Source organism: Pandoraea pnomenusa (assembly GCF_040391475.1).
Lineage (GTDB): Bacteria > Pseudomonadota > Gammaproteobacteria > Burkholderiales > Burkholderiaceae > Pandoraea > Pandoraea pnomenusa_C.
Genome location: NZ_JBEBXS010000012.1, coordinates 115,343 through 168,265, shown reverse-complemented (window position 1 = coordinate 168,265; position 52,923 = coordinate 115,343). Strand labels below are relative to the sequence as shown.

Genomic DNA, 52,923 nt, shown 5'->3' with positions numbered 1-52,923 from the left:
TGCTCAAAAACCACTAACCACCGGGCTTTTCAGCCCGTCGCCCCAACCGCTTCGCCGCTTTCGCTGCGTCGCTGTCGTTGCGAGAGACGGAATATTAGTGAAAACCCCGAACCCTGGCAAGCCTTTTGTGAAAATATTTTGAAAAGGGCAAAAAAAGGCCCGCGTCGTGAGCGGGCCGAGATCCATGGGACAGGACACATGGAGGAGACGGACTCACTGTATCGGGGCATCCCCCGGCGACGCAACCAACGAATTCGCATATGCTTCCCGATAGCTTGCCCATATGGAAAGGCAACGTCCGCGTCGGCGCCGCGCCACCCGGCGCCTCCCCTACCCGACCTTCCTATATATAGAGCGCTCGAGATGTTCCTGTTTCACCTCTTTCGTCCGCTCCCCTCATTCCGCCATTGGCGGCTGGCGCTATCCGTGCCGTTGCTGCTTCTGGCCGTCGCCTGCAGTTCCGTGCGTCCACCGCCGGAACCGTCGCAGTGGGCGTCGCATACCCCTGCCGCTACATCGGGCGCCCTCGCCAGCGCACTCGCCCCCGCCATCAGCACGCACCCCGACCAATCCGGCTTCCAGCTGCTGGCAACCGGGTCCGCTGCGTTCACCACCCGTATCGCCCTCGTGCAGGCCGCCCAGCACAGTCTGGATGTTCAGTACTACAGCGCCGGCGAAGACATCACCGGCCGCCTGCTCCTGCAATCGCTGATCGACGCCGCCGACCGCGGCGTTCGCGTTCGCATGCTGGTCGACGACATCAACCGCCGTCACACCGACCCCGCCTTCGCGGTGCTCGATCATCACAGCAACATCGAGATCCGCGTCTTCAATCCGTTCGGTACACGCGACACCACCCTGCTCGAGCGCGCCGGCAACCTGCTCACGCGCTTCGACCAGCTGAACCGTCGCATGCACAACAAGGCGCTGGTTGCCGATAACCAGTTGGCCATCGTCGGCGGCCGGAACCTGGGGGACGAATACTTCGACGCCAACCCCGACCTCTCTTTCCGCGATTTCGATCTGCTGTGCGCCGGCCCGGTCGTAGACGCCATCTCCCGCAGCTTCGACCACTTCTGGACAAGCACCCAGTCCTATCCCCTGCGCCAGGTGCAATCGAAGATCGACAAGGAGACCCTCGACGCCACGCGCGACGCCCTCGCACGTCACTGGCGCGACGCCGACAACGTGCCCGCCGGTCACGAGGCCCTTCACCAACCGCCGCTCGCCGACGGCCTGCGCAGCGGCAAGGTGCCTCTCTTCTGGGCACCCGCCGAACTCGCAGCAGACACCCCCGACAAACTCGACGCCCCCGCCACGGAAACAAAGAGCGCCCCCGGTGACAAGCTCCGTCACCTGGCCGCGAACGCGCAAAGCGAAGTCCTGATCATCTCGCCCTACTTCGTGCCCCTGGACGGCGGCGTACGATTCCTCTCGATGCTGGCCAGGCGAGGCGTCAAAGTCCGCGTGCTGACGAACTCCCTCGCGGCCACGGATGTCGTGCCGGTCCACGCCGGCTACGCCCGCTACCGCCCGGCCCTGCTGCAAGCGGGCATCGAACTGTACGAGTTCAAGCCGATCCGCACGGAAAACGACGGCGACAGCACGGAGCCGCCCCGACGACGCGTCACCTTCGGCGGTTCGTCGCGCGCGAGTCTGCATGGCAAGGCCTACGTGATCGATCGCCGTGACGTCGTCCTCGGCTCGTTCAATCTGGACCCGCGGTCGGTGCGCCTGAACACGGAGCTGGCGATCGTCATCCACAGCCCCGAATTTGCCGAGCGCATGGCGCGCATCTTCGACCGGGCCGTCGCGCCGCGCGCCAGCTTCCGGGTCGAACTGGTCCCCCCCGGCACGACACCGCCCACACCGGCACTCCCCATTCCGCCGACCATGCCGGCGCTTCGCTGGGTCGGCGAGGAGAACGGCCATCCACGCGTATTCGACGTCGAACCGTATGCCCCTTTCTGGCGTAACGCCGTGGCCGGCGCCTTCACGCTTCTGCCAAGCGACGACCTGCTCTGAACGACACACGACGCGACACCGAACGACCCGCAACATGTCGGATGCCGCGAATGCCCTCGCCAAAACAAAGAACCGCCGCACCGGTCGTTCCGGTCGCGGCGGTTCTGGAAAACGTCATCGGCCTGCATCAGAACTCAAACGTTGCCGACGATGTCGCCGAGCGCGCATCGTCGACCGTCACGAAATTCCGCAATACCGCGTCAGCCGGCGTCAAAACGCGAAAGTTACCGACAGCATCGCCGAGCGCGCATCGCCAGCCGCCGCGAAATTGTGCAACATCGCTTCAGCCTGCGTCAGAACTCGAAAGTTGCCGACAGCGTCGCCGAGCGCGCGTCGCCGACCGCCACGAAATACTGACTGGCGCTCGACGGGTAGTACGTCTTGTTGAACACGTTCTTGACGTTCAACTGATAGTGAACCGGATGCCGCCCGATCTTCGTGTCGTAGGTCGCGAACACATCGGCGACGAAGTACGAGGGCAGCGTAAAGCTATTGGCCGAATCCCCCGGACGCGAACCGACATACCGCCCCACCGCCCCGAGCCGCAGATTGCCGCTGCCATCACCCAGCACCGGCCCCCAGTCGTAGACCGCCGCCAGCGACGCCGTATGACGCGCCGCGTTCACCAGCGTGTTGCCGGTGTAGAGAGGATCGTCCGTGGTCTTCGCGTCGATGAACGCGTAGCTGGCGATCACATTCCAGCGCTGGCCGATACGCCCAGACACATCCAGCTCGACGCCACGCGAGCGCGCCGCCCCCGACGTACGCCAGTCGATGCCCTTGGTCGCATCGTTGTACTGCGACACGAGCACATTGCGCTTGTCGATGTTGAATACCGCCAGCGTACCGCTCAGTCCGTTCGGCATGTCGAGCTTCGCGCCGATCTCGTATGACCTGGCATGCTCCGGTGCAACGTTCGAATCGATCACCACGCCCGACGACAGCGGCGCGATGGTCGACGTCGGCTTGAGCGATTCCGAATAGCTGCCGTACAGCGACAGGTAGTCCGCCGCCTTGTAGACCACGCCCGCACGCGGCAGCCACTTCGAATCGCTGATGTTCGTGTTGACCTGGAACGGCCGCCCCTTGCCCGCCAACTGGCTGTACGTCAGCAGACGCACGCCTCCCACGACGATCCAGCGATCGGTCACGTGAATGGCGTCCTGGAAGAAGAGCGACGCATCGTGCAGCGTATCGGTCTGATCGCTGTCGCTCGCCGACACCGTGGTCGGGATCACCTCGCAGCCATAGACCGGATTCAGGTAGTAGAACGTGCACTTCGCCGCCTGACGGATCAGATCGCGCCGGTAGATGCGCCGATACTCCCAATCACCCCCGAACTGCACATCGTGGCGCATGCCCGCAAGCTGCACCTTGCCGTCCAGATACGCGGTGCCGTAGCTATCGGTGCTGTCCGAGCCACGCGTGCCGTCGTTGCTGCGCGAAATGACGCCGGTATTCGTATTGATGCCGTTCACGCGCAATTGCGTGGCGTCATAGGTCTCGGTGTTGTAGCTGTAGCCGAAGTGCGCTTTCCAGTCCGGGTTGAACTGATGGTCGACGGTGATCTGCGCGAGATGCGACTGACCGGTCATCTCGTTATGCACGTCGTCCAGACGCCGGCGCGCGGGAATGGCCAACGGCTTGTTGGTCGTCGGATCGATCACCGTGCCACGGTCAAACGGCGTGAGGAAGTTGCGGTACTCGTACGAGAGCACGACCTGCGTGTCGCGTCCGTAGTAAGCGAGCGTCGGTGCGACCAGCGTCTCACGCTGCGATCCGAAGTTACGCCAGTACTGCTGGTTGTTCTGATCGACGACCAGCCGGTACGCGAGCCCGGTGTCCCCGATCGGCCCGGTGGTGTCGAGCGTCGACTCCACGCCGTTCTTGCCGTGTCCGTAGGTCGTGCCCGCCACACTCACCGCCGTATAGGACTTGAGCAGCGGACGCTTGCTCACGACGTTGATCACACCCCCCGGGTCCATGATCCCGTAGAGCAACGACGTCGGCCCCTTGAGCACTTCCACGGCATCGGCGTTGGCGTTCAGGCCCCGGCCCTGCACGAGCGGCATGCCGTTGTGCATGATCGAGCCGTCGCGATTGCCCCCGAAGCCTCGCTTGAGCAGCGTGTCCTGCGTGCCCGCCAGCGTGTTGCCCTGCACGATGCCGCTCACATTGACGAGCGCGTCGTCGAGCGTGCGGGCGCGCTGGTCGGCCAGCACTTGCTTCGGCACCACGTTGACGGCTTGGGGAATCTCGAGGATCGGCGTATCGGAGCGTGTAACGTTGGCGTCGACCGGCATGCGATAGGCATCGGTCCAGGCTTGCGCCTGCACGTGGGTCGCCGGCAGCGCCACATCTGCACCGCCACTCTCCGACAGCCCGGCCGCCACCGGTGCCCCTTGCGGCACCAGCGTATAGCCGGCGCCCTGCGGCGAAGCGACCAGCCCCGTGCCCGCGAGCAGTTGGCCGAACGCGCCCGGCACGTCGAACCGGCCCTGCACGCCCGGGCTTTGACGCCCCGCTGTCAGTGCGGGCGCATAGGTGAGCAAGATGCCCGCTTCACGGCCGAAGCGGGTCAGCACGGCATCGAGCGATCCGGCCGGGATGTCGTAGACACGCGTCGCCGCCGTCGTGGCTTTCGCAACGGCCCCCGACTGTGCGGGCGTCTGCGCGCAGGCGGCGCCGGTGGCGAGTGCCGCCGCGAACGTCACCGCGACCGCTGCGCAAACGCGGCGGCGACGTGAAACGGAAGCCCCGGAAAGCGGCTCTCCGACACGGACGTGCAAGCGGCGACGGGCACGTGCGGCATGCGGCGCACGTGGAAATTCGGGTGAAGCGACAGCCATGATGTGATGTCTCGTTCAGGCAATGGAGAGAAGGTTTCACTTCCCTTGTCACGCGAAGCCGACGAAACAGCTCACTGACCGGACAAAAAACTGAAAATGTTCGAGAAGCCGAGTGCGCGTCAGCCTCGCGGCCCGACCGTCACCCAATAGCGCGTGACGGACGTCACCGACACCGGCAGCGCATGCGGCAGCACGCCAAGTACCGCGTCAATGTCGGCCAGCGGATACGTGCCCGAGACCCGCAGCGCCGCCACGGACGGGTCGCACCGCAGGTATCCCCGTCGATAACGCGATAGCTCGGCAAGGAAGGCGTCGAGCCGCATGTCGACGGCGACGAACATACCGTCGGTCCATGCCCCGTCGCCGGGTGCGAGCGGCAAGACCGGCGTCACATCCATCGACGTGAACTGCGCCTGCTCACCGGCCCGCACGATTGGCGCATGCGCCGCATTGGCGTCGCCGCCGCCCTTGGGCGTCACTCGCACGGCCCCTTCGAAGACCTGCACCGTGGCGCGCTCCGCCTGCGCCGTCTGGCGCACCGAGAAGCGCGTCCCCATCGGCGTCAATGTGGCCTGCGACGTGACGACGACGAGCGGTCTCGGCGGCACATGGCCGGCATCCTTGCCCGTCGTGACCATGATTTCCCCCTCGACGAGGGCGATGTGCCGAACGGCACCGTCCATCGACAACCGCACGGCACTTCGCGTATTGAGCACGAGGGTCGTACCGTCGGACAGTCGCAGCGTACGGCGCTCGCCCGAACCGGTGCGCGCATCGGCACGCAGCCACTGAACGGCGAGCGGATCGCCGGCCACCCATGCGCCCGTGCCGACGAATACGGCTCCGGCGATCGCCTTCACGGCCATGCGCCGCCCGCGCGAACGCGGAGCCCGCAGTGCCGCCTGGGCAACGGCCGCGCCGAGCGTGCCGGACGCCTGCCGCATGCGACCGTCCGCGCTCTCGATATGGCACCAGGCGCGCTCGTGCTCGGGATTCGCCTCGCGCCATCGCAGACAGGCGGCGCGCGCCGACTCGGTGGCGTCGCCGCCCTGCAGCGTCACCCACCATTGCACGGCTTGTTGAGCGATACCGGCATCGAAGCCGCCAATGCGCGCCGCTGCGGTCTGTGCCATCGTCACGCGGCCCCCATCGCGAAGAAGCATTGCGTGCCCGCGCGCACCAGATGACGCTTCACCGTGGCCAGCGAAATGCCCAGTTCGGCGGCGATCTGCGCATGGGTGAGGCCGTCGAGCTGCGCCAGCAGAAATGCACGTTTGACGAGCGCCGGCAGGCCGTCGAGGCACCGGTCGATTTCCAGCAGCGTCTCGAGCACGACGGCGCGTTCCTCGGGAGACGGTGCCAGAGCTTCGGGTTGTTGAGCGAGGGCGTCGAGATAGGCGCGCTCGATCTGTTCGCGGCGCCAGTGGTTGTACAGGACACGTTGCGCAACCGTCGTCAGAAACGCGCGCGGCGAGGCCAGCACGCGCGGCGGGTCGCGCTCCAGCAAACGGACGAACGTGTCGTGTGCCAGGTCTGCCGCGCGGTGCGAACAGCCGGTCTTGCGATGCAGCCAGCCGTGCAGCCAGCCGTGATGGTCGTTATAGAGTCCCTGCAGCGTGTCGAGTGCGGTATCGCGCGGCAGCGTGTCGTCGGCGGGCATGCGCCCCTCCTGTGCCCGGGCCAGGTGTGGCCGCAAGGCGCAGGCACCCGTTTTGCAAATGAGAATCGTTCGCAGTATAGCAAACAACCCTCCCGGGGCGACGGCACCCCGACACTACGCGTGGTGCGTAAGCGACACCGCCGCAACGAGCGGCGGTGCGCCATGCTTGCACATCGCCGTCACCGCGCGACGCGGCGACGCGGGGACACTGGGGGACTGTTTAGATTGACCTACTCCAGGAAGGTCTAAAAAAGTCGAAAAATGCCCGGAAAGCCTTGTCCGGTGGTTCTCGGGCTGTGGATAAGTCGAATTGTTGATCAGACGTTTAATTTGACCCAAAAACTAACAAAATCGGACGACAATTTCGCCAATAATTCGTCCGGCACCTGCCAAGAATCCGTCCACTGATCGCTCAAAGTGAGCCTCCAACGACCCGGAACCGAGGCGACGACATCTCGGCAGGGTCCATTGTCCCGAGTTCGATTCCGGTTCCTGTTCGATTTCCGTCTGATATCTGGTCGAGTCGCAGTCGAATGACAGGCTGCTTTCCTGCGATCTTCCCCTCCGGCACAAGAATGACAAGCGGAGTTGCCCCGCTATCTGTCGTGTCGACCAGCACAGCCTTGTAATCCCACAGCAGCGAGGGCACGCGTTCCTGCCACGCGCGGGGCCAGCTCGACAGCGCGGCCATTTCCCCGGCCGACGCGATGGCTTCGTCCGCTCCCGCCTGCGCAACCGCGACCAGCGATTCCGTCGAGTACGCGGGGAACTCCTGCGCAATGATCGCCGGCAGTTCGGCCTCCATAAAGCCGGCAACCGCAGGCTCGGCCACTTGCGTTGATGTCACCGGCCGCTCAAGCCAGTCACTCCAGCGCTGCTGCATCGCCTTGCGATACTCCAGCCCGACCGAATTCATGATCGCGTTGTTTTGCATGTCCACCGGCAGGCTCGCCAGCTTCTGGCCAAGCGCCATATCCGGCCCCAGCCAGGACTGCCCGACATTGTGATCCCAGCCGGGATCAATCCCCTGAGGCACGCGATCGGTGACTTCGCCGTCGGCGTTGGTGATCAGTCGATAGCGGACGTCGGGTTCGTTCGACGCCTGTTTGCCGGCGGACGACATTTCAGCCTCGGAGTATGAACGCACTGTGCATCGGCAATTCCAGCCGCATGGAGGGTAATGCGTTCGCCAGAACGGCGACGTGACCGGCAGAATTGTGCCATTCCATGCACGATGTTGAGGCCGAGTCTTACTGTCGAGCACCGCCCGATATTCAAGGAATGGGCGGCGGTCTGCATTCTCAACGATCTGCTGCCAACGCCCGGCCATATAGGCCGAGTGCATGTTCGCCCGGAAAATCAGCTCCGTGCGCCAGCCGCGCGAGCCACGATAAGCCCAGCCTGATCGCTGTACCGTCGCGTCGAAATCTTTGCGGAATTGCGACAGGGTCGTGCCGGCTTCCTGCGCACGCATCAGCGCGGCCTGGATGTCTTTGACCACGTCGAGCGGAGCGCCGGCGACGGTGAAAGCCGTGGCATGCATCGGCCCCAGCATGTCATTCCAGCGATCCGTGGCTACGGGAACCTTGTCACGCAGGTTCGCGATGGCATTGTCGGCACGTACGCCGAAAGGTTGAACATCCATATTGGTAAGTCAGGAGGTAAAGGTTACGCGCCGGCTTGGTCATGCAGCCGCTGACGAAGCAAATAGCCTTCGAGCTGCCAGATCCTGGACATCGCATTTTGTCGAGCGACTTTGCGCCCGATCTCCGCGTCGAAGTTCTCGGGGCTAACACATGCGCTCTCACCAGTGACAGTGAAGCCGTTGCGCAAACGCAGCACGCAGATGGTCAGTACACCCAGCGCCGAGTGCGTACCGGCGGGGATGCCTTTGTCTTCGTTGGCGCGCTGATACCCTTGTTCGGCGGTGAAATACACCTCATCGATGATGGTCGCCTCGATATCGGCGGGCGTCAGTCGGGGTGCGGTCTTCCCCGTCTCCTGAATCAGTTGTTCGATGGCTTTATCGGACATGGAAATCTCCTTTAATGGTGCTTGAAACCCCGATTGAACGGGGGCGTGTCAGCCTTCGTTTGACGAGTCGACATAGCCCTGGGTCGCGGACCAGTCGAGCGCTTGTCGCATGATCGTGATGAGCTCGGAGTTGTCGATCTCGCCAACCAATTGCGTCAGCTTTGCTTGAATGTCTGCCAGCGACAGCCCGTCGCGCTCGGCTTGCTCCAGCATGCGGGCGATTGGCTCGATTACAGCCGCACTCAGCGCCACGTCGGCTGCGTCGGACGCCGCGCGCACGCGAGAGTCTTCGGCACGAGCTGATGCAAAAACGGCTGCGTCGTCTGATGCGGCGAACTCGGCCGCCGATGGGCGGCTGTCCATCGGCATGAGCGCGTCGTCTTCTTCGGTCGCCTGCGGAATATTCAACTCTTCGAGCATGGCCCTACGAGACGGGCGTGCGCCCATGTTTGCGGCGATCTGGTAAGTCTGGGCGCGATCCTTGCCGGCCGCGTTGATCTGGAAGAACTCCAGCTCGGGCGACGGCACGTCTTCACCGAAATTGAAGGTCGTGATCCACCTGAAAATCTGGGACATTGATGCCGACGCGATATCGCGATCGGAATCGTTGATATTGCTTTGCCGCTTCATCGCAGTCTCGGTCGCGGCGCGCGCCCCGACGTTTTGCAGCTCAGCGAGCATTGCCTGGCCCGTAAGGCACTTCGACATTTCACGGTTGGCGGCGTTGATCATCGACTCCTGCGGCAGCATCGAACCGGTGGTGTTTGCGATCAACAGTTCCACGCCAGTTCCTTCAGGGACGATGGCATATCCGCTGTCGATCATGGCCTCGATCGCTCGCGCCAATTCTTCCTGTTCGTCGTCGGTTGCGCCCAGTCCGTAACGTGCCACGGGCCACGGCAGCCCGTGGCGCTCGCAGAACTTCACGAAGTACTTCCAGCCACCGGTCTTGAACGTCCACGGCCAGAAACACCCGGACAGGAGCGCGGATCCGTACGGGTTGGACATCGTGGCCATATGGCGCGACACGATGAAGCGATACGGGTCTTCCACCACAGCCCCGACCGGTTCCGATCGGGTCTTCAGCATCAATTGGGCGTCGACATCAAAGCCGAAACGACGGTTCGGCCGGTCAATGACACTCGTCGGAACAATAAAGCCGTCCCAGTTGTTCCACACCAGCTCGTGCACGCGGTAGCCGGTGAAAATAGCGGTGAGCATTTGCCACATGACCTCAAGCCAGTCGGTAACGACGGCGTTCGGCCGGAAGCTCTGCATCCACTGCTCACACAAGTCCCGCGCTTGCTGGGCTTTGGCGTCATCTTCCGCCCACGTCACGACGCGGTAGTCCATGCCGCGAAACTCGCCACGGATAGAGCGAACTTCGCCGATAACGTGAGCGTCGGCCAGGATCGATGCATATACCGCGTCTGCGACGCCCATCGCGCGAAGCACCGGATCCGGATTCGGCAGCATGTGGAGCTTGCCGAAGAAATTCGGGTCCGAATCGGCCGCCGCCGCCTGCTTTCCGAATGTGTTGCGCACCGAGCGCGCGAACCCTTTGATATCAAGCCCCATAGAGAGACACCTTTCGCTTGCCGAATTTGATTTTGGGAATGACCGAGCCCAGGCCCGAATAGGCCAGCATGAAGAGCATCTGCAGCGCGTCCGGTCCGTCGTCGTGGTCGGCCTCCGGGTAATGCGTCAGCTGCTCAATGAGCACCGTCTGGTTCTTGTGAAGGCGCACTGTGCCGTTCGCGGTGTGAGGCTGTAGCGATAGGATCCGCAAATCCTTGTCTTCCTCCGAACGAATGCCACGCGCCGGAATCGGGATGCCTCGCTCTCGCGACCGCTCTACCAAAACATCCTTAAAAAACTCCTGAAACTGGATGATCTCGATGCCCCAGACCAAGCAGCGATATTCCTCCTGGAAGCTGATCATCGTTTCGATCTGCAGGTTTGGCACCATGCGTGCGATCTTCGCTTCGACCACATCAAGAACGCCGGTTTTCCGGTTGAGGCCGCCGACCAGGCACGCGCAAGGATCGCGGCCCTTGTTGCGTTTGCCCATCGACGGATCGTGGGCCCCGTAGAAGATCCATGCATCCGATGGGTGAACCCAGAACACGAGCTTTTGGAACGGGGCGTCTTCGCTGTTCGTCGGATCGTTCTGATACTCGCAATCGAACGCATGATGGTCGTTCGCCCGGATCTTCATGAGGCGCAGCAATGGCCGCATGCTCGGCCAGGAAACGATTGCGCCATCGTCCATTTCGGCGCGGCGCTGTTCATAGAATTCGTCTGCAGCTTCCTCGCCTTCGTTGAGAAACGCTTCCTCCCACTTTTCCCAAAGGTCCATACGCTTGGGCCACTCGATGATGGCTCGGAACTTCCGGGACTCCCACAGTGGGCTACGGTGCACGCGGTTGGCCACACCGTCGTAATGCAGAATCGTGTTCAGATAGATGATGTCCATCGAACCGTCCGGCGGACCGAGCGGCATTACAACCTTCTTGAGCCAACGTTCGAGTTTGTCGCGCTGGGTTTTCTGTTGGACGTTCTCATCGTTTTCGATGTCGTCCAAGAGCACCAGGTCGGGGCGGAACGGGCCATGCCGAATGCCGCGCATGCGCTTGCCCGAGCCGAACGCCTGCAGCTTGATATCCGTAGCAGTCAGCGCAACGCCCACGTTCCACACGCGGCCCTTCCCGACGTGCTCCGGGAAGTCCATCACCAGGCGCGGATTGTCCGTGAGCTCCACCTTGATCGCTTCGAGCATCATCTGCGCCTGATCGCTGCTGTCCATCACAATCGGGATGAAGTGCTTGGACTGGCGCACGATGCAAAGTAACGTGAACACCTGCGTGACCAGCGTTGACTTGGCCTCACCGCGCGGCGCAGACAGGTTGATCAACTTCCCTTGTTTGGCGGCAATGCGCTTCGGCAAACTGTCGAAGCACCAGTCGTGGAAGACAGACGACTCGGCGCTGTTGCTGTAGTGCGGAAAATACGTCTGGAAGAAGAACCGATAGTCACCTGCGAAGACACGCATGCGGCGCTCCAGGCGTGCGTCTTCGTCCGGCGTGAAGCCGTCGCACGCGGCCTCAATCAGCCGGCGCTGGTCATCGGTGAATGCCATCAGTTCCTTCAGGAACTGTTCGGCGGCGTTAGATTTTTTTGCCATCTTCTATCAGGAGTACTTCTTCGCGACTTCCTGGCCAAACTCTTCCAGGTATGCAATGAATCGGGCGTGTTCTTTCGGGTACTTCGCCTGTACAAACGAGGCAAAGTCGCGCAGCACGTCCATGCAGACCGATAGCGTGGCCAGCTTCGGGTTGGAGCGACCAGCCGCGTTGACGGTCTTGATAAAACTATCCGACAAGCGAGCGAGAATGTCGGCCTTCTGGAGCGGCTGCAACTTGGCGTTGTTCTTCAGCTCTTCTAAGGTTGCAAGGAACTGCACCGACATCTCTTCGACCACTTGGCTCGTCATGTTCTCGATATTGCCGCGAGACATGCGCTGGGCCGAGCGCGCGATATCCCAATCGTCGCCCGCTTCTTTCGCCGCCCGCTTCCAGTTCCGTGCGGTTTGGTACGACACCTTGCACACGTCGGCAGCCGTCGTGAGGGGCATGCCCTGCAGGTATTTCGCGCGAAGTTGGTTGCGAGTCTTCGGGTCGTGAGCCATGCGTCAGCCCTTGGAGACGAATTGCCGCACGATCTCGCCCAATGCGACCATTGCTACGCCCGCGATGCTGCCCATGCCAGCCGTCTTCACGACCAGCTTCCCGTGATCGCCTTCGAGCTTGCTGACTCGATTTTCGAGTCCGTCCATGCGGTCGGTAACTGCCCCTTTCAGGTCGTCAATGCGCTGATTCGTTGCTGCCTGGCCGTTTTGCACCATGGCGCGAATCCCGCTCAGTTCGCCCTGGATTTGGCCCAGTGCCAGCAGCACTTTGTCGTTGGTGTCGCTAAGACTCATCGTGGATTCCCCGTTCTCCGCACTTCAAATCGTCCCTGGCATTCCTTGCAGCGTGTGGCATATGGCACGCATGCGCGTCGCTCGGCGGGGATCGGTACGCCGCAATCGACACATTCCGATGTGCCGGATCCCCGGCATTGGGCGCGTGCGAGCGCGATCGCATCGTCTCGCTGCGCCTGCTCTAACTGCTGCGCCAGCTCGAACTGACGTTCATTCATTGTTGTTGTCGTCCTTCAGTAGATACGGCTCGCATTCCGCCGGCATTGCGTCGATCGCTTGCAGCACTCCACAGAACCGTGCGGCAAGGCGGTAGTACAACTGCGCGACATCACGGTGATTGGCCTCCAGATCCTTCACCCGTCCGCTCTGCGGTTGCGGCAGAGGCTCGGGAGCTCGCGTCAGGTTCGGCGGCGGGGGCACTCGCAAAGGGTCCAGCATTGGCGGCACGCCAACGCTGCAAGCGCTCATCAGGCAAGACGTAATCGTCAATAGGAGCAGTCGCGTCATGGCGGGCTTCCTCTTCGAGTTTCTTGTAGTAGCTGTCGACGCGCTGGGCGCTCTTGTCCGCACGTACGCCGGCTTTCTGGCCTCGCTCGATGTCACCTTCGACCCGGTTTCGGTCGGCCTGGTAAGCGCGTTGTGCCTCGGCCAGTCGGTCATCTGCCGTGACGCTCTTCCCGTCAGCGCGCCCGACCAGATAGGCCGCGAGGTGCGTCGCGATTGGTGCGAGTACTGCGAGGACAATGAGGATCACGCGAGCGAAAGGCTTGACGTCGGGAAGTTCGATATTCATTTCGTGCAACTCCCCGAGCCCCAGCCGGCGCGCACATAAAGAGGTTCGTGCTGCAGCAAGATCCGGCGCGGGTAATCAGCGTTTTCTCGCTGATTGCCTGGCGTGATCCCCGGATTGATGTCGCACGTTTTCGCTAGGCAGTACTCGGGAAATCCGGACAACTTTTGCCGCTTGTAAACCCAGCCCAACCCGCCGTTGTAGCCGCTCAGTGCGAACGCCATACGTTCGCAGTGGTTCGCGGCCTTCACCCGGTCATAGAGGTGCTTGTCGTAAGTGACGAGCGCACGTAGCGCCCAGGTGGGATTGAATGGGTCGTTCTCGCGCAGGCCTGCGTAGGCGCCGCTGATCCAGCTCGCGGTCGACGGCATGAACTGGGCCAGACCTTCCGCGCCGACCGGGCTTTTTGCGCTGGCGCGCCATCGGCTTTCTTGATGAATCTGCGCGGCGAACGTGGAAACAGGTGCGTCGACGCCCCAGACGAGCTGCGCCTGGCGGCGAAGGTCGAGGCGATAGCGAGCGGCATCCTGAGGCACCTGCGCGCGCGCGGGCGTCGAAGCCACCAAGCCTGCTACGGTGATCGCCAGAATGAGGACGAGCGCGGCGAGAGCGGCGAGCAGTGCCCGAAAAGCCCGTAAGGCGTCTTCACGCCACGCGCGCATGATGAGATCGAAAATCATGCCGCTAGACCCACGCAAATCAGGCTGGCCGCGACGATGATCGCGCGCCGCAACGATGCTGCCTGAAATCCATCGACGCATTGTTTCCCGTCGACATCGCAGTTGTCCAAGAACTCATGCGGACGGGCGTACGGGAAAATCAGTCGATCAAGCCAGTATCCGCCCCAGCCGCCGAGCGACATGAGGTGCGCTTTGTAGAACGTGATCGACAGCAGCGGATCGGACTGCCGGGTGAGGTAGGCAAGAACGGCCAGCACGATACTGGCAAGCAGCCAAACGGTGAGGCGCGGGGTCTTGAGGCGGGACAGTTTCACGTAGAGCACTCCATGACTCGGGGTGCACTCGTGAAGGTGGCACCCGTAACCTGAGACCTCAGGTTACGGATGCGATGACGCTATGACTTTGTGAAATGTTTCACAAACGAGCGAACGTACGAGACGCAAATGTCTCGTGACACTCACCTATTTTTTGTAGATCTGCCGGTACAACTGATTGGCTTCGCGTTCTGCATTTAAGCGTGCGTTCTCGTCTTGTTTGGTCAGCATGCCACAGTAGGTATTGGCATTGGACAGATCACCTAGATTCAACTGTGGGCTGTCCGACCGAAGTATCAGCAGATACCAAGAACATGCTTTCGAGAAATCACGCAGGTCCGCACCATACGTGTAGGCGAGGTTTCGCTGAGCTTGATAGTCCCCCGCCATTGCTTTCGGCAAATACGCTTGCGGTGATGGCGCGCCAATGACCGCGTTCGCGTATGCAACCGAAGCGATTGCCATCGACAGAGTCAACAATTTTTTACGCATTTCGTGCTTCCCAGTAGGTATTCCATCGTGCCATTGTGTACGCGAGCGTGGCGCGCAGCTCCCAGACTGACAAGGTCTTCAGTACATCCCGACTGAAGTGAGATCGCGTGAACTCAAGCGTAGTCGCTTTGAGTTGCGGGACGATCGTCCAGATTCGCATCACCTGGGCAACCATCGCCTCTACAGAAAGCTCTTGACCGGCTGCGCAGTTTTTCCATCCGGTCAAATATAGAGACGCTCGTGGAAACATCTCTGCCGTCATACCGTCGACACCCCCAACGTTTAGATGCGTATTCAGCGATGCCCGCACCAGTCGCGTAGAGACAATCCCGGACTCGGCCAACACAACCTCTTCCGTGAGCGATGACAGCTTGCTTCGCTCTTCACGAGAGAGCATTGGTGCGGCTGGTCCGTTGGCGTGCAACACCTGCGTTATCGATAAATCCCCGGCTACCTGGATGATGCCGAACCCCGAGGCAGTCATTGAACCTAGTGCTTTTGTCGATTTTCTAGTTGCCATGCCGTACTGGTTTCCTCCTAATTATCGCGTGTGAAGTTGCATACCAATTGAACTTCATTTTCTGGTCGTGCGAATTCGCGTGTGGCCACCGACCTGAGTAATCCCGGAGCCACTGGCGATCATATTCCCGTGACCGTGAATGCGTGTGTCACTACTTTGTGCGCCCGGCGCGCCCGAGGGAGTGGGCAAAGGTGCGGGAAGAAATGCCACAACCATCGCCGCCAGTTGCACGGGCGTTACAGCCATGTCCGAAGCGGACACCATCGTGAATGCTTTTTCCACCGCCAACTTCACCGCGTCGACACCAATGCCGGCGTCTGAGGTGCGCTCCCCGGTGACGACATAGCCGACATCAGCGCCGTGCCGAGCGATGGCAGCCAAATATGTGGCATCTGGTGAACGTTTGTTGGTTTCGTAGTTGCCTTGCGTTGTCTTTGTCACCCCAGCAAGGTCAGCAAATGCTGACTGACTAAGCTGAAGACGGCTTCTTTCTTCTCGCAAACGCGAGCCAAAGTCATTTTCCATGATCGCCCTATTGCAAGGTCAACGTTTGTTTGCTATTGTTGTCCAAACGTTGTCCATGTGAATGTCAATTGTGGAGCAAATATGACAGGTGACGCCGCCAAGCGCAAGTTGCGTGAACAGGGGAAGACCATCAAAGAGTGGGCTGCCGAGCACGGATACCCCTACGTTTTAGTTTCTCGCGTCATTCGCGGTGTGCAAAAAGCGAACTATGGCAAAGGCCATGAGGTCGCCGTGGCACTCGGAATGAAGCAAGCCGCCGGGGAGGAAGCATGAGCCGAGTCAGGAGCATCGTGCCCTCCGAAAAGGCGGGCCAAATTGATGATGCAGCCGGCAGCGTTGCCGTGACGGTAGTGAAATCCCCGGATGTTCGGGGATTTGGCGACGCCGAACGTGCGTTGGCCGATGCACTGGGCGTGTCTGTAGTAGCGGCCCCGGAAGCGCGTGTCGGATCCGCCGTATCGAAGATGAATTCCGCCTTGCGGCTCATCATCGAGGCCGGGCTCGAATTGCTCAGCGTGCGCGCCGAGTGCCCCCACGGAAAATTCGAAGAACTGCTCGCAGATCGCGGCATTCCGAGCCAGCGGGCCAGCGAGGCCATGACTTACGCTCGATTCGCGGCATCGCTGTCGCCCGATGATCGGGACCGCGTCATCGAAATGCCGAAGTCGAAAGTGCTTGAGCTCGCGAAAGCCGATCCGGAAGTGCTACAGGATCTGTTCGAAGACGACGCGAAATTTGACGAGCTGACAGCCCTGTCGGTGCGCGACCTTCGTGTCGCACTGCGCGATGCGAACGCAAAGCGCACGGACCTTTCCACGCGCAACGAGACGCTGGAGCGCGAACGCGATCGCTTGCAGGAAGAGCTGCGTGTGTTGCGCGAGGGTCGGGTGCGCACTGGCGGCGACGTGCCGGCCGTTGTGCAGGACATTCGGCTGGAATGCGCCGCACTTCACAAGAAGGCGCTTATGGCGGTCGAGGATGTCGGTCGACTCGGGCGGGAATTCTTTGTGAACGGCCTGCCCGACGACTCCGAGTGGAACGTGCCCGTCGTGCGTCATCTGTATGGCTCACTCGCCTCCCTGCATGCCGTCATCGGCGGGCAGCTCGCGGACCTTCATAAGAGCTTCGGCCCTCGCGTAGGCGGTGAATCATCGGTGCTCGATACGTTTTCCCCGGAGGAAGCGACGCGGTGCGCGCTTGAATACCGCGCGTTGATCCAAGAGCACGACCACGAAGCCAAGGCCCGCGAGTGGGAGCGTGAAATGGACCGCCCGCGCAAGGCTGGTCGACCACGCACCGCTCCGAAGAAGTAATCCCCCGATCAGATCGACTACCGCCCATCAAGGTGCGATATGCGCTCCGTACTCATCAAATCCGACACCATGACCAGCCAAGTTCCGGCTGCGCTGAATAGCGACCCTTGGCTGGTCGCCACCGAAGCGCAGCGGCAGACGGCTGAGCTGCGATATCAGTTGATCGGCCCAGGCGTTCAATTGATCCAGTCCGGCGCCAGCGTCAACAATGTTGCGGCGTTGCTTTGCGAGCGTCTGCGCGATGCAGAGTCCGCTGTCCAGAAACAACTGCTCGCCCACTTGGGTGAGGTGCCGTCCCTGTCCACGCTCAAGCGCTGGCTCTCAGCGTTCCGCCGCCAGGGCAAGGTCGGTCTGCTGTCCCATCACACCGGCCGCGTCCGCAAGGAATACGGCTGGGAGCTGCGCGCTACGGCGTTGTTCAATCTGCCGAGCAAACCGAGCTATTCGGCCGTGTCGCTGAAGCTGCGCAAGGAAGGGTTCGATACCGCGACGGAATCACGCGTGAAGACATACCTGAAGTCTTTGCCGGCGACGTTGGGTGAGAACAGCCCCGCCCGCATTGGCAAGCACCTGCATAAATTGCGTCACCAGAAGTACCAGCCCCGCACATTGGAGCAGATCAAGGTTGGCGACATCTACGCAGGCGACGGCCACACCTGCGACTGCTATGTCGCGCATCCGAACACCGGCGGCTTGTTCCGTCCCGAACTTACCGCGTTCATCGACATTCGTTCGCGGTACGTGCCCGGCTGGTATCTGTCCGAGTCGGAGTCGGCGTTGTCGACGGTATTCGCGCTGTCTCACGCGATGCAAACCCACGATCACCTGCCGCTCTTTCTCTACCTGGACCGTGGCGCAGGCTACCGGGCCAAGATGCTCAACGACGAGTCGACCGGTTTTTATGCGCGATTCGAGATGGACGTCATCGGCGCTTTGCCTGGCAACCCGCATGGGAAAGGCTGGATTGAGCGGTGGTTCCGCACGGTACGTGACCATCACGACAAGTTCTTTGCCGGTGGCCAGCTTTACTGCGGCGACGACATGGCAGAGGAAGTGAACCGTCGTCTGTCCGTACAGGTGCGCTCGGGCAAACGCCAACTGGCGTCCCTGGCCGAATACATGGCCAGCCTGGCCAACTTCATTCACGAGTACAACCACACGCCCATGGAAGTGCTGGAGGGCCGCACGCCCGCCCAGGTATGGGCATCGCTTGATCGCAATCCCGTTGTGTTGTCTGCCGAAGCCATCGTCCGGCCGCGCGAGAAACGCACCGTGCGTCGTCAGATGGTGGAGCTGCACAAGCGCCAGTACTACGCCGCCGAGCTGGCGCTATACGACGGCAAGTCGCTCACGATCGAGTACGACCTGCACGACGACAAAACCGTGTGGCTTTACGACGCAAAGGACCGATTCATCTGCCAGGCGTCCATCGTTCGCACTATCGGCGTCGTGCCGCAGTCGCGCATCGATGAGCAACGCGAGAAGCGTTTGCAAGGCCAGATCAAGCGCCTGGAGCGAAAGGCCGACGAAGCCCGCGCCAGGTCGTTGGACAGCGTGACCCTCCAGGACCAACTGGCGCAACTGCCCGATCTGCAAGTTCAACCTGTCATCGATCTGGAGCGCCCTGGCAAGGGAATCGTGATCGATTTGCTCGACAACAACTAAGGAGCGTCCATGACTTCCAAGAGCCAAAACGAAGCGTCGCTGCCGGTGCCGACCGAATGGACTGAGCACTACAGCGAGAAGAACCGCGCCGAAGCACTCGCAATCTCGAAACAACTGGCCGACATTGGCAAGACACGCGCATGGCTCGCGCGACTGTCGCGCGTCAATGTCACCACGCTGTCGACGGTGCTCAATGGCAACTATGCCTCCGATCCGTCGAAGTGGCTGCGGATGATGGCCGACGCCCTGGAGACGATAGCGGGTCGCGCTACGATTGCCGCCATGCCGCACGTCCAAACCAGCGTGTCGCAGTTGGCGACCGTGGTGTGCGATCGGGCTCGCAAATATCGCAACTTCGGCGTGCTCACGGGATTCGTCGGTGTCGGTAAGACCGACGCCGTACGCCAGTACAAAGAGCAGAACAGTCACACGATCATCATTGAGGCGAACCCAAACATGTCGCCTGCCGTGATGCTCGATGAGTTGCGCGCGAATCTGTCGGCACCGATGGCACGTACGCTCGATGGGAAGTTCGCAACCATCGCTGAAGCGCTTTCGAGCTCAACGTATTTGATCATCGTGGACGAAGCCGAAACGATGATGCCGAACTGCCTGCATTACCTGCGTCGCATCCGCGACAAAGCAGGCATTGGCATCGTCCTTGTCGGCACTGATCGCTTACTCCAACTCATCAAGCCCAGCTACGGCCAGTTCGACCAGATTCGCTCTCGCGTGGGCTTCTGGCCGCAGAACGTTCGCGGCATTTCTCGCGACGACGCTGACGCCCTGGCGCAGGCCGCCCTGGACGACCAAGGCGAACTGTCCGCCGAGGTGCTGGAGGCCCTTTGGCATTACTGCCGAGGTTCCGCCCGCATGCTTATCGAAAACTTCATTCCGGCACTGCGCGACTACGGCCTGAAGAAGAACCACGAACTGTCCGCCGATCTGGTCCATGCCGTGGCTCGCGACGCGCTGCTGCTCGGCGACCAACGCAATACGTGAGGCCACCATGAAAAAGAAAGACAAATCGTGCATCACTATCACGCAATCGCCGGGGCGCACGCGCATTCGGGTCACGGGGCGCTTTGCCCTCCCGATGCTCGAAGCCCTCGCCAACGGAGCGCCGACGCCCGAAGCGGCGGCGTTCATTGCGTGGTTGTCGGCGCCCGCGGCTACCGAACCGGAGGTGAAGGCATGAACCGGTCAAACCGATGGAAGCGAGGCCCAGTGCTGACGGAAGTACTCGCTGGTCTGCAGCGAGTCGCTGCAGAGGCGCGCCTTACTGCCCAGCGAGTGCGCGTGCATCGCCAACTGCGAGCGTTGGAGCGCGACGAGCGACGAGCGATCCGCGAGCTCGCTTGGCTGCACGGCGAGTATCTGAATGCCCAGGCCAATTTCACGCTGATCGAGCGACGCTGTAAAAACCAGCGACGGGCACTCCAACGCCGCTTGCAGGAGACGTTGCGTGATCACCAGGGAGACTGCGATGCCGCTTCCTGAAGTCTCCTGCCCGAACTGTCGCGTGCGCATGAGCCTGGATGTCGTGCTCGCCGATGACAGCATGCGTGACATCGTGCTGGCGCTTACCGACATTCACCCGGCCGGCGATGCCTTCATCAAGCCGCTGCTGCGATATCTGAGCCTGTTCGCGCCGCGCAAGTCGCATATGTCATGGGCCCGCATGGCCGGACTGATCCGGGAACTTGAACCTGAAATGCGTGCAGCACAGCTGACATGGAACGGCACTAAGTACGCCGCGCCGCTCGCAAACTGGTCCTCCGCGATGGAATATGCCGTCGCCCAAGCACACCAGGGAAAGTTGGATCTGCCGCTCAAGTCGCACGGCTGGCTTCGGTCCGTGATGGCCAGTCAGAGCATCCGTGCCGCTGGGCGAGCCGAAGAGGCGCGAGAGGCCCAGCTGCGCGGCGTCGCCGGTGCGGGGACTGCCGATGAGCGACGTGTGCCAACACCAGCCCCGGAGGGCGGGCCAATACGTATCGACGCCGCGCTGCCTAAATCCAAGATGCCGGAACACATCCGCGAACAACTCAAGTCGTTCAAACCGAGGAAATCATCATGACCGAACAGATCCAAGAACACATCCCGGCCGGCTATCGCAAGAACGCCCTGGGTCACCTCGTACCCGAGACCGCTATCCGCGATATCGATCTTGAGCGCGACAGCATCGTGCATGAGTTGATCGGCGCGGCCAAGGACGCGCAAGAGAATCTGCGTGGGCTGAAGGAGCGTGTGTTCGGCGACGCAAACGCGTTTATCTCGCTCTCGGCCGACAAGTACGGCGTCAAGCTCGGTGGAGCTAAGGGCAACGTCACGCTGCATTCGTTCGATGGTTCGCTCAAGGTCGTGATTCAGCGCGCCGAGAACATGTCGTTCGACGAGCGCCTGCAGGCCGCCAAGGTGCTCATCGACGAGTGCATCACCGATTGGGCGCGCGGCAGTGATCCGAAGATCCAGGTGCTGGTCCAGCAGGCCTTTGAGACCGACAAGGAAGGCAAGATCAACGTGGGTCGGGTACTCGCGCTGCGTCGGCTGGACATCGAGGACGAGAAGTGGCAACGCGCAATGCAAGCCATCAGCGAGTCCGTGCAAGTGGTCGGCACGAAGACCTACATGCGTTTCTACGAACGCGTCGACGGCAGCGAGCAATACACGCCGATCAGCCTCGACTTTGCATCGCTGTGAGGCGCCCCATGCACCTGCTCAACTTCCAAGCACGTTTCGAGTCCCTGATCATCAGCGGTCGCAAGCCCCACACCATTCGTGCGAAACGCGTGGACGGTCGTGACCCTGAGCCGGGCGACGTGTTGCGCCTGTACGTCGGCCTGCGATCGCGCAAATCGCGAGTCATCTCGCAGGAGGTCTGCGAGTACGTCTCGGACATCCAGATCCTTCCGCCGCTTGCCGACCGTTTGCCGCAGGTGTTCATCGGCGATCGGCTGCTCGAAGAGTCAGCAGTCGAAGCACTTGCGCGCGCAGACGGCTTTCAGGGATGGCGCGACATGGTGAACTTCATCGCAGACGAGTACGGATTGCCGTTCACCGGAAACCTCATCGGCTGGATACACACGCCGTCCTACGTTCGAATGCAGTAACGCCCGCCGCGAGCGCTTCGCGGCATCTCAATCCAACTGGAGAACTACCCCATGAACAAGTCGCAACTGATCGAAGCCGTCGCCAAGAATGCCGAGCAGACCAAGGCGCAAGCCGCGCAATCCGTCGATGCGGTCCTCGACGCCATCCGTATCGGTCTGCAGGAAGACGGTGATGTCTCCCTGTCGGGCTTCGGGACCTTCGGCGTCTCGCAGCGAGCTGCGCGCACCGGCCGTAACCCGGCGACTGGTGAGGCGATCGAGATTGCAGCCAGCAAGGCTGTGAAGTTCAAGGCCGGGAAGACGTTGAAAGACGCGGTGAACTGATGCGAAACGCCCGCGCAAGCGGGCGTCTATCCGGCGCGGTGGCCGGGTACTGACGAGCAGCCACACTGGAGAAAGCCAATGCCGACGATCAAAAAATATACCTTGGAGCATGAGTTCGGTGCCGAGATTGACGTGGAAGTCGATCACGACATCTTGACGCCGGAAGTCCTCACTGCATTTGTGATGTTTTGGGGCGACGGAGCCGAAAAACTCGCAGAGCATGGGCCGCTGCACGCATTCCTTCGCAACTTCACCGTTGCCTTCCTGCTTGAGGCCATTACGTCCATTTCGCCATCTGATAGCTTCAACCGGGGATGTGTCGAGGGCTACCCGGCAGTGGATGGATCGGCCGGTCTGCGAGTGCTGCATTACGACGTTTTCGACTTCGACAGCGCTGACGTCGACGTTCGCGAGCGAGCAATGCGTGACGCTTGAGGAGAGAGATACGACATGACGAGAGATACGTTCGTGAAATGTACCCGCTGCCGCTTCCAACATCGCGAAGCCGAACGCGTTTTGAAGCCGCGCCCACGTCAATCGACCGCCACGCTTCGGGTTAGTGATACCTGTTGCCCGAGATGCAACTGCAAGAGCTTCTACGACATGCGCCCGCAGGTCGCCTGGTGCTGGGCCTCCGGTCTCATTGAGATCGGTGACGCGGCACCGGCGAACAGCGCGGATGGTCGTGGCCCTATCGTCATCGCTACGGGACCGAAATATGCACTGAAGCCGTTTCTCGATGTAGTTGCCCGCCACGGCAAGGGTGAGAGCTCGGGATTGTTGCTCGTTCCAGGCGTGCCAGAAGCCGAGGATCCGCTGCAGGCCGCCGGCGCGCTTCGGAGTTGGATCGACTGGTGCGCGAAAAGCAAATCGTGCCAGCGCGATGGCATCCAATTTTCCTGATGGGCGAGTCGGCTTCAGGGCATACATATGGACGACGTAAAAATCATCTACCAAGTGCTCACGGATCGGGGGCTGACGACGGTGTTGGGCGAAGGTATTCGCCTACCGTACACCGACGCATCATTCGGCATCCATGCACGCTATGACGTGCTGGGTCGCTTCCATGGCTGGCACATTACGCACCTGCTCTCGGGCATGCCCATCAGCGCCGGAAAGACGAGGCGCGACGCGTTTCTCAAGGCCGTCGAGCACGTGCGAGAGCACCAACACGAGATCCAATCCGTTCTGGCCAGCGCTGTGAGGCGCCGCGCACAGCTCGACCTCACTCAGTGCTTCATTGACGGAGGCTGACATGGCACTTTCCCAAGACCCGACGAAGCGCGACACACAGATGGTTCGCCTGAAGGCGATGAAAGCCGGCATGACGGAAGACCAGTACAAGGATTGGCTGCAGGCTCAGTTCGGCGTTCGCTCGGCAACGGAGCTGTCGGAGCGGCAGCGCCGTCAGGCACACGGACGCCTGCATAAGCTGCTCGATGCAGGCAAGCCGCAATCCTGGAACGAGCCGCAGGTGCGCAAGCTGCGTGTCCTGTGGGGAATGCTCGCTGAGCGCGGGGCGGTCCAAGTCAAGACAGAGGATGCGATGGAAGCCTGGGCCAAGCGCCGTATTCCCGGACTTGACGCGCTTCGCTTTGCGCGAAGCGAGGAATTGCAGCATTTGATCGAATCGGCCAAGAAATGGCTACTTCGGGTGGATCCCGAAGTCGACCTGACGCTATGAGCACGGGGACCGTCATCAATCGCGCTGCGTTGCCCGAGCTGCTGCGCGAGCTCATCGACTGTATCGGCGAGGCTGCTGCATTCGCGCTGATCGACTGGCGCGGTGGCGCATATCTCTCGGTGCCCAAGAGGGTCGATCCGCAGCATATGCTGGTGGATCACATCGGTCCGGTCGCTTTTGTGGCCCTGGTCGATCGCTTCGGTGGTGAGACGGTGATGTTGCCGAAGAAAGACGCAATCACCCGCCAGCAGCGCCACCAAATCGTGCGTCATCTTCGCTACTTCGAGCGACTGACCGTCGATCAGATCGCCATCCGTACCGGATACACAATGCGCCGCGTTTTTCAGATCCTTGGGGAGCGCCCCGTCGAACCGTCGAGCGGCGATTTGTTTGAGTGAGGTTCGCTGTCGAACGGGACCCCATTCAAAAACCTTCAAACTGTATTTCAAAACCGCTGCTACCCTCCGGGACGACCCTTCGGTCATCTAACCACGCCAACGGCTTGTAGGCCCTCTCAGCGCGTCTACCCCAAATCCTCCGAACGAACCGTTTGCTTGTGAAATGGTTCACCAATTTTTCCTAGTCCGAGCCGCGCACACTGCGAGGCATGGACAAGACCACTCTTCCCCAAGCTAAGGGCCTCGCCAACTGGATCGAGGTGTTTCGGGCCGGCAGTCATACCGACGCCAAAGGCCAGCACATCACCTTTTCGCGCGCCGATCTGGATCAGATGGTCGCGAATCACGCGTTGGGCGCTGCCCCGGCGGTGCTCGGTCATCCGAAACATAACGATCCGGCGTACGCCTGGACGAGCGGCATTAAGCGTGACGGCGACACGCTGTTCGCCCGCTTCGCCGACATCAACCCGCAATTCGCTGCTGGTGTTGAGTCGGGGGCGTATCGGAATCGCTCCGTATCGGTGTTCAAGGATCCGCAGCACGGCTGGCGTGTTCGTCATGTCGGTTGGCTTGGCGCGACACCTCCTGCCATTGATGGCCTGCGGCCTGTCGAGTTTGCGGACGGCCAAGAGTGCTTCGAGTTCGCGGCACCCGGCGTGGCGCAGCTCGGCTGGGGCCTCAATTCGGCCGCTCGGCTGTTTCGCAGCATCCGTGAGTGGATCATCGGCTCCCAAGGCATGGAGGTGGCTGATTCGGTTCTTCCGAACTACCAAGTCGAATCCATTGAAGAGGCAGCGCGTGTGGCGAACGATGCCGACACGGCGTCCGCCATTCCCGCTTTTTCCCACCCCGGAGGTAATGACGTGAACTTCACGAAGGAAGACCTGGACCGTGCGCGCCAGGAAGGCATGGCACAAGGCCGCGAGACTGCAACCGCCGAATTCAGCCAGCGCGTGGATGAGGCCGACGCCCGCACGGCGCGGGTCGAGGGTGAGCGCCGCACCGAGCGCATCCAAACGCAGATTGCCGGCTGGCTCGGCGAAGGTCGCGTGCTGCCGGCCGAACAGGCAGGCCTGGCCGAGTTCATGGCCCATATCGAGACCGCCGGCCAGTCATTCGAGTTTTCGGCAAACAACGGCACGGTCACGAAGACGCCCGCGCAATGGTTCGCGGAGTTCATGTCGGCCCGCGCCCCGGTTATCAAGCTCGGCCAGCGCGAGGACGGTGGCACGCCGACCGATATCAACGACGCTGCGGCGCTTGCGGAAAAGGCCAAGGAGTTCATGAAGAGCCAGCAAGACAAGGGCCTCACGGTGTCGTATGCCGATGCTGTCTTGAAAGTCTCCACCAGCGCAGCCGGCTAAGCCTGTCGCGGCCCTCGCATTCCCATATATCCGATAGAGGATCGAAATGCTCACCAACAAACGAATTTTGGTCGCGAACTACGTTGCGGCCACCGTGATCGCCTCGCACCAACTTGTCGCGTATGGCGACGCCGATGACCAGATCAAGGCCGCAACCGGCACGGCAGGTGAAAAGCTGCTGGGCGCGTCCACCGACGCGACGGCCGCGATCGGAGAGCGCGCCGACGCCGTGCTGCTCGGCCCGACGCCTGTCGTGTACGGCGGTGCCGTTGCGCGCGGCGATCGCATCAAGGCTGACGCCCAGGGACGCGCGGTGACCGCTGCCGAAGGCGACGCCTCGGTCGGTGAGGCGTTGATCAGCGGCGTCGCTGGGGACATCGGTTCGGTGTTTATCGGCCGCTAATCGCCACGTTTCGCCATCAGTACACACATCACAGTTCACTCAAAGTCTAGGAGCACTCCATGGCCAGTCCGTTTCCGATCGATCCGCAGTTGACCGCCATTGCGGTGATCGTGCGCAACCAGGCGATGATCGCCGACCTGGTACTGCCGCGCACGTCGCCGCTGGGCAAGCCGACTTTTGCGTACCAGTACTACCCGCCCGAGCAACAGTTCACTGTGCCGGATACGAAGGTCGGTCGTCGCTCGCAAGTCAATGAAGTCGAGTTCAACGGCGAGCGTAAGACCTCGGAGACCGAGGACCACGGTTTGGATCACCCGCTGCCGCAGACCGACATCGACAACGCGCCGGACAACACCAATCTGCAGGCGCTGACGACCGAGATGTTGTCCGGCTTGATTCTCCTGGGACGCGAGATTCGTGTAGCGCGCCAGGTGTTCAACGCCGCGACGTACAACGGAAACTCGGAGAACGTCGCAGCTTCGGACCGTTTCGACAACGCGAACAGCGATCCGCTCGAATATCTGCTTGACGTGTTGGATCGCCCGATCATGCGTCCCAACGTTGCCGTGCTGGGCCAGTCCGAATGGCGAGCACTGCGCACGCACCCGGTCATCGCCAAGGCAGTGCACGGCAACGCAGGCGACAAGGGCGCAGCGACGCGTGAGCAAGTGGCCGAACTGCTCGAAATCGACCAGATCCTGGTCGGCCGTGCTCGTGTGAACCTCTCGAAGCCCGGTCAGCAAGCCAAGATTGCGCCGGCCTGGAGCGGCGGCATGTCGTTGCTGTATCAGGACACCGCAGCCGCCAAGATCGCTGGCGTTGTCGACAGTGGCAACGTCACGTTCGGCTTCACCGCCGAATATGGCTCGCGCATCGCCGGCGCCGAATCGGACTCGAAGATCGGCCTGCGTGGCGGCGTTCGCGTGCGCGTCGGCGAATCGGTCAAGGAAGTCATCTGCGCACCGCAGCTCGGCTTCTTCCTCAAGGACGTCATCACGCCGGCATAACAACCCGCGAGCGTGCCAGCGACCCCGGCCGGCGTGGAGTGCAGCGCCGGCCGGGCAACGGCAGGAGAGATCATGAGCGAGAAGAAAACGTATGAGGTGGTGCAGCCGATTCGCCTGGAGCGTCGTTCGCATCCCGTTGGTGCGCGTGTTCACGCTGAGCCCGATCACGTTGCCGACCTGGTGGCCGGCGGCGTGCTGCGCGAAGCGGGCGACACCGCCGAACAGCGGCCCCCGATTGATGGTGCGCAGCCGAAGGCCCGTGCCAATCCCGATGCCGCGCTGGACACTGCCGCGACGAGTGCGTCGGCTGGGGCTGAAAGCAGCTCGCAAGCCGCCAAAGCGCCCGACAGTAAGGCGCAGGCAACAAATGATCAGCCGACGCGCGGCGCTGTGAAGAAGCCGGCCGCAAAAGCTGCAGCGTCGAAAAACGCCACGAAGCGCGGCACCGCAGCGAAGGGCCGGCAATGACCGCATACGCAACGCTGGCCGAGTATGTGCAGGAGTTCGGGCTTGAGGAAACCTGCCAACTGTTGCGTGACGAAGGCGACGAGCTCCTGACGCCCGAGCTGTTGCGCGAAGGTATCGCCGACGAGTACTCGCCGGAACGCACGGCCGACGAGCGGGCTGGCTGCGATCGCGCCATGACCAGACTGAGCGCCATGCTGGATCAGACCAGCCGATACATGGACGGTTACTTGCGCGCCAACGTTCGCTTGCCTCTTCTGCAAGCGGATATCGATCAAACGCCCCTGAAGACGTGCTGCCTGGCGCTCACTCGGTGTTCCCTGCAGGACGATCCCGACAACGCGACCGACCTGCAGGAAAAGCGCTGCAAGTCCTGGTACGACTGGCTGCGGGATGTTTCAACCGGGCGCGTGCGGCTGCTTCCGCCGCCAGCAGCAAGCGGTCGACGCGTGCTTTGGGGCAAGGTCGACAGCGGCTATGACTGGGGGAACTACGGGCGATGAATGGCGTTTCGGTCCAATGGTCATTTGACGACAGCCAGATCCGCCGGCACCTGGCCGCGATCGGGGGAGCAACGTTTGAGCGTGTGCGCCAGGACATTGGCGAATACATGGTTGGGCAGATTCAGGACCGCTTCCATTATCAGCAGCTCTGGGATGGCTCGGCGATGCCTCAATCTCGCGCTGCCATGGCACGGGGAGGCCAGACGCTCATCCGAGATCGCTACCTCTATCACAGCTACGTCTACGGGCTGACACCCGATGGCGTGGAGATCGGGAGCAACTTGATATACGCGCCCATTCACCATTTCGGCGGCGATGCCGGACGGGGTCATTCGGTGCACATTGACGCGCGCCCGGTGCTGGGTGTCAACGAAGAAAACGCGAACGTGATCGGCAACATGCTGCTCGACGCCATAAGGATGATGTGATGGCCCACCCGCTGAAGTCCGTAGAAATTCTGGACAGCGTGAAAGCTGAGATCCGGGCGCGCATGGGCTCGATGTTCAAGACCATCGAAGACTACGGCGGCGAATTCGGCGACGAAGAAATCGGCGCGAAGTCGTTCGTGTCTCCTGCTGCATTCACGACCTGCCTGGGATGGCGCAAAGCGGCGAAGGGATCGTACGTCGGCGGGAAATTTGTCTGGGAAGCCCGTTTCGCCGTGTTCATCGTAACGAAGCATAGCGAGCGAGCCGAGCGCATGCGCGAGGCGATGGTTCGCGCGGAAATGGTGTCGCGCGTGCTTCAGGCATGGTCGCAGCCACCGTGCGTCGGTCGCCCCGACGGCTTGATGGCAGAGAACCTTTACAACCGAAAGCTCGACACCAAGGGGCTGGCGCTCTGGATGGTTGCCTGGTGGCAGGAGGCCGAGTTTAACGGCACGCCGTCTCCTGACGAGATCCCTGCCATGGGCACGGTTGGTATCACGAGCGAGCCGACGGTGTCGGTACAGGATCCACCTCGCGAGATGCCCGATTTGACTGTGGAACATGAAATCAAAGGAGTGACGAATGGCAACGAAAGCTAAGACCGGCGGCAGCGTCAGCGTCTCCACCGCACCGACGCAAATCGCAACGGAATACGACGTGACCGAGTCTTCCGTCCCGCAAGTGCGTTTGCCCGCGCCGCGAATGGGTCAAGTGATCCGTGTCGTGGCAGGCGTAGACCGTTTCGTCATCAATCGTGAATTCGGTGGCCGCTACAGCGAGACCGAGGCGTCCCCTGCGACCGTCAATCTCCGCATCCTTCGCTTGCTCCAGGACAGCGACCTGATCCGCCAGCCCGACGAGTGATCTTTCCCGCCGGCTGAAACGCACTTTCAACGAACTTTAATGAGGCCTTCGACATGTTGCCGAACCTGCTTTCCTTGAACTTTCTGGTGCCGTTCGTGGCACACAAATTCGATGCATCCAAGGCGATCCGTGGACTTCGCGGCATGCCGCGCAGCCTGCTGCTCATCGGTCAGGCGAGTCCGCCCGCCGGCGTCGACATCACGAAGCGCCAACGCGTGACCAGCGAGGCCGAGGCTGTGGGCCTGCTCGGCGAAGGCTCGATGCTGCTCGCGATGTGGCGCAAGGCCAAGGCGAACGCGGATCTGGGCATGCCGATCGATCTCGTGATCCTGGCGGATGACGAAACTGCGATCGCATCGACCGGGAAAGTGACCGTGCAAGTCAGCGCGCAACACGCTGCGGGCGAATTGCCGCTGTACATCGGCGGCGTGCGCGTGCGCATCGGCGTGGCCATCAACGACACGGCGATCACGGCGGCGACCAAGCTGGTCAACGCTATCAACGCCGTGCCCAGCCTGCCCGTGATCGCTGCGGCAGGTGCGACGGACGGCGAAGTGAAGCTGACCTGCCGCTGGAGTGGCGCGACCGGTAACGGCATCGATCTGCGTGGCACGTATTACGCGGACGACCGTCTTCCCCAGGGCGTGACTTTGACGGTCTCACCGATGGCCGGCGGCGCGGTCAATCCCGACATTACGCCGGTGGTGTCCGCAATCCAGGGCTTCTGGCCGACGGAATACGCGATGCCGTACACCGACAGCCCGAACATGGGGGTGCTGGAAACCGAGCTGGAGCGGCGCTGGAACTTCGACAACATGAAGGACGGCCAAGCTGTGACGGTGATGCGCGGCACCGAAGGTGAAGTCGTCAGCTGGCTGGGCCCCCGAAACAGCCCGCAAGTACACACCATCTGCGTCACTCGCGACCTGACGAATACATGGGAGACGGCGGCTGCCGCTGCGGCCGCGATCGAAAGCCAGGCGGCGATCGATCCCGCACAGCCGTGGACGGGCGTGAAGCTCAGCGGGTATGTCGCGGCACGCCTGGAGGACGACTGGGAAGTCGAGCAACGCAACAACATGCTCGTGGCTGGTGGCTCCGTGCTCGAAACCATGGAAGACGGTACTGCCAACATCCTGCGCATGGTGACGAACTACACCACGCATCCCACGGGCGCGGCAGACGCTTCCTGGCGCAATCTGAACTGGGTGAAGACGCTGTCGTATTACCGGTGGTTCATCGTCTCCGAGTTCCAGACGAAGTATCGCGGGTACAAGCTGGCTGAATACGTCACGGAGCCGATTCCTGGCCAGAAGATCATGACGGCCCAGCTCGGCAACGACATCATGCTCAACTGTTACGAGCAGTTCATGGGGGCGGGCCTGTTCCAGAACATGGAGTACTACAAGAACGCGCTTCTGGTGGAAGTCGACGGGCCTAACGGGAAGCTGAAGATTGTGGATCAGCCGGTCCTCATCACGCAGCACTACCAGACCGAAATCACCAGCGAGTTCATCGCCGGGCACGTCTGATCAACCGCACATCACACAATTTTCTGACTGACTGGAGGGGCTAAATGGCCTGCGATAGCGAACTTTTCCGCGTGGATAGCTTCACCGTCGATGGTGAGGAATGGGCGATTGAGGACGGCAGCGCAACGATTGAAGGCGCGGCCGGCTTCGAACGCGAGGCTGCACTGGCTGCAAATGGACCGGACTTCACGACGCGTAAGCGCGTGGCCCGTGTCATCAAGGCCAAGCTGTTGTTCACCGGGTCGCGCAACCCGGACACGATCAGCCAAATCTGCGAAGCACAGATCGTGATGACCAACTTGCATACCGGTCGACGTGTGCGCGCCGGCAAATGCTCGTTCATGAGCATGGGCGAGGTTGGCACGGGGGCTGTCGACATCCAGTTCGCAGTCCTCACGGCGCTCCAGTGGCTTTAAGCAGCGCCCGTTGATGCATCTCCCCGAAGGCAGGATTTTTCCTGCCTTCGTCACTTTTCGGCCACACATTGGAGCCTCACACCATGAATCAGCAAGACATCCATGTCGTCACGCTCGTTGACGGCCTGCGCTCTCAGGTCGGAGATCAGGAGGTCCGATATCGCACAGTGCGCCTGCGCGAGACGACCGTCGCAGACGAATACGCTGCCATGCAGCTCGCGGAACGCGTTGTCGACGTGAAGGGCAAACCCACGCTGCTCGTGTCCGACGAGTTGTATCGCGTCGCGCTGACGCTGCGCCATTGCGATCGCTTCCAGTGCGCCGGTCTGGACGACATCCCGTTGAGCCTCATGACACTGGAGATGTTCGGCCGTCTGTCGCCGCTCGATTTGGCGCGCATCGAAGAGCGTTGTGTCCTGGTCGACTTGGCGGCGCAGCTTCGTCACGGTCTGATTTCGCAGGACGCATTCGAAACGATGCTCAGCGACGTGTCCAAACCGGAGGGCACCGGCCCGCGATCCGAGGGCCAGGCTGCAGAACTGGGAGACGCTGGCGCGTCAGCTCAGTCTGGCCCTTCCATGCTCGCTGACTACGCTGCGCGAAACACCGAAGGTGCAGCTGATGGCGCAGGCCGCTGACTTGGAGCGGGTGAATAAGGCACGGCAGGCAGAAGCGAGGAAGAGACGATGAGCAGCATGACGTTGCGATACATCATCAATCTGGCGGGCGACCTCAAGCGACGCGCTGCTGAAAACGCGCGCGCGGTCGAGCAAGCTGGCAAGCGGCAAACCACAGCGCTGACCAACACAGACAAGGCGGCCCAGAAGGCCGAGAAGTCTGTCGAAAAGGTGGGAGCTAAGACGGGTGCGAGCAAGCTCGAATCCGATGCGCGGCGCATGCAATCGGGCTTGAACAATGTCACGTCGGCCACACAGCGCGCGGACAGTGCACTGTCCCGTCTGGGCAGCTCAACGGCGCTTGATCGGCAGTTTCGCTATCTGGGCAGTATCGCGCGACGGATGAGCGATATTCGCCGCGACGCGGATCGTATGGCGGCCGTACTCGGTCGTGCTGGCCAGACGGCCGGCGCTATCACCGGAGGTGTGGTCGCTGGCGGCGCGGCTGCGGTGGCGACGCTGAAGCGGCCGGTGCAATTCGATAAGCGCCTCGCCGACATGGTCAACACAGCATACCCTGAGCGCTCCAACGAAGGGCGGATTGTCGGCATGAGGACCATCGAATCTGCGATCAATCGGGCAGTTCAACAGGGTGGTGGCAATCGCGATACTGCGGCTGACGCTCTCGATAAGATGATTGCGTCCGGCACGGTGAACATTGACGACGCAATCACGATGTTGCCAGCGCTTCAGAAGGCAGCTACGGCGGCGAATGCCGATGTAACGGAACTAGCCCAGATCGCGATTCGCGGCATGCAGACCTTCGGTTTGAGTGTGTCTGAAGTGAACGCTGCATTGTCTAAAGCGGTCGTGGCCGGTCAGGCCGGTGGGTTTGAGCTTCGCGATATGAGCAAGTGGTTGCCGAAACTCATGGCCGCTTCTAGCGGAAAGCTGGGCATGCGTGGTATTGGGGACTTCGAGCGACTTCTGTCGTACGCCCAGGCGTCAGTCATCACGGCCGGATCCCCCGACGAGGGGGGAAATAACCTTCTGAACCTCCTGCTGAAGATCAACAGCTCGGATACCGAAAAGGACTTCGCAAAGCTCGGTATTGATTTGCCGAAATCTCTTGCTCGTGCACGTGGGCGTGGCGTTGATTCCGTTTCCGCGTTCGTCGACTTTGGTCAGCAGATCACGGCGAAGAATCCGGAGTACATGAAATTACGCGCCAAGGCCGCTAACGAAACTGGTGAGGAGCAGAAGGCTACCTATCGCGCAATGGCGGACATTCTTCAGGGTTCCGCGATTGGCAGCATTATTCAGGACCGCGAGGCGATGATGGCGCTCGTTGCCATCATGCAGAACGCCGACTACGTCAAAGACGTGCGCGAAAAAGTTCATGTGGATTCAGGTCAAGCAGTTGATTCGAACTTTGCGCTGATTTCGGGGCGCGCGTCCTATCAGGCTCAGCAAGTCACAAATGAGGCAGACATGGCGCGTAGCCGTGTGTTCGATCAGATCGACGGCCCGCTCAAAGCCGTGCTCACGAGCGCGACTGATCTCGCCCAGGCATTTCCCGCCGTGACGACGGCGCTTACCGGATTCGGTCAGGCAGTTGGTATCGCTACCGCAGCGGGTGCTGGCGGCGCATTCACCGCCTTTCTGTTGTCGCGCGGCCGCTCGGGTGCTCCTGGCGGTGCGGGCCCCGGCGGATTCGGAGGGTTCGGAGCCGGTCCCCTTCCGGTTTGGGTTGTGAATAAGCTGCCGGGCTGGGACGCCCCGATGCCTGGCGGTTCGGGTGGCGCCGGCGGGGCCGGTGGTCCTGGCGGTGCTGGCGGCAAGCGTGGCGCGGCATTCCTTGGCGGTGCGCGTGGTGCTGGCATGGCTGCTGCCGCGTATGCGGCGTACGAGGCCATCCCGACGCTTCTTGACGGCTCCAAATCGGCGACCGAGAAGGTCAATGACCTCGGCCGTATCGCGGCAGGAGCGACTGGCGCATGGGCAGGGATGCAAGCCGGTGCAGCAATCGGTGCATTTGGCGGTCCCCTCGCACCGATCACGGTACCGATCGGCGGTGCAATTGGCGGGGCACTCGGCTATTTCGGCGCGACGCGCGCCGGTGACGCCCTGACACGTATGACGGCTACGCCGTCCCAGCGCGCAGGACTCCTGGCCGATGCAGCCGGATTGCCCACAGATACGCAGGACCGTATGAGCGTCCTGCGTACTGCGCCCGCTTACATGACAAACCCGCTCATGCAACCGTCCGTCGGGCTCGACATGATCAAGCGCATCCAGGCGGAACCGCAGCGGGTCGAGATCGGCAGCGGCCAGCTCGGCATTAACGTCACTGTGCGCGACGATCGCGTGATGATTGGAACGCAGGTTTTCCGGCAGCCGAATGCGCTGCGCATTGATCCCGGCGCGACGAATCCAGGGGGGACGAACTAATGTCACTGATCGACAATCTGCCAAGCATCCCGAGTCTGCCGAGCGTGCCCAGCCTGGGGAACCTGACCAACTTGGCCGGCTTAGGCGGTCTCTCGGGCCTCGCCGGTGCTGGCAAAAACACCTGGTTGAATCAACTTCGCACCGCGTCGTGGCGCGACGTGCCGTTCCAGGTCGATACGACCGAAATGACCGATGGTGACAACACCGTCCTGCGCGAATACCCGTTTCAGGATCTGCCGACGGTGTTTCGCATGGGTGCGGGTGCGAACGAGATTAAATTCTCGGCCTACCTCATTGGCGATGACTACCTGGACCAGCTCGGCAAGTTGCGCCAGGTGCTGACGGGTGACGGCGTGCTCGTCCATCCGACGCAGGGCAGCATTCGCTGCTGGTGCAATGGCAAGTACACCGTCAAGGAAGCGCCGACGTCCGAGGGTGGGTGCGCTCGTCTGGAGTTGTCATTTGTCCGGGCCGAACCCCGTCGGTATCCGGCAGGCGTGACCAACACCACGGACCAAGTTTCCGAGGCGGCCGACAATGCAGAAAAATCGCTCATTGACTCGCTGGCGGCCAACTTCAACGTGTCGGACCTGACGGGCTGGGCCAAGGACAACGTGTTGTCGCGCATGCGCTCAGCGCTTGACACTGTCTGGGACGGTATCTCAGCGGTCAATGGCGCTTTCGACACATACAACAGCCTTGTGCGCCAGTACATCACGTTTCCGCTGAACGAGTTGTCGGCTATCTCGTCGGTGCTCGGCAGCCGATTTTCGGATCTCACGAAGATTCCGGACACGCTTACGTCTGGTGATGCCTGGTCCGTCTTCGGCGCAGCACGCAATCTGTGGAAAGCGCCTACGGCGACGCAGAGCCTCCTGTCACAGTCGACGCCGGTGCCGGCGTCGCCGTCTGGATTGCCGCAAGCGATCAGCCCTGACGTTGCGGCTGCATACGCCTCCACGGGCTTCACTCCCTCGTCCGCACAGGCCAAGCTGGCAGAAGCTTTCACGCCGCCGGTAAGTCCTTACCAAACGGCGTCGCGCCAGGCGGAAGCGCAAGCCCTTAAAACGCTTGAAGGCTTCGTCAATGGTGTCATGACGATCATGGCCGTTCGCGCTGTGACGCAAATCGACCTGGACAATTACGACCAGGCGCTGGCGCTTCGCTCCGACTTCGGTCAACAGATCACCGAGCTGATTCTGGCCAGCGCCGCTGAGCCGATTGGTGGCGTCGGCGCAACGACAACTCATGATTCGCTGGTACGCCTGAAAACCGCTGTGCTCACTGACCTGCAGGCGCGATCGCGTGATCTGGCGCGTCTCACGACTTACACGCCCGAGTCGTGGCAGCCGGCGCTGTACGTTTCGTATCGGATGTTCGGCACCACTCGCTGGGCCGACGAGATCATGGCCATGAACCCGCATGTCCGCCATCCGCTGCTTGTGCCGCCCGGCACTCCGTTGCGCATCACGAAGCACGACTGACCTATGGCAAAACCCACTCAGTTCACGCGCGACGACGCGAAGATTTATGTGACGGTCAATGGCCGCGACTACCAGGGGTGGCTGTCGTCTAGCGTCGAGCGATCGCTGGAGACGCTCTCGAGCCGCTTCAGCATCCCGGTTTCCCTTATTCCCGGCAACCCTCCGGACATCAATCGCCAGGACAGCATCAAAATCCGCATCAACGACACGTTGGTCGTGACCGGGACGGTGCTTGCCGCCGAGCCGTTCTATCGGCGTGACGACTGCGGATTCAAGATTGAGGGCCGAAGCCGTAGCGGCGACCTAGTGGCATGCTCTGCGATCTATCGGGGCGGCCAGTGGCGAAACGCGAAACTCGATAGGATCGCCCGGGACTTGTGCTCGCCTTTTGGCATCGACGTACGTATCGATACGGACATCGGCGAGCCGATTCGGGATCTGAAGGTCGAGCACGGAGAGAAGGTCGTCCAGGTACTCGCACGCGCAGCTCGACTGCGCGGTGTTCTGGTGACAACCGATGCAGAGGGGCGCGTGCTCATTACCCGAGCGGGCCAAACGAAAAGCCATGGGGCCATTGTGCGGGGCGTCAACGTGATCAGCATGGAGAGTGCTGGCACCGACGCGGACCGCCACTCGGACTATTTCTGTTATGGCCAGGGCAACGTCGCGCACCACAAGAGCCTTCAGACGCTCGATGTCGGCGGAACAATGGGCGATGTTGCCAAGGCGTTCAGCCAGGCTGCGCAACAGAAGGCCCACGCCAAAGACCCAGGCATGAAGCGCTATCTACCGTTGGTGATCCACGCGGATGGCAACAACGAAGCGCCGGACATGCAGCGTCTGGTCGACCACACAATGCGCGTTCGTCGGGGCCACGCGTTCGGCTTCAAGTACACGGTGGAAGGCTGGACGTGGCAAGGCAAGCCGTGGGAAATCAATACGCTTGTTCCGATCTACGACGACATCGCGGGTCTGGACGGTGAAGAATGGCTGATCTGTGAGGTGAAACAGACTGTGGACCTCAAGGAAGGCGACGTGACCGAACTGCTGGTACGCCCGAAGGAGGCATACGACACCGTGCCGCTCAAGACGAAGGTGCGACGCGGTCGCGGTAAGGGAAAGCGCGGCAAGGACGGTTCCGTGCTCGAATTCAAGGGAGACCCGTCATGAACCTCATGAACATGCTACGCCGCGCACTGCTGCGCGGCCTCAAAGAAGGCCCCGTCCAGGAAGTGTCAGTGCAGGTTTTTGACAGCAACGGCCGTGAAAGCGTTGAGCGCTGGCAAGACTACGGTTTTGCGGGCAATCCCGTTGACGGTCAAGGGCTCGTCATCGAGGCCGGCGGGCACACGATCGTGTTGCGCATGGATCGTATCGACGGCCGGCCCCGCCTGGCACCTTACGATGTGGCCGTATGGCACAAGGAAGGGCATAGCATCCTGCTCAGCCAGGGCGGGAAGATCACTGCGAAGTGCACGGATTTCGAGGTGGACGCCGACACTATTGCCCTCAAAGGCAAGAACGGCGTGGTCGTCACGACGCCAACGTTGTCGACCAGCGAGGCGCTTACGGTCGGCACGCGCGCGGAAGTCGGCGAGTCACTGCAGGTCTCAGAAAGCGAGTATTTCGGCCACAAGCACGACAACGTTCAACACGGTGGCGACCAGTCCGGCGGCGTTTCTCGCTAACCCGCTCCCGTCGTTTGTGAAATGTTTCACAGCGACTTAAACCCCTCCTGAACCGATCATGAAGGCCTAATCAATAGGCCATCATGATCGATATCCTCACCACCTCCCGAGCATCCGTTGAAACCGGTATTCCGTTCGACTGGAGCGTCGTTCGGAGCGGTCGCACGACCAAAGGTGCCTGGCACGATTTCTCCAATCCTTGTATCGCCGTTGGTCACTATGCCGACCTCCTAGAGGTTCGCGCGCTTGAGCTCGATGACAGCCTTTGCACGGCAGTCATTCTGTCGCTGTTTTGCGACCGTCGAGCTGACGACGACACGGTATTGCCTCAGAACCAGACGGACCGTAGAGGCTGGTGTGGCGACGAGTTCGCCATGCCTGCTACTGATGCGCCTCGCGATGAAACCGACGCGTGGGGCTCGCATCTGTGGCTCTGTTATGTCACCAAATCGACCGTCGACATGCTGGAGCGGGCTCGCTTCGCCGCGTGGGAGTCCCTGCAGTGGATGGTTCGCTCTGATGTGGCCAGCCAGGTCGACGTAGTCGCGCAGTGGACCGGGGCGACGAATGAACGCCTCGCGCTACGCCCGCGCATTTTCCAAGGGAACACCGAACGCCCGGTCTACGACGTGCTTTGGGGCACGAGCCTTCGGAGGGCTGCAGCATGAGCACATCCGTCCAGGTTGCAATTCCTTCGATTGCCGAGCTCAAGGACAACGCGGCTCGCCAGCTTCAGCAAGGTCTTGTCGACGCCGCGACTGCACAAGGGGCGGATTTGTCCGCCACGGACGTGGCGCTCGCACGCTCGAACATCGATGTGCAGGCGTTCGTCCAGGGCGTCGGAATTCACGGCGCATACCGTTATCTGCGCGACTACATCGCCAAGCAAGCCATTCCGACCAAGTCGAGCGACGAGTTTCTGGACGATTGGCTGGTCGCCTACGGCTTGCCGCGTAAAGAGGCGAACGTTTCACGCGGCGTGGTGACAGGCACCGGCACCGCGAATTCCTTGCTGGAAGCTGGCAACGTCCTTCGGGCTGACGGCGACCAAACGTTCACGGTACTCGAAGACGCTCGCGTCGCGGCCGATCTGAGCATCACGGCCAAGGTCGCTTGCGACGTCGCAGGCAGTACAGGCAACCTCGCGGCCGACACGCCGCTGGAGCTGATTGCGACCGTCCCAGGCATTGATGTCAGCTTCAAGGTCGGCCCTGATGGCATCGCCGCCGGCACGGACCGTGAGACAGACGCCGAAGGCATCTATCGGTTGGGGCAGCGTTTGGCTAACCCGCCCCGAGGCAGTGCGCCTGGCGACTACGAACGCTGGGCACTCTCCGTGCCGGGTATCACGCGCGCATGGGGCGTTCGCAACCCGAGTGGCCCGACATCGGCGGGCGTCGTCATCATGGCCGACAACAACACGCCGTACGGTCTGCCGACGGCCGCGCAGAAGCAACTGGTCTACGACTACATCCGAGATCCGATGCGGGGGCCGCCAGACGAGCTCTTTGTGATTGTGCCGGATCCGGTCTTCGTCGACATCGAGCTAGAGATTACGCCGGATACGGCGGCGACACGCGCCGCGATTGAGCTTGAGCTGAAAGACCTGTTCTTTCGCGAGGCAGCACCGCATGGCCGAATCCCTCATTCGCACCTACGTGAAGCCGTTTCGACAGCGCCTGGCGAATTCGACCATCGGTTTATCGCACCCGTTCTCACGGAGGGCGGATTCCTGGTCGCGGGCGCGTACGAGATCCTGATCCTCCGATCGGTGACGTTCCGCTGATGGACAAGTTTTGGCAAGCCCTGACGCACCTTTTGCCGCCTGGCTTTGCGTTTCCGCGCGCTCCAGGATCTGTCGTCATGCGTTGGCTCAAGGCATGGGCGGGCGTCCTGCGCGAGCACCACGAATGGGTGGAAAGCGCCGTTCGGCAGTGGATTCCCCATCGGACGTGCTCGCGTCTGGAGGAATGGGAGGAAGCGCTAGGCCTGCCTGATCCCTGTTTCGAGGGCGAACAGGATGGAGAGCAAAGGCGCACGAACATGCTGGCGCGACTGCGCGGTGACGTTGACCTGGCCTACGACGACAGCTCGGCGGAAAGCCCTGAGGCGATCAAAGCCTATCTGGCCAGATACGGCTACCAAGTCGAAATCTGGTATTCGACGCCATTTCGCGTTGGGAGAAACCGGGTCGGCGAACGGCTCGGCAGCCTATCAGGCGTGCTCAACGTGAAGGTGCTGTATCTGTGCGTCCCTTTCCGGGTCGGATCAAACCGTGTTGGTCAACGTCTGCGCATCTGCAGCCAGGACGGCATCGAAATCCAATGCCTGCTTGGCCGAATCGCGCCGGCGCGCTTTGAAATCAACGTAATCTACCTTTAAAGAGGCTTTGAATGGACTACACAACCAGTGCCGACAATGTGGTGCACGGCCCGACTGGCCATCGCATGCACAGCGACAGCGTCGCCGTGCCGACGGTCTGGTCCGGGAATGACGGCAATATGATCATCTGGAGCCTGATGGAACTGCTGAAGCTGGCGAATATGGACGGCCAGCCGTTCAATCCTGATGACCCCGATAGTTACACGCTCCTGCGTGACGCACTGCTGGCCGTCTTTGCCAAGCGCTCTGACTATCCCCGGATCTACTCGATCACGTCTTTGCCCACACAGAATATCGGACCGATTACCGTGGCCGAGGCCGGCGAGGTTTGGATCTGGAGCGCCAGCGCATACTTCACCGGCTATCGATCACCGCTTTGCGGGCGTCCGCTGGACGGACACACGTTGACGCCGCTGGCCAGCGAGGTCGACGCGGTGGGCGGCACGTTAAGCAAGACAGCATATGCAGCGCTCTGGGGTTACGCGCAAGAAAACAGCCTGGTCGTGGCCTCAGGGACGTGGACTGCCGGCATGCACAAGTTTGTCGACCTGGGCGGAGACAATTTCCGGTGTCCGGACTTGCGCAATCAGTTCCGTCGGTACACGGGGACCGACGCTGACACTGCAAATGCGAGGACGCTCGGCACGAGGCAAACGGGCCAGATTCAGGCACACGACCATCAATATCTCACGTCGAATACGAACACCTCCGGGCTTGCCAAGGCCGCAGTGCGTGCCAACACGGACGGAGCTGCCGATCTGAGAACCGAGTCTGCCGGAGGCTCTGAGACTCGCCCGATCAACACCGCCTACGCGCCGCGCCTACACATTTAAACGTGGATTCGAGGTGCGTAAGCGGTATTTAGCGGTCGACTTTCTGTCGACGTTCGAATGACCCGTGCATTATCAAAATTCGAACTGACGAACAGCTCAGAAGTCCCTGCCGCTCGGTCGAAATAGATCGGATCTCCGGTGCTTGCGAACGGCCCAAAGATGTTCCAGGCGCGGACGCTTCCCGCGTTACCGTTCACGCGTTGATCCGCGTCGCGCTGGGAGCTGCCAAGCGTCCGCGCATTTGCAGTGAAACTACCTTTGAAGGATTGATGATGGAAGAGAAAACCGTGTACCAAACCGACGCTGCTGGATTTTTCCTGTACCGGACAACCGCTCACGAGCTGTTCCTGTCCCCCGGCGAGTTCAACGTGCCTTATGGTGCCGTGGAAGCAGAGCCGCCGGCAGCGAACGACGGCTCCGTTCCTAAGTGGGACGGCGAGAAGTGGATGATCGTTGAGGACCATCGCCAGAAGTCGCTCTATGTCGTTGCAACGGGGGCCGCATACACGCTGGGCGATACAGTTGAGCTAAACAGTGAAAGCGTCACATATGACGGGGGCGGTCCTATTCCGGCGTGGCTGACGCTGGACGCACCGGCCCCGACAAATCAACTTCTCGGCACGGACTGACCGTCACGGGGCGCTCATCGCGCGATCATCCCGTATGCGTGCCTGCTGACGCCTTCCCAGCGGGCTGCGCGCGATTTTTCGGGCAAGTTCGCGCCCGTCTGGATGGTAGTAGCGTAGAAGCATGCGCGTGTCCTTATGGCCGCTGATCTTCGCCAACTCGTGCAACTGGAAGATCGGAGCCAGTACCGACGTCGCTTCATGCCGCAGGTCATGCAGCCGCAAGTCCCGGAAATATGCGGGATTCGGTCGACGGCCGAGTTCGCGGCAGGCCAGCTCATAGCGCTCCCGTGCGCGTGCGCGAGCCCTGATGAAGGCGCGGGTGGCGGCTCCGGGGGAGATCGTGAATATTGGGCCGCGCGAAGGTTTCCCGGAAAGGTATTGGCGCAGCGTTTCCCTTGCCCACGGGCTCAGTGGCACATCCCTTGAAGTGCCATTTTTCGTGTCGGGAAGGTGGATCACCCCGTGAAGCAGGTCGACATGCTCTCGCCTGATCGAGCATATTTCGCCGCGCCGCATTGCAGTCTCAGCGGCGAGCGTTATCACCACGGGGAGTTCCTTTGAGGCCGTGGCCTGGATGATCCAGTCGAGTTCGCTTCTGGGACACTCGGAGGCCGGCACCCCGCGCATGCGGATGCGATTGATCACACGCCTATCGCGGGCGTCATTGACTGTCGGCCTCCGGACAAGTTGGACTGGGTTGGCCAACTCGGTCCACCCCCAGTCTTTCCGAGCCACGGTGTAGACGTGGGACAAGAACGCCAGACGCCTGACGACGGTCGACGCAGCCTTGTCTAGCGCCCATTCGTCGCGAAGAGCGATCAGGTCTGCGTTTCGAATGCGGTCGAGCGGCCGACTGCCGATCCGCGACGCCATCCAAACCTTGGCGATCGACTGTTCGGCGACAAGGCTCTTTTTCAGCGGGGAGACTTCGGCGAGGTATCGGCAGATTGAGGCCGACAGGGATGGGGGAGTAGAGCGGCGTAGGCGGCTGGGTTTCATTCAAATCCGCGAGTATCGCAAAGCCACCGTACGTCTTTGCGGACACGCCAAATTATCAGCCGAAATTGCTGGGTCAAATTAAACGTCAGCGCGGGTCAAAATAAACGGCGCGCTACTGGGACGTGAACGATCGTCGATCAGTAATAGGTGTCTTCAAGCAGCATGTCTTCGAAGAACGCCCCGAAGCGCATGTGCGGGTCGCGCAGGTGGATCTCCAGAATCCAGCGCATGGCGGCGGGCGTGCTCTCGAACGCTGCGAGCGAGCCGGTATGGATCGCGGCATGCGGGAAGTCGGACACGCGATGGCCGGGCAATTCGAAGTTGAGTGTCCAGCCCATGCGTTTCGCGACATCGTCGGCGTAGGCGTAGAGCGCCTCCCCGGACGCACCGTCACGCTGCCACTTGCCCCGCACATCGTGGAACAGTGCTTCGGCATCGCGGGCACACCGTGCGTAGTCCGCATGCTCGCCCACGACGAAGCTCGCGCCGCCGTCGCCTTCCCACGCGTCGAAGCGCGGAGCGATGTCGATGAAGAACAGATCGTTCTCGCCGAGCACCACGCCCGGCTCGGAGGCCACCCGCATCGGCTTGAGGGTGTTGCGACCGAAGCGCACGCGTGTCGGGTGCCAGCTCAATTCGAGCCCGGCGGCAACCAGCACGCCCTTGGCCATGGCGACGGCGTCTTCCTCCACCATGCCCGGGCGCACTTGCGCCGCAATGTCGCGGATCGCCGCGCGGGTCTTGTGACGCGCCATGAGCATGCCATCGACGGAGAAGGCCGGTCCGACGCGCTCGGCCAGCGAGGCGGCGTCCGGATATCGAACGGGCGGGACGGCGGAAGATGTGGCAGTGGCGGAAGTCGCAACGGCAACGGCGGCGGCAGATTTGGACATCGATAACCTCGCATCGGGACAGGACTGAACTCGGGGCACGGCAACGACAAACCTTGCCGCCCCGATGCCACCCATTGTCGAAGCCGTCCCGTCCTTCTGCGACCCGGGCCATCGGCCCGATTGCGCCAACTCGCGGCACCTTCGCGCCATCGGGTTGGCCGCCCCGGTCTCGGGCGCCGTTTTCTGCCAAAATGCGTCGCATTGCTGCCAGCGCGCTCAACGTCATCCGCGCCGGGCGGCGTCATCCTCGTCAACCGTCCATGATTCGTCACGTCGCCTTGCTGGTCTTTCCCGGTGTGCAGTCGCTCGACGTGAGCGGCCCGCTCGATGTCTTCGCCGAAGCCAATCGCTTTTTGCTACCTGACGACCACTATCAGACGGAGGTCGTGGGCACCCAGCATGGCCCCATCGCCTGCTCGAACGGCATGGCGCTGCTGCCGCGACGCCACTATCAGGACGTGGGCGGTCATGTCGACCTGCTGCTGGTGGCGGGCGGTCCGTCGCTGCTGACCGACGATCTCGGCCCGAACGTCTACCGGTGGCTGCACGGCATGGTGCCGCGCGCCCGCCGCTACGGTTCGATCTGTAACGGCGCGCTGGTGCTGGCCGCCGCGGGCCTGCTCGACGGCAAGCACGTGACGACTCACTGGAACGATGTCGACGTATTGGCGCAGCGCGCACCCGGTGCGCACATCGAAGCCGATCGGCTGTTCGTCCAGGACGGCAATCTGTTCACCTCGGCGGGGGTGACAGCCGGGATCGATCTGTCGCTGCATCTGCTCGCCCAGGATCACGGACAGGAGGTGGCGCTCAACGTGGCGAAGCGGCTGGTGGTCTTCACGCAGCGCGCGGGCGGGCAGTCGCAATTCAGCCCGTATCTCACGCCGTATGCCGAACCGAACTCCCCCGTGGCACAGGTGCAGCAGTACGTGCTTGCGCATCTGGCCGACCCGCTTTCCGTCGGCGATCTGGCGACGGTCGCAAAGATGAGCGTGCGCAATTTCTCACGGGTGTTCGCGCGCGACGCGGGGGTGACCCCGGCGGACTTCGTGAGCGCCGCCCGGGTCGATGCTGCCCGCGTGATGCTGGAGAACGGCAACGCGCCACTCAAGACAATCGCGTGGGAGTGCGGCTTCGGCGACCCGCACAACATGCGCAAGGTGTTCCAGCGCCGCTTTGGCGTATCGCCGCAGCAGTACCGCGAGCATTTCGGACAACCCTCGCGGTAGCCCTTGCCTGACCTTATCGTGCGACCTGAAAAGTCGCCGCCTCCGACAGCGGCCAGTACTGCCCTTGCAGGCGCTCACGGTCGAACGACGTAATGTCCGCCGTGCTCAACCCCACGCTGTCGACGGAGATGATCTGTGTCGCCAGGTGACGGTAGTACGCGCGGAAGTGATTCGCGCCCTTCAAGGCAATGAGCTTGTGCGCGCTCACGTCGAGACCATGCATCGCGAACGGCTCGATGTCGTAGATCTGTTCGGCGCGCGAGGCGACGATCACATCCACGCCGTCGATGACGAGGCGGCACATCGCACCGAGATCGAAATTCACGCCCGCGAACATCGCCCCCGGACGATTCACGAATTTCCCGTCGGTGATCGACTTGACGTAGGCATCCGCCTCGATCGGTTGCCCTTGGTACCGTCCGAGCTTGCCGCCCAGCGACACGCGGATCGTCGCGCCAACGCCGGCGGCCTGCGCTTGCGCGACCACCTGCGCGTCGTTGATCGACGCAAAGCAAGCCGTGCCCGGTGCGGGCCGCGCGTCCAGCACCGCACGCAGCAGATGCGTCCCGTCGCCCGGCGTGCCGCCGCCCGGATTGTCCGCGTATTCGTTCACCACGACCGGCCCGTCGGCTGCGGCGAGCGCGGCAGCCACGCCGGCTTCCGGCGAAGGGAACGAAGGACGGAACGCCTCGCGATGACGCCAGATCCAGTCGGCCACTTCATCCACGAGCTTTTGCGCCAGCGCGGGATCGCCGTGGGTCGTGCAGACCACCGAGGGGCACGGCGCCGCGATGTCCGCATACGGGAACCCGTGAAACCAGGAACAGTCGACGACCTCGTACTGCGCCACGAGCTTCGCGCAAAGATCGTTCACCAGCGCCGGCGTGAAGCCCTCCTGCGTGGTGACGATGTACGGCAACATCGGCAGATACCGCACGGCGGTCGCAGGCGTGAGTCGTCCGTCCAGCATCTGCACCATCAATTCGACCGCTTCGATGCCGCGATCGAGGAAGTCCGTGTGTGGGTATAGCTTGCAGGGGAGCGTGATGTCGCATGACAAGCGCATCGCCTCCGTGAAATTGCCGTGCAGGTCGTACACCGCCGCAATCGGAATGTCGGCGCCCACGAGTTCCCGAACGGCCGCGGCCAGATCTCCCTCGATGTCTTCCGTGCCATCGGCGACACCGGCGCCGTGCAGCGCCAGCAGCACCCCATCGACCGGCAACCGGGCGCGAATGCCGTCGAGAATCTCCTGCTTCATCGCGGCATACGCACGCGCATCGATGGTGCCGGAGGGCGTGGCCTGCCCCACGAACGCGTATTCGAGCGTCGCACCCACACGCCGCGCCCCTTCGATGAACCCGCCCACCTGATGGTTGGCGCCGTCGAACACGGCCGGGATGCTCTCACCCCAGTACTGCTCGAAGGCGCGCAGCGGTGTCAGACCCGAGAACGCCGTGGCGTAGGTGTTGGTTTCGTGGATGATGCCGGCCACCGCGAATCGCATGGATGTGCGCGTCATTGTCGAAATTCTCCTCTGTCAGTCGGGCGATGCTCAACGATTCACCGTCTTCGGATCGAAGCTCAGCGCGATGGCAGCACTGATCAGCAACGACCCGGCGATGACGAAAATGGCGGGGGCCGTGCTGTGATACGTGTCCCGAATCCAGCCGATCAGGTACGGGCTCACGAACCCGCCGAGGTTGGCCAGACTGTTGATCGCGCCGATGGATGCGGCTGCCGTCGCGCCGCCAAGGAACGCGGTCGGCAGCGTCCACATGATCGGCGAGAAGCTGATGATGCCTGCCGCCGCGATCGACAGCGAGATGACGGCCAGCGTCAGATTCTGCCCCGCAAACACGCTGGCAGCCAGACCGAATGCGCCAACCAGCATGATGCCGGCCAGGTGCCAGCGGCGCTCGCGACGACGGTCCGAGCTACGGCCGACCAGAATCATCGCAATCGCAGCGACACAGTAGGGGATGGCGCTGAGCAGGCCGACCTGCAGACCGCCCACGGCGCCGGCGTCCTTGATGAGCGTAGGCAGATAGAAGCCCAGCGTGTAGAGCGCCATCATCGCCGGGAACGTCATCAGAATGATCTTGCCGATGCGAGCGTCGCGCAGGATGTGCGACAGCGGCATGTGCGGACGCCCCTTCTCGTCTTGCGCAATGTCCTTCGCGATCAGGTCACGTTGCTCTTGCGTCAGCCAGCGGGCGTCTTTCACCCGATCGGTGAGGATCAGCAACACGCCGATCGCAAGCGGCAGCGTCGGCAGCGCTTCGAGCACGAACACCCACTGCCAGCCGGCGTGACCGCCGACCTCATGGAACGTGTCGAGGATCCATCCCGACAGCGGGCTGCCGAGCAGGCCGGCGACCGGAATGCCGGCCTGGAAGATGGCCGTCATCTTGGCCCGGCGATGGTTGGGAAACCAGTACGTCAGGAAGAGGATCACGCCCGGGTAAAAGCCGGCTTCGGCGACCCCGAGCAGGAAGCGCACCACATAAAACTGCCACGGCGCGGTGACGAACGCCATGATCCCCGAGAGCAGCCCCCACGAAATCATGATTCGCGCGATCCAGAGCCGCGCGCCTACCCGATGCATGATCAGATTGCTCGGCACCTCGAACAGCATGTAGCCGATGAAGAACAATCCCGCGCCCAGACCGTAGGCCGCCTCGCTGAATTGAAGATCCGCGAGCATGTTCAGTTTCGCGATCCCGATGTTGACCCGATCGAGGTACGCCACCACGTAGCACAGCATGAGGAACGGAATGAATCGCAAGGCGACCTTGCGATAGGTGGCGTCCTCGAAGACCGAACGCGCAGCGCTCGCGCCTGCATGCGATGACATCGTTGCCTGTTGTTCCATGAGCCTGACTCCTGCAGCGAATAGTTGTTGTCGATACTTCAGTTGGCTTGTGCGGCAATCGTCCGAGCGCGCACGAGCCCTTCGGCACGTTCGTAGAAGCGCTCGCGTTCTTCCGCCGGCACCAGCGAGCCGCCCGTGGACCAGATCACATGCGTTGCCTGATCCGTGGCGATGTCGTGCGCACGAAGGTACGCCCGGCCCTCGGCCGAGTTGAGTACCCAGTCCGGGCCGCTCAGACCTGCCGCGGCGGAGGGCTCGACCTCCACGTCGAGGCAAGACTTCAGGGTGTGCAGGTTCACGAAGAGTTCGTCGTCGGCCACCGTGAACACGCCGGAAAGCTGCGAGACCATGAGCGGAGCGACAAGATGCGACGCCTCGCCTACCGCCAGCCCGTCGGCGTCGGTCCGGTTGTCGAGCCCGATGTCGTAGACGGACACGGGCGTCTCGCGCCCGGACGCCAGTTGCACCAGCATGCAGGGCGAAGCCACCGGCTCCGCGAAGAAGCAATGCACGTGCGGTCCGAACAGCGTTTTCAGCCCGAAGGTGATGCCCCCGGGCGCGCCGCCGACACCGCACGGGAGGTAGACGAAGAGCGGATGCTGCGCGTCGACGGTCCTGCCCGCTGCGGCGAGTTGCGACGCGAGATGTCGCGCGCTCGCGGCGTAGCCGTAGAAGAGGAGCGACGATTGTTCATCGTCCACGAAATGGCTGTGCTCGAGCGCTTCGGCCTGCGCCCGGCCGCCCGCGACGGCGTGCGCGTAGTCGCCCTCATGCTCTACGACGCGAACGCCGCGATTGCGCAGCCGCGCCTTCTTCCACGCTTTCGCGTCGGCGGACATGTGGACGACCGAATCGAAGCCCAGCGCCGCCGCCATCACGCCAATGCTCAGCCCCAGATTGCCCGTGCTGCCGACCGCAACGGTGTACTGCGCGAACACGTCACGCGCTGCCGGCGAGGCCAGCGCTCGACGGTCGTCATCTGCAGCAATCACGCCGCGTTCGAGCGCAATGCGCTCGGCAACCGCCAGCACTTCGTGAAAGCCGCCCCGAGCCTTGATGGACCCCGCGACCGGCAATGCGTCGTCCCGCTTGAGAAACCACGCGCTGTTGTCGTTCACCGGGCCGCTCGCGCAGACCGGCTTCAGCGCATCCGCCGACATCAACGCCGACTCGATTTCCCCGCCCGTCCCGGTCAGTTCCGGGAATAGCTCCGCCAGCAGCGGTGCACAGCGGCGCATGCGAGCCTCGGCCTCGACGATCTCGGCAGTCGAGCCCGTGGCGGTGCGAAGCGGATTGCCGAGCCGGTCGTTCAACCACAGTGTCGGGGTTCGGGATTGAAGTTGGGCTAATACGAGTGCGGGCAAGACCGAAGCGTGCATAGTTGGCAATTTTCCGAGATTCTCCAATACTTCACGGAATGCTAGCGCCCGAGATTGCGTAAAAATAGCGCTGGATTCTAATGAACACATTAGCTGGACTAATGCATATGCAATTGGACGCATCGATGCTGGGCGCCTTGCGCTGCTTCGAAACGGCGGCGCGACTGTTGAGTTTTACCCAGGCGGCACGGGCGCTGAACCTGACGCAGAGCGCCGTCAGTCAGAAAATCCGGTATCTGGAGGACCGGCTCGGCTATGTACTGTTCGTGCGGCAGGCCAGAAGTCTCAAACTCACCGAGAACGGCGAGGCGCTGTTCGAGGTCACCGCGCGCGCCTTGGGAGACATTCAGGCGACGCTGCAGCGGTTGGGTATCTCGAACGCGCCGTTGCAGGTCAGTTGCCTGCCTTCCTTCGCGCTGCAATGGCTGATGCCGAGACTGACCGACTTCCACCGGCAGGAGCCTGGCGTCTCGGTCAGGCTGAAGGCGGAATTCCAGAGCATCGACCGGCAGTCGATGCGCGCCGACGACATCGACGTCGCCGTGCGATATGACCCGACGCAATACTCGGAAGTCAAAGCCGACGTACTCCTCGACGAGTTTCTGGTGGCGGTGGCCACGCCGGCGTATGTCGCAGCGCATCCGGGGCTGGCGGATGACGCGTCGTTTCGCGATGTCGTGTTCCTGCACGACGCTTCGCCGTGGGACGGTGCGACGGAGTTCGTCGAATGGCGCACCTGGATGGACGCGAACCATCCGGGCACGACGCAGGACATCGACGGCCCACAGTTCAACCTGTCGAGTCTTGCGCTGGCCGCGGCGCTGAACCATCAGGGCGTCGCCATCGGACGGACCGCCCTGATACACGACGACATCCGGAGCGGCCGTCTCGTGCCGATTTCCGGCAAACCGGTGAAATCGCCCGCGCGATATGTCCTGCTCTCGCGAGATCCCTTCGACCGGCGCACGGCCATCTTCTCCGAATGGATTCAGCAAGAATGCCGGCGCTTCGACCACGACCGGCTGAGTCTCCTCGGCGGATAGCCCAAACGGCGGGACTTGCGGGCTTCGTCCCCCCGAAACGACCCGCCTTCCCTCCCGACCAGCGGCAACAATCGCTCCCCCGCATATCATGGAAAACATTTATTGACCGACCGGCCGGTCGGTTTATAATGCGTTTCATATCCCCACATGTCGCGGAGGCCTTCCTCTATGTATACGCAAGCCATCGATCTGGCCGGCAACAGCCCCAAGGGCGTGCGCGCCCTGAGCGAGGCGGAGCAGCAGCAACAAGCCCGCTTCGACGCGCGCATCGCCGCCGATCAGAAGATCGAGCCGCAGGACTACATGCCGGCCGAGTACCGCAAGACGCTCGTTCGCCAGATTTCGCAGCACGCCCACTCGGAAGTCGTCGGCATGCTGCCGGAAGGCAACTGGATTTCGCGTGCGCCCAGCCTCAAGCGCAAGGCCATTTTGCTGGCCAAGGTGCAGGATGAAGCCGGTCACGGCCTCTATCTGTATTCGGCCGCCGAGACGCTCGGCTTCTCGCGTGACGACATGATCGACGCGCTGCATTCGGGCAAGGCCAAGTACTCCAGCATCTTCAATTACCCGACGCTCACGTGGGCCGATGTCGGCGTGATCGGCTGGCTCGTCGATGGCGCCGCCATCATGAACCAGGTGCCGCTGTGCCGCTGCTCGTACGGCCCGTACGCCCGCGCCATGATCCGCGTGTGCAAGGAAGAGTCGTTCCACCAGCGCCAGGGCTTCGACGCCCTGCTCTCGATGATGGGCGGCACGCAAGCGCAACGCGACATGGTGCAGGAAGCCGTGAACCGCTGGTGGTGGCCGGTGCTGATGATGTTCGGCCCGAGCGACAAGGACTCGATCCACAGCACCCAGACCATGAAGTGGGGCATCAAGCGCATCTCGAACGACGATCTGCGTCAGAAGTTCGTCGACGCCGCCGTCGAACAGGCCCGCGTGCTCGGCGTGACCTTCCCCGACCCGGATCTGAAGTGGAACGAAGCGCGCAAGGCGCACGACTACGGCGAGATCGACTGGTCCGAATTCTGGCGCGTGGTCGGCGGCGACGGCCCGTGCAACAAGGAACGTGTCGGCACGCGTGTGGCCGCCCACGAGAAAGGCGCCTGGGTGCGCGATGCTGCGCTGGCCCACGCCGCCAAGCAGCGCCAGCGCGCCGAAAAGCAGGCCGCCTGAGCGACATTCGCCAGACCGCCCTCACAAGACATCAGGAACGATCATGACGCAAGCAAGCAACAAGGAATGGCCCCTCTGGGAAGTGTTCGTGCGCAGCAAGATGGGCCTCGAACACAAGCACAGCGGCAGCCTGCACGCCGCCGACGCCGACATGGCGCTGCGCATGGCGCGCGACGTCTACACGCGCCGCCAGGAAGGCGTGAGCATCTGGGTTGTCCCGTCGGCCGCCATCACGGCGTCGGCACCGGAAGACAAGGCCGAGCTGTTCGATCCGGCCGCCGACAAGATCTACCGCCATCCGACCTTCTACCAGCTGCCGGAAGAAGTGAACCACATGTAAGCGGCGGCGCGCCGGTCCGACGTCCACCAACACTCGACGTCACGCCAGACGCGCGCCCCATGCGAGACCCCAGAACATGAAACCGACGCAGGAACATCTGTCCTATCTGCTGCGCCTCGCCGACAACGCGCTGATCCTCGGTCAGCGCAACGCGGAATGGTGTGGTCACGGCCCCGTGCTGGAAGAAGACATCGCGCTCACCAACCTGAGCCTCGATCTCATCGGCCAGGCACGCATGCTGTATCAGCACGCCGCCAAGGTCGAATCCGACCTCACCGGCGTGACCAAGCTGGAAGACGACTACGCCTTCTGGCGCGACGAATTCGCCTTCCGCAACTGGACGCTCGTCGAGCTGCCCCACTATGGCCCGACGGCCGGCACCACCGCCGCCGAACGCGATTACGCCGTGACCATCGTGCGCAACTTCCTCTACTCGGCCCTGATGGTCGAAGTGTGGCAAGCGCTCGCGCAGTCGGCCGATGCGGAACTCGCCGCCATCGCCGCCAAGTCGGTCAAGGAAGCGCATTACCACCTGCACCACGCACGCGACTGGCTCGTGCGCTTCGGCGACGGCACCGAGGAATCGCACCGCCGCGCGCAGAACGCCCTCGACTATCTCGTGCCGTACATGAACGAGATCTTCAAGCGCGACACGCTCGAAGACGCCGTGGTCGCCGCCGGCACCGGCGTGACGATGGCCGACCTGAAAGACGCCTGGCAAGCCACCGTGAACGACGCACTCACCGAGGCCACGCTCACCGCGCCGGTCGGCGGTGCGTTCGAGAGCACGGGCAAGTTCGGCCATCACTCCGAGCACATGAGCTATCTGCTCGGCGAGATGCAGGGGCTGGCACGCCAGCACCCCGGCGCGAGCTGGTAAGCCGCACACGCACATCATGCAGATGGATACGACCATGACCCTGCCGCTCACGCCCCCCGTTGCGCCCGACGTGCTCACGCCGGCCTCGGAGGCGTCGCTGCCGCTCGCATGGCAGACGCTCGAATCGGTGCCGGACCCGGAGATCCCGGTGGTGTCGATTCGTGAACTCGGCATTTTGCGCGATGTGCGTGTCGTGACGAACGACAGCGGCAACGTGGCGTTCGAGATCGTGATCACGCCGACGTACTCGGGCTGCCCGGCGATGCAACAGATCGCCGAGGACATCGATGCGGCCATGACGCGCGCGGGCCTCGGCCCGTGGCACATCAAGACCGTTCTCGCGCCTGCCTGGACGACGGACTGGATCAGCCCCGAGGCGCGCGAAAAGCTGCGCGGCTATGGCATCGCCCCGCCCACGGGCGCGCATGCCGTGGCCGCCGACGCGCCACGCAAGATCACGTTCTACGGCCGCCCGAAAGACGGCGTGCCCTGCCCGCACTGCGGATCGCACGACACCGAGGTCGTATCGGCCTTCGGATCGACCGCCTGCAAGGCGCATTACCGTTGCCGTACGTGCCGCGAGCCGTTCGACTACTTCAAGCCCTATTGATTGATTTCGACTGATCCCGCTTCGCGCGTAACGATGCCGACACTCCCCTCGTCGACACCCGCACC

The 52,923-nt window shown here is 62.3% G+C and carries 64 protein-coding genes and 1 other RNA gene; 43 read left to right on the top strand and 22 right to left on the bottom strand.

Annotated features, from left to right (window positions below; all coding sequences use genetic code 11):
* Positions 1–363 precede the first annotated feature (363 nt).
* Positions 364–2,025, top strand: coding sequence for a phospholipase D family protein (locus tag ABWO90_RS14885; RefSeq protein ID WP_353192000.1), 1,662 nt, complete (start codon positions 364–366; stop codon positions 2,023–2,025).
* A gap of 293 nt (positions 2,026–2,318) precedes the next feature.
* Here ABWO90_RS14885 and ABWO90_RS14880 read toward each other — a convergent pair whose 3' ends face one another.
* The 11 genes from ABWO90_RS14880 to ABWO90_RS14830 all read right to left on the bottom strand — a co-directional run bounded on the left by ABWO90_RS14880 (position 2,319) and on the right by ABWO90_RS14830 (position 13,057).
* The gene (locus ABWO90_RS14880; RefSeq protein ID WP_502922618.1) at positions 2,319–4,874 is read right to left on the bottom strand and encodes a TonB-dependent siderophore receptor; all 2,556 of its coding nucleotides are present in this window, start codon (positions 4,872–4,874) and stop codon (positions 2,319–2,321) included.
* Positions 4,875–4,993: 119 nt separating this feature from the next.
* Positions 4,994–6,007, bottom strand: coding sequence for a FecR domain-containing protein (locus ABWO90_RS14875; RefSeq protein ID WP_353191998.1), 1,014 nt, complete (start codon positions 6,005–6,007; stop codon positions 4,994–4,996).
* 2 nt (positions 6,008–6,009) lie between these two features.
* Complete coding sequence (locus ABWO90_RS14870; protein ID WP_353191997.1) at positions 6,010–6,534, bottom strand: sigma-70 family RNA polymerase sigma factor; 525 nt, start codon at positions 6,532–6,534, stop codon at positions 6,010–6,012.
* 412 nt (positions 6,535–6,946) lie between these two features.
* Positions 6,947–8,179 carry a phage head morphogenesis protein gene (locus ABWO90_RS14865; RefSeq protein ID WP_353191996.1) on the bottom strand — a complete coding sequence of 411 codons (1,233 nt, stop codon included), beginning with the start codon at positions 8,177–8,179 and terminating at the stop codon, positions 6,947–6,949.
* A gap of 23 nt (positions 8,180–8,202) precedes the next feature.
* On the bottom strand, positions 8,203–8,568 hold the full coding sequence (locus ABWO90_RS14860; RefSeq protein WP_353191995.1) for a Gp49 family protein: 366 nt from the start codon (positions 8,566–8,568) through the stop codon (positions 8,203–8,205).
* Positions 8,569–8,616: 48 nt separating this feature from the next.
* Positions 8,617–10,146, bottom strand: coding sequence for a DUF935 domain-containing protein (locus ABWO90_RS14855; RefSeq protein ID WP_353191994.1), 1,530 nt, complete (start codon positions 10,144–10,146; stop codon positions 8,617–8,619).
* Positions 10,136–11,752 carry a phage terminase large subunit gene (gene terL / locus ABWO90_RS14850; protein ID WP_353191993.1) on the bottom strand — a complete coding sequence of 539 codons (1,617 nt, stop codon included), beginning with the start codon at positions 11,750–11,752 and terminating at the stop codon, positions 10,136–10,138. The genes ABWO90_RS14855 and terL overlap by 11 nt, the downstream gene beginning before the upstream one ends.
* Before the next feature lie 6 nt (positions 11,753–11,758).
* Positions 11,759–12,256 (bottom strand): DUF1804 family protein, encoded by a 498-nt coding sequence (locus ABWO90_RS14845; RefSeq protein ID WP_150791878.1) that lies wholly within the window; start codon positions 12,254–12,256, stop codon positions 11,759–11,761.
* A gap of 3 nt (positions 12,257–12,259) precedes the next feature.
* Positions 12,260–12,550, bottom strand: a complete 291-nt coding sequence (locus tag ABWO90_RS14840; protein ID WP_150791877.1) for a hypothetical protein — start codon at positions 12,548–12,550, stop codon at positions 12,260–12,262.
* Positions 12,547–12,768, bottom strand: a complete 222-nt coding sequence (locus tag ABWO90_RS14835) for a TraR/DksA C4-type zinc finger protein (RefSeq protein ID WP_353191992.1) — start codon at positions 12,766–12,768, stop codon at positions 12,547–12,549. The genes ABWO90_RS14840 and ABWO90_RS14835 overlap by 4 nt, the downstream gene beginning before the upstream one ends.
* On the bottom strand, positions 12,761–13,057 hold the full coding sequence (locus ABWO90_RS14830; protein WP_353191991.1) for a hypothetical protein: 297 nt from the start codon (positions 13,055–13,057) through the stop codon (positions 12,761–12,763). The genes ABWO90_RS14835 and ABWO90_RS14830 overlap by 8 nt, the downstream gene beginning before the upstream one ends.
* Between ABWO90_RS14830 and ABWO90_RS14825 the strand changes: the two genes are divergently transcribed.
* The gene (locus tag ABWO90_RS14825; RefSeq protein ID WP_353191990.1) at positions 13,056–13,382 is read left to right on the top strand and encodes a hypothetical protein; all 327 of its coding nucleotides are present in this window, start codon (positions 13,056–13,058) and stop codon (positions 13,380–13,382) included. The genes ABWO90_RS14830 and ABWO90_RS14825 overlap by 2 nt on opposite strands.
* On the opposite strand, the gene ABWO90_RS14820 is transcribed toward ABWO90_RS14825, so the two are convergent.
* The 5 genes from ABWO90_RS14820 to ABWO90_RS14800 form a co-directional block, all read right to left on the bottom strand.
* Positions 13,340–14,020, bottom strand: coding sequence for a transglycosylase SLT domain-containing protein (locus ABWO90_RS14820; RefSeq protein ID WP_353191989.1), 681 nt, complete (start codon positions 14,018–14,020; stop codon positions 13,340–13,342). The genes ABWO90_RS14825 and ABWO90_RS14820 overlap by 43 nt on opposite strands.
* A complete protein-coding gene (locus ABWO90_RS14815; RefSeq protein ID WP_353191988.1) occupies positions 14,017–14,334 on the bottom strand; it encodes a putative holin in 318 nt (105 codons plus the stop codon). The genes ABWO90_RS14820 and ABWO90_RS14815 overlap by 4 nt, the downstream gene beginning before the upstream one ends.
* Positions 14,335–14,481: 147 nt before the next feature.
* Positions 14,482–14,826 carry a hypothetical protein gene (locus ABWO90_RS14810; RefSeq protein ID WP_353191987.1) on the bottom strand — a complete coding sequence of 115 codons (345 nt, stop codon included), beginning with the start codon at positions 14,824–14,826 and terminating at the stop codon, positions 14,482–14,484.
* Complete coding sequence (locus ABWO90_RS14805; RefSeq protein WP_353191986.1) at positions 14,819–15,346, bottom strand: hypothetical protein; 528 nt, start codon at positions 15,344–15,346, stop codon at positions 14,819–14,821. The genes ABWO90_RS14810 and ABWO90_RS14805 overlap by 8 nt, the downstream gene beginning before the upstream one ends.
* Positions 15,347–15,400: 54 nt before the next feature.
* Positions 15,401–15,871: a helix-turn-helix domain-containing protein gene (locus ABWO90_RS14800; RefSeq protein WP_353191985.1), complete on the bottom strand. Its 471-nt coding sequence runs from the start codon at positions 15,869–15,871 to the stop codon at positions 15,401–15,403.
* Between the two features lie 81 nt (positions 15,872–15,952).
* Between ABWO90_RS14800 and ABWO90_RS14795 the strand changes: the two genes are divergently transcribed.
* The 5 genes from ABWO90_RS14795 (at position 15,953) to ABWO90_RS14775 (ending at position 20,047) form a co-directional block, all read left to right on the top strand.
* Positions 15,953–16,144, top strand: coding sequence for a DNA-binding protein (locus tag ABWO90_RS14795; RefSeq protein WP_353191984.1), 192 nt, complete (start codon positions 15,953–15,955; stop codon positions 16,142–16,144).
* Entirely contained in the window at positions 16,141–17,184 is a 1,044-nt protein-coding gene (locus ABWO90_RS14790; protein WP_353191983.1) for a hypothetical protein, read from the top strand. Before ABWO90_RS14795 ends, ABWO90_RS14790 begins: the two co-directional genes overlap by 4 nt.
* Positions 17,185–17,253: 69 nt before the next feature.
* Positions 17,254–18,849: a Mu transposase C-terminal domain-containing protein gene (locus tag ABWO90_RS14785; protein ID WP_353191982.1), complete on the top strand. Its 1,596-nt coding sequence runs from the start codon at positions 17,254–17,256 to the stop codon at positions 18,847–18,849.
* Positions 18,850–18,858: 9 nt separating this feature from the next.
* Positions 18,859–19,851 (top strand): AAA family ATPase, encoded by a 993-nt coding sequence (locus ABWO90_RS14780; protein ID WP_353191981.1) that lies wholly within the window; start codon positions 18,859–18,861, stop codon positions 19,849–19,851.
* Between the two features lie 7 nt (positions 19,852–19,858).
* Positions 19,859–20,047: a hypothetical protein gene (locus tag ABWO90_RS14775; protein WP_353191980.1), complete on the top strand. Its 189-nt coding sequence runs from the start codon at positions 19,859–19,861 to the stop codon at positions 20,045–20,047.
* 5 nt (positions 20,048–20,052) lie between these two features.
* Here the strand turns inward: ABWO90_RS14775 and ABWO90_RS14770 are convergent, their stop codons facing one another.
* On the bottom strand, positions 20,053–20,322 hold the full coding sequence (locus ABWO90_RS14770; RefSeq protein ID WP_353191979.1) for a hypothetical protein: 270 nt from the start codon (positions 20,320–20,322) through the stop codon (positions 20,053–20,055).
* 13 nt (positions 20,323–20,335) lie between these two features.
* On the opposite strand from ABWO90_RS14770, the gene ABWO90_RS14765 reads away from it, so the two are divergent.
* From ABWO90_RS14765 to ABWO90_RS14620, 30 genes are all read left to right on the top strand, one after another.
* The gene (locus ABWO90_RS14765) at positions 20,336–20,929 is read left to right on the top strand and encodes an HI_1489 N-terminal domain-containing protein (RefSeq protein ID WP_353191978.1); all 594 of its coding nucleotides are present in this window, start codon (positions 20,336–20,338) and stop codon (positions 20,927–20,929) included.
* Positions 20,926–21,552 (top strand): DUF3164 family protein, encoded by a 627-nt coding sequence (locus ABWO90_RS14760; protein ID WP_353191977.1) that lies wholly within the window; start codon positions 20,926–20,928, stop codon positions 21,550–21,552. Before ABWO90_RS14765 ends, ABWO90_RS14760 begins: the two co-directional genes overlap by 4 nt.
* 8 nt (positions 21,553–21,560) lie before the next feature.
* Positions 21,561–21,962 carry an ASCH domain-containing protein gene (locus ABWO90_RS14755; protein WP_353191976.1) on the top strand — a complete coding sequence of 134 codons (402 nt, stop codon included), beginning with the start codon at positions 21,561–21,563 and terminating at the stop codon, positions 21,960–21,962.
* A gap of 51 nt (positions 21,963–22,013) precedes the next feature.
* Positions 22,014–22,286, top strand: coding sequence for an HU family DNA-binding protein (locus ABWO90_RS14750; protein ID WP_353191975.1), 273 nt, complete (start codon positions 22,014–22,016; stop codon positions 22,284–22,286).
* Positions 22,286–22,352, top strand: an RNA gene (locus ABWO90_RS14745) — hammerhead ribozyme type II. Before ABWO90_RS14750 ends, ABWO90_RS14745 begins: the two co-directional genes overlap by 1 nt.
* Before the next feature lie 12 nt (positions 22,353–22,364).
* Entirely contained in the window at positions 22,365–22,721 is a 357-nt protein-coding gene (locus ABWO90_RS14740) for a DUF2528 family protein (RefSeq protein WP_353191974.1), read from the top strand.
* A 15-nt stretch (positions 22,722–22,736) separates the two neighbouring features.
* Complete coding sequence (locus ABWO90_RS14735; protein WP_353191973.1) at positions 22,737–23,189, top strand: hypothetical protein; 453 nt, start codon at positions 22,737–22,739, stop codon at positions 23,187–23,189.
* 27 nt (positions 23,190–23,216) lie between these two features.
* On the top strand, positions 23,217–23,540 hold the full coding sequence (locus ABWO90_RS14730; RefSeq protein WP_353191972.1) for a hypothetical protein: 324 nt from the start codon (positions 23,217–23,219) through the stop codon (positions 23,538–23,540).
* A gap of 1 nt (position 23,541) precedes the next feature.
* Positions 23,542–23,970, top strand: coding sequence for a regulatory protein GemA (locus ABWO90_RS14725; RefSeq protein WP_353191971.1), 429 nt, complete (start codon positions 23,542–23,544; stop codon positions 23,968–23,970).
* Positions 23,967–24,368: a hypothetical protein gene (locus ABWO90_RS14720; RefSeq protein ID WP_353191970.1), complete on the top strand. Its 402-nt coding sequence runs from the start codon at positions 23,967–23,969 to the stop codon at positions 24,366–24,368. The genes ABWO90_RS14725 and ABWO90_RS14720 overlap by 4 nt, the downstream gene beginning before the upstream one ends.
* A gap of 209 nt (positions 24,369–24,577) precedes the next feature.
* Positions 24,578–25,732: a hypothetical protein gene (locus ABWO90_RS14715; protein ID WP_353191969.1), complete on the top strand. Its 1,155-nt coding sequence runs from the start codon at positions 24,578–24,580 to the stop codon at positions 25,730–25,732.
* Positions 25,733–25,778: 46 nt separating this feature from the next.
* Entirely contained in the window at positions 25,779–26,135 is a 357-nt protein-coding gene (locus tag ABWO90_RS14710; RefSeq protein ID WP_353191968.1) for a hypothetical protein, read from the top strand.
* Between the two features lie 59 nt (positions 26,136–26,194).
* Complete coding sequence (locus tag ABWO90_RS14705; RefSeq protein WP_353191967.1) at positions 26,195–27,142, top strand: phage capsid protein; 948 nt, start codon at positions 26,195–26,197, stop codon at positions 27,140–27,142.
* A 72-nt stretch (positions 27,143–27,214) separates the two neighbouring features.
* Positions 27,215–27,610 carry a hypothetical protein gene (locus ABWO90_RS14700; RefSeq protein WP_353191966.1) on the top strand — a complete coding sequence of 132 codons (396 nt, stop codon included), beginning with the start codon at positions 27,215–27,217 and terminating at the stop codon, positions 27,608–27,610.
* Positions 27,607–28,110, top strand: coding sequence for a phage protein Gp36 family protein (locus ABWO90_RS14695; protein WP_353191965.1), 504 nt, complete (start codon positions 27,607–27,609; stop codon positions 28,108–28,110). Before ABWO90_RS14700 ends, ABWO90_RS14695 begins: the two co-directional genes overlap by 4 nt.
* Entirely contained in the window at positions 28,107–28,538 is a 432-nt protein-coding gene (locus tag ABWO90_RS14690) for a phage virion morphogenesis protein (RefSeq protein ID WP_353191964.1), read from the top strand. The genes ABWO90_RS14695 and ABWO90_RS14690 overlap by 4 nt, the downstream gene beginning before the upstream one ends.
* On the top strand, positions 28,538–29,137 hold the full coding sequence (locus tag ABWO90_RS14685; protein WP_353191963.1) for a phage protein Gp37: 600 nt from the start codon (positions 28,538–28,540) through the stop codon (positions 29,135–29,137). Before ABWO90_RS14690 ends, ABWO90_RS14685 begins: the two co-directional genes overlap by 1 nt.
* Complete coding sequence (locus tag ABWO90_RS14680; RefSeq protein ID WP_353191962.1) at positions 29,121–29,402, top strand: hypothetical protein; 282 nt, start codon at positions 29,121–29,123, stop codon at positions 29,400–29,402. The genes ABWO90_RS14685 and ABWO90_RS14680 overlap by 17 nt, the downstream gene beginning before the upstream one ends.
* A 53-nt stretch (positions 29,403–29,455) precedes the next feature.
* Positions 29,456–30,934, top strand: a complete 1,479-nt coding sequence (locus tag ABWO90_RS14675; RefSeq protein ID WP_353191961.1) for a phage tail sheath subtilisin-like domain-containing protein — start codon at positions 29,456–29,458, stop codon at positions 30,932–30,934.
* A gap of 44 nt (positions 30,935–30,978) precedes the next feature.
* Positions 30,979–31,350, top strand: a complete 372-nt coding sequence (locus ABWO90_RS14670; RefSeq protein WP_150662813.1) for a hypothetical protein — start codon at positions 30,979–30,981, stop codon at positions 31,348–31,350.
* An 83-nt stretch (positions 31,351–31,433) separates the two neighbouring features.
* Positions 31,434–31,988: a phage tail assembly protein gene (locus tag ABWO90_RS14665; RefSeq protein ID WP_353191960.1), complete on the top strand. Its 555-nt coding sequence runs from the start codon at positions 31,434–31,436 to the stop codon at positions 31,986–31,988.
* A 48-nt stretch (positions 31,989–32,036) separates the two neighbouring features.
* Positions 32,037–34,418, top strand: a complete 2,382-nt coding sequence (locus ABWO90_RS14660) for a phage tail tape measure protein (RefSeq protein ID WP_353191959.1) — start codon at positions 32,037–32,039, stop codon at positions 34,416–34,418.
* A complete protein-coding gene (locus ABWO90_RS14655; protein WP_353191958.1) occupies positions 34,418–35,902 on the top strand; it encodes a DNA circularization protein in 1,485 nt (494 codons plus the stop codon). The genes ABWO90_RS14660 and ABWO90_RS14655 overlap by 1 nt, the downstream gene beginning before the upstream one ends.
* A 3-nt stretch (positions 35,903–35,905) precedes the next feature.
* Positions 35,906–37,072 carry a phage baseplate assembly protein gene (locus ABWO90_RS14650; RefSeq protein WP_353191957.1) on the top strand — a complete coding sequence of 389 codons (1,167 nt, stop codon included), beginning with the start codon at positions 35,906–35,908 and terminating at the stop codon, positions 37,070–37,072.
* Positions 37,069–37,590, top strand: a complete 522-nt coding sequence (locus ABWO90_RS14645) for a phage baseplate assembly protein domain-containing protein (protein ID WP_353191956.1) — start codon at positions 37,069–37,071, stop codon at positions 37,588–37,590. Before ABWO90_RS14650 ends, ABWO90_RS14645 begins: the two co-directional genes overlap by 4 nt.
* An 83-nt stretch (positions 37,591–37,673) precedes the next feature.
* The gene (locus ABWO90_RS14640) at positions 37,674–38,258 is read left to right on the top strand and encodes a phage GP46 family protein (protein ID WP_353191955.1); all 585 of its coding nucleotides are present in this window, start codon (positions 37,674–37,676) and stop codon (positions 38,256–38,258) included.
* Complete coding sequence (locus ABWO90_RS14635) at positions 38,225–39,376, top strand: baseplate J/gp47 family protein (RefSeq protein ID WP_353191954.1); 1,152 nt, start codon at positions 38,225–38,227, stop codon at positions 39,374–39,376. Before ABWO90_RS14640 ends, ABWO90_RS14635 begins: the two co-directional genes overlap by 34 nt.
* Positions 39,376–39,972 (top strand): putative phage tail protein, encoded by a 597-nt coding sequence (locus ABWO90_RS14630; RefSeq protein ID WP_353191953.1) that lies wholly within the window; start codon positions 39,376–39,378, stop codon positions 39,970–39,972. Before ABWO90_RS14635 ends, ABWO90_RS14630 begins: the two co-directional genes overlap by 1 nt.
* An 11-nt stretch (positions 39,973–39,983) precedes the next feature.
* Positions 39,984–40,805 (top strand): phage tail protein, encoded by an 822-nt coding sequence (locus ABWO90_RS14625; protein ID WP_353191952.1) that lies wholly within the window; start codon positions 39,984–39,986, stop codon positions 40,803–40,805.
* 272 nt (positions 40,806–41,077) lie between these two features.
* Entirely contained in the window at positions 41,078–41,434 is a 357-nt protein-coding gene (locus ABWO90_RS14620; RefSeq protein ID WP_353191951.1) for a phage tail protein, read from the top strand.
* A gap of 3 nt (positions 41,435–41,437) precedes the next feature.
* Here ABWO90_RS14620 and ABWO90_RS14615 read toward each other — a convergent pair whose 3' ends face one another.
* Both ABWO90_RS14615 and ABWO90_RS14610 read right to left on the bottom strand, forming a co-directional pair.
* On the bottom strand, positions 41,438–42,433 hold the full coding sequence (locus ABWO90_RS14615) for a tyrosine-type recombinase/integrase (protein WP_353191950.1): 996 nt from the start codon (positions 42,431–42,433) through the stop codon (positions 41,438–41,440).
* 137 nt (positions 42,434–42,570) lie between these two features.
* Positions 42,571–43,194, bottom strand: coding sequence for a M24 family metallopeptidase (locus ABWO90_RS14610; protein WP_353192006.1), 624 nt, complete (start codon positions 43,192–43,194; stop codon positions 42,571–42,573).
* Positions 43,195–43,589: 395 nt separating this feature from the next.
* Here ABWO90_RS14610 and ABWO90_RS14605 point away from each other — a divergent pair, with 395 nt between their 5' ends.
* Positions 43,590–44,555: a GlxA family transcriptional regulator gene (locus ABWO90_RS14605; RefSeq protein ID WP_353192005.1), complete on the top strand. Its 966-nt coding sequence runs from the start codon at positions 43,590–43,592 to the stop codon at positions 44,553–44,555.
* 13 nt (positions 44,556–44,568) lie between these two features.
* Here ABWO90_RS14605 and ABWO90_RS14600 read toward each other — a convergent pair whose 3' ends face one another.
* Genes ABWO90_RS14600 through dsdA form a run of 3 tightly spaced genes read right to left on the bottom strand, consistent with a single transcriptional unit; the run spans position 44,569 to position 48,809 of the window.
* Positions 44,569–46,077, bottom strand: coding sequence for a M81 family metallopeptidase (locus ABWO90_RS14600; RefSeq protein ID WP_353191949.1), 1,509 nt, complete (start codon positions 46,075–46,077; stop codon positions 44,569–44,571).
* 33 nt (positions 46,078–46,110) lie between these two features.
* Positions 46,111–47,430, bottom strand: a complete 1,320-nt coding sequence (locus ABWO90_RS14595) for an MFS transporter (protein ID WP_353191948.1) — start codon at positions 47,428–47,430, stop codon at positions 46,111–46,113.
* Between the two features lie 38 nt (positions 47,431–47,468).
* On the bottom strand, positions 47,469–48,809 hold the full coding sequence (gene dsdA, locus ABWO90_RS14590; RefSeq protein WP_353191947.1) for a D-serine ammonia-lyase: 1,341 nt from the start codon (positions 48,807–48,809) through the stop codon (positions 47,469–47,471).
* 101 nt (positions 48,810–48,910) lie between these two features.
* Here dsdA and ABWO90_RS14585 point away from each other — a divergent pair, with 101 nt between their 5' ends.
* The 5 genes from ABWO90_RS14585 to paaD all read left to right on the top strand — a co-directional run bounded on the left by ABWO90_RS14585 (position 48,911) and on the right by paaD (position 52,858).
* Complete coding sequence (locus ABWO90_RS14585; protein ID WP_502922617.1) at positions 48,911–49,852, top strand: LysR substrate-binding domain-containing protein; 942 nt, start codon at positions 48,911–48,913, stop codon at positions 49,850–49,852.
* Positions 49,853–50,020: 168 nt separating this feature from the next.
* Positions 50,021–51,028: a 1,2-phenylacetyl-CoA epoxidase subunit PaaA gene (gene paaA, locus ABWO90_RS14580; RefSeq protein ID WP_353191945.1), complete on the top strand. Its 1,008-nt coding sequence runs from the start codon at positions 50,021–50,023 to the stop codon at positions 51,026–51,028.
* A gap of 43 nt (positions 51,029–51,071) precedes the next feature.
* Complete coding sequence (gene paaB, locus ABWO90_RS14575; RefSeq protein ID WP_353191944.1) at positions 51,072–51,368, top strand: 1,2-phenylacetyl-CoA epoxidase subunit PaaB; 297 nt, start codon at positions 51,072–51,074, stop codon at positions 51,366–51,368.
* A gap of 76 nt (positions 51,369–51,444) precedes the next feature.
* On the top strand, positions 51,445–52,248 hold the full coding sequence (paaC, locus tag ABWO90_RS14570) for a 1,2-phenylacetyl-CoA epoxidase subunit PaaC (protein WP_353191943.1): 804 nt from the start codon (positions 51,445–51,447) through the stop codon (positions 52,246–52,248).
* Between the two features lie 34 nt (positions 52,249–52,282).
* Positions 52,283–52,858, top strand: coding sequence for a 1,2-phenylacetyl-CoA epoxidase subunit PaaD (gene paaD, locus ABWO90_RS14565; protein WP_353191942.1), 576 nt, complete (start codon positions 52,283–52,285; stop codon positions 52,856–52,858).
* The last annotated feature ends 65 nt before the right edge of the window (positions 52,859–52,923 follow it).

Excerpts from the sequence above, each read along its gene's own strand:
- ABWO90_RS14665 (WP_353191960.1), top strand. The coding sequence starts at position 31,434 with ATGAATCAGCAAGACATCCATGTCGTCACGCTCGTTGACGGCCTGCGC.
- ABWO90_RS14655 (WP_353191958.1), top strand. The coding sequence starts at position 34,418 with ATGTCACTGATCGACAATCTGCCAAGCATCCCGAGTCTGCCGAGCGTG.
- ABWO90_RS14710 (WP_353191968.1), top strand. The coding sequence starts at position 25,779 with ATGCTCACCAACAAACGAATTTTGGTCGCGAACTACGTTGCGGCCACC.
- ABWO90_RS14780 (WP_353191981.1), top strand. The coding sequence starts at position 18,859 with ATGACTTCCAAGAGCCAAAACGAAGCGTCGCTGCCGGTGCCGACCGAA.
- ABWO90_RS14755 (WP_353191976.1), top strand. The coding sequence starts at position 21,561 with ATGCACCTGCTCAACTTCCAAGCACGTTTCGAGTCCCTGATCATCAGC.
- ABWO90_RS14675 (WP_353191961.1), top strand. The coding sequence starts at position 29,456 with ATGTTGCCGAACCTGCTTTCCTTGAACTTTCTGGTGCCGTTCGTGGCA.
- ABWO90_RS14640 (WP_353191955.1), top strand. The coding sequence starts at position 37,674 with ATGATCGATATCCTCACCACCTCCCGAGCATCCGTTGAAACCGGTATT.
- paaA (WP_353191945.1), top strand. The coding sequence starts at position 50,021 with ATGTATACGCAAGCCATCGATCTGGCCGGCAACAGCCCCAAGGGCGTG.
- ABWO90_RS14730 (WP_353191972.1), top strand. The coding sequence starts at position 23,217 with ATGGACGACGTAAAAATCATCTACCAAGTGCTCACGGATCGGGGGCTG.
- ABWO90_RS14695 (WP_353191965.1), top strand. The coding sequence starts at position 27,607 with ATGACCGCATACGCAACGCTGGCCGAGTATGTGCAGGAGTTCGGGCTT.
- terL (WP_353191993.1), bottom strand. The coding sequence starts at position 11,752 with ATGGCAAAAAAATCTAACGCCGCCGAACAGTTCCTGAAGGAACTGATG.
- ABWO90_RS14865 (WP_353191996.1), bottom strand. The coding sequence starts at position 8,179 with ATGGATGTTCAACCTTTCGGCGTACGTGCCGACAATGCCATCGCGAAC.
- ABWO90_RS14690 (WP_353191964.1), top strand. The coding sequence starts at position 28,107 with ATGAATGGCGTTTCGGTCCAATGGTCATTTGACGACAGCCAGATCCGC.
- ABWO90_RS14835 (WP_353191992.1), bottom strand. The coding sequence starts at position 12,768 with ATGAATGAACGTCAGTTCGAGCTGGCGCAGCAGTTAGAGCAGGCGCAG.
- ABWO90_RS14795 (WP_353191984.1), top strand. The coding sequence starts at position 15,953 with ATGACAGGTGACGCCGCCAAGCGCAAGTTGCGTGAACAGGGGAAGACC.
- ABWO90_RS14725 (WP_353191971.1), top strand. The coding sequence starts at position 23,542 with ATGGCACTTTCCCAAGACCCGACGAAGCGCGACACACAGATGGTTCGC.
- ABWO90_RS14610 (WP_353192006.1), bottom strand. The coding sequence starts at position 43,194 with ATGCTCATGGCGCGTCACAAGACCCGCGCGGCGATCCGCGACATTGCG.
- paaD (WP_353191942.1), top strand. The coding sequence starts at position 52,283 with ATGACCCTGCCGCTCACGCCCCCCGTTGCGCCCGACGTGCTCACGCCG.
- ABWO90_RS14585 (WP_502922617.1), top strand. The coding sequence starts at position 48,911 with ATGCATATGCAATTGGACGCATCGATGCTGGGCGCCTTGCGCTGCTTC.
- paaC (WP_353191943.1), top strand. The coding sequence starts at position 51,445 with ATGAAACCGACGCAGGAACATCTGTCCTATCTGCTGCGCCTCGCCGAC.
- ABWO90_RS14790 (WP_353191983.1), top strand. The coding sequence starts at position 16,141 with ATGAGCCGAGTCAGGAGCATCGTGCCCTCCGAAAAGGCGGGCCAAATT.
- ABWO90_RS14845 (WP_150791878.1), bottom strand. The coding sequence starts at position 12,256 with ATGGCTCACGACCCGAAGACTCGCAACCAACTTCGCGCGAAATACCTG.
- dsdA (WP_353191947.1), bottom strand. The coding sequence starts at position 48,809 with ATGCACGCTTCGGTCTTGCCCGCACTCGTATTAGCCCAACTTCAATCC.
- ABWO90_RS14800 (WP_353191985.1), bottom strand. The coding sequence starts at position 15,871 with ATGGAAAATGACTTTGGCTCGCGTTTGCGAGAAGAAAGAAGCCGTCTT.
- ABWO90_RS14625 (WP_353191952.1), top strand. The coding sequence starts at position 39,984 with ATGGACTACACAACCAGTGCCGACAATGTGGTGCACGGCCCGACTGGC.
- ABWO90_RS14785 (WP_353191982.1), top strand. The coding sequence starts at position 17,254 with ATGACCAGCCAAGTTCCGGCTGCGCTGAATAGCGACCCTTGGCTGGTC.
- ABWO90_RS14720 (WP_353191970.1), top strand. The coding sequence starts at position 23,967 with ATGAGCACGGGGACCGTCATCAATCGCGCTGCGTTGCCCGAGCTGCTG.
- ABWO90_RS14650 (WP_353191957.1), top strand. The coding sequence starts at position 35,906 with ATGGCAAAACCCACTCAGTTCACGCGCGACGACGCGAAGATTTATGTG.
- ABWO90_RS14660 (WP_353191959.1), top strand. The coding sequence starts at position 32,037 with ATGAGCAGCATGACGTTGCGATACATCATCAATCTGGCGGGCGACCTC.
- ABWO90_RS14700 (WP_353191966.1), top strand. The coding sequence starts at position 27,215 with ATGAGCGAGAAGAAAACGTATGAGGTGGTGCAGCCGATTCGCCTGGAG.
- ABWO90_RS14760 (WP_353191977.1), top strand. The coding sequence starts at position 20,926 with ATGACCGAACAGATCCAAGAACACATCCCGGCCGGCTATCGCAAGAAC.
- ABWO90_RS14595 (WP_353191948.1), bottom strand. The coding sequence starts at position 47,430 with ATGGAACAACAGGCAACGATGTCATCGCATGCAGGCGCGAGCGCTGCG.
- ABWO90_RS14750 (WP_353191975.1), top strand. The coding sequence starts at position 22,014 with ATGAACAAGTCGCAACTGATCGAAGCCGTCGCCAAGAATGCCGAGCAG.
- ABWO90_RS14765 (WP_353191978.1), top strand. The coding sequence starts at position 20,336 with ATGCCGCTTCCTGAAGTCTCCTGCCCGAACTGTCGCGTGCGCATGAGC.
- ABWO90_RS14645 (WP_353191956.1), top strand. The coding sequence starts at position 37,069 with ATGAACCTCATGAACATGCTACGCCGCGCACTGCTGCGCGGCCTCAAA.
- ABWO90_RS14805 (WP_353191986.1), bottom strand. The coding sequence starts at position 15,346 with ATGGCAACTAGAAAATCGACAAAAGCACTAGGTTCAATGACTGCCTCG.
- ABWO90_RS14620 (WP_353191951.1), top strand. The coding sequence starts at position 41,078 with ATGGAAGAGAAAACCGTGTACCAAACCGACGCTGCTGGATTTTTCCTG.
- ABWO90_RS14830 (WP_353191991.1), bottom strand. The coding sequence starts at position 13,057 with ATGACGCGACTGCTCCTATTGACGATTACGTCTTGCCTGATGAGCGCT.
- ABWO90_RS14810 (WP_353191987.1), bottom strand. The coding sequence starts at position 14,826 with ATGCGTAAAAAATTGTTGACTCTGTCGATGGCAATCGCTTCGGTTGCA.
- ABWO90_RS14735 (WP_353191973.1), top strand. The coding sequence starts at position 22,737 with ATGACGAGAGATACGTTCGTGAAATGTACCCGCTGCCGCTTCCAACAT.
- ABWO90_RS14880 (WP_502922618.1), bottom strand. The coding sequence starts at position 4,874 with ATGGCTGTCGCTTCACCCGAATTTCCACGTGCGCCGCATGCCGCACGT.
- ABWO90_RS14870 (WP_353191997.1), bottom strand. The coding sequence starts at position 6,534 with ATGCCCGCCGACGACACGCTGCCGCGCGATACCGCACTCGACACGCTG.
- ABWO90_RS14705 (WP_353191967.1), top strand. The coding sequence starts at position 26,195 with ATGGCCAGTCCGTTTCCGATCGATCCGCAGTTGACCGCCATTGCGGTG.
- ABWO90_RS14840 (WP_150791877.1), bottom strand. The coding sequence starts at position 12,550 with ATGAGTCTTAGCGACACCAACGACAAAGTGCTGCTGGCACTGGGCCAA.
- ABWO90_RS14860 (WP_353191995.1), bottom strand. The coding sequence starts at position 8,568 with ATGTCCGATAAAGCCATCGAACAACTGATTCAGGAGACGGGGAAGACC.
- ABWO90_RS14680 (WP_353191962.1), top strand. The coding sequence starts at position 29,121 with ATGGCAACGAAAGCTAAGACCGGCGGCAGCGTCAGCGTCTCCACCGCA.
- ABWO90_RS14715 (WP_353191969.1), top strand. The coding sequence starts at position 24,578 with ATGGACAAGACCACTCTTCCCCAAGCTAAGGGCCTCGCCAACTGGATC.
- paaB (WP_353191944.1), top strand. The coding sequence starts at position 51,072 with ATGACGCAAGCAAGCAACAAGGAATGGCCCCTCTGGGAAGTGTTCGTG.
- ABWO90_RS14670 (WP_150662813.1), top strand. The coding sequence starts at position 30,979 with ATGGCCTGCGATAGCGAACTTTTCCGCGTGGATAGCTTCACCGTCGAT.
- ABWO90_RS14600 (WP_353191949.1), bottom strand. The coding sequence starts at position 46,077 with ATGACGCGCACATCCATGCGATTCGCGGTGGCCGGCATCATCCACGAA.
- ABWO90_RS14875 (WP_353191998.1), bottom strand. The coding sequence starts at position 6,007 with ATGGCACAGACCGCAGCGGCGCGCATTGGCGGCTTCGATGCCGGTATC.
- ABWO90_RS14685 (WP_353191963.1), top strand. The coding sequence starts at position 28,538 with ATGGCCCACCCGCTGAAGTCCGTAGAAATTCTGGACAGCGTGAAAGCT.
- ABWO90_RS14615 (WP_353191950.1), bottom strand. The coding sequence starts at position 42,433 with ATGAAACCCAGCCGCCTACGCCGCTCTACTCCCCCATCCCTGTCGGCC.
- ABWO90_RS14820 (WP_353191989.1), bottom strand. The coding sequence starts at position 14,020 with ATGATTTTCGATCTCATCATGCGCGCGTGGCGTGAAGACGCCTTACGG.
- ABWO90_RS14740 (WP_353191974.1), top strand. The coding sequence starts at position 22,365 with ATGCCGACGATCAAAAAATATACCTTGGAGCATGAGTTCGGTGCCGAG.
- ABWO90_RS14855 (WP_353191994.1), bottom strand. The coding sequence starts at position 10,146 with ATGGGGCTTGATATCAAAGGGTTCGCGCGCTCGGTGCGCAACACATTC.
- ABWO90_RS14885 (WP_353192000.1), top strand. The coding sequence starts at position 364 with ATGTTCCTGTTTCACCTCTTTCGTCCGCTCCCCTCATTCCGCCATTGG.
- ABWO90_RS14825 (WP_353191990.1), top strand. The coding sequence starts at position 13,056 with ATGGCGGGCTTCCTCTTCGAGTTTCTTGTAGTAGCTGTCGACGCGCTG.
- ABWO90_RS14630 (WP_353191953.1), top strand. The coding sequence starts at position 39,376 with ATGGACAAGTTTTGGCAAGCCCTGACGCACCTTTTGCCGCCTGGCTTT.
- ABWO90_RS14775 (WP_353191980.1), top strand. The coding sequence starts at position 19,859 with ATGAAAAAGAAAGACAAATCGTGCATCACTATCACGCAATCGCCGGGG.